The organism is Paenibacillus gyeongsangnamensis (assembly GCF_027533625.1).
GTDB classification, from domain to species: Bacteria; Bacillota; Bacilli; order Paenibacillales; family NBRC-103111; genus Paenibacillus_G; species Paenibacillus_G gyeongsangnamensis.
In genome coordinates this window covers 114,500-170,959 of record NZ_JAQAGZ010000020.1, presented here as the reverse complement: position 1 = coordinate 170,959, position 56,460 = coordinate 114,500, and the positions used below count along the sequence as shown (strand labels likewise).

General features: G+C 54.4%; 59 protein-coding genes and 1 riboswitch (1 of these 60 running past the window's edge). Of the genes, 13 read left to right on the top strand and 46 right to left on the bottom strand.

Annotation, left to right across the window (positions count from 1 at the left end):
* From ptsP to O9H85_RS27120, 5 genes are all read right to left on the bottom strand, one after another.
* Positions 1-1,258, bottom strand: partial view of a phosphoenolpyruvate--protein phosphotransferase gene (gene ptsP / locus O9H85_RS27140; protein ID WP_269884538.1) — the 5' portion only. Its footprint begins 494 nt before the window's first position; the window shows 1,258 of its 1,752 coding nt (coding positions 1-1,258); it begins with the start codon at positions 1,256-1,258; its stop codon lies off the left edge, out of view.
* Positions 1,255-1,527 (bottom strand): HPr family phosphocarrier protein, encoded by a 273-nt coding sequence (locus tag O9H85_RS27135; protein ID WP_269884537.1) that lies wholly within the window; start codon positions 1,525-1,527, stop codon positions 1,255-1,257. Before O9H85_RS27135 ends, ptsP begins: the two co-directional genes overlap by 4 nt.
* A 21-nt stretch (positions 1,528-1,548) precedes the next feature.
* Positions 1,549-2,997, bottom strand: a complete 1,449-nt coding sequence (gene nagE, locus O9H85_RS27130) for an N-acetylglucosamine-specific PTS transporter subunit IIBC (protein ID WP_269884536.1) — start codon at positions 2,995-2,997, stop codon at positions 1,549-1,551.
* Between the two features lie 82 nt (positions 2,998-3,079).
* Positions 3,080-3,574, bottom strand: a complete 495-nt coding sequence (locus tag O9H85_RS27125) for a PTS sugar transporter subunit IIA (RefSeq protein WP_269884535.1) — start codon at positions 3,572-3,574, stop codon at positions 3,080-3,082.
* A 27-nt stretch (positions 3,575-3,601) separates the two neighbouring features.
* Complete coding sequence (locus O9H85_RS27120) at positions 3,602-4,468, bottom strand: PRD domain-containing protein (protein WP_269884534.1); 867 nt, start codon at positions 4,466-4,468, stop codon at positions 3,602-3,604.
* Between the two features lie 283 nt (positions 4,469-4,751).
* On the opposite strand from O9H85_RS27120, the gene O9H85_RS27115 reads away from it, so the two are divergent.
* Positions 4,752-5,609, top strand: coding sequence for an aldose epimerase family protein (locus O9H85_RS27115; RefSeq protein WP_269884533.1), 858 nt, complete (start codon positions 4,752-4,754; stop codon positions 5,607-5,609).
* A gap of 302 nt (positions 5,610-5,911) precedes the next feature.
* On the opposite strand, the gene O9H85_RS27110 is transcribed toward O9H85_RS27115, so the two are convergent.
* The gene (locus O9H85_RS27110; RefSeq protein WP_269884532.1) at positions 5,912-6,541 is read right to left on the bottom strand and encodes an NUDIX hydrolase; all 630 of its coding nucleotides are present in this window, start codon (positions 6,539-6,541) and stop codon (positions 5,912-5,914) included.
* A gap of 37 nt (positions 6,542-6,578) precedes the next feature.
* The gene (locus O9H85_RS27105; RefSeq protein ID WP_269884531.1) at positions 6,579-7,511 is read right to left on the bottom strand and encodes a D-2-hydroxyacid dehydrogenase; all 933 of its coding nucleotides are present in this window, start codon (positions 7,509-7,511) and stop codon (positions 6,579-6,581) included.
* A gap of 102 nt (positions 7,512-7,613) precedes the next feature.
* On the opposite strand from O9H85_RS27105, the gene O9H85_RS27100 reads away from it, so the two are divergent.
* A complete protein-coding gene (locus O9H85_RS27100) occupies positions 7,614-7,874 on the top strand; it encodes a YpbS family protein (RefSeq protein WP_269884530.1) in 261 nt (86 codons plus the stop codon).
* 65 nt (positions 7,875-7,939) lie between these two features.
* On the opposite strand, the gene O9H85_RS27095 is transcribed toward O9H85_RS27100, so the two are convergent.
* A complete protein-coding gene (locus tag O9H85_RS27095) occupies positions 7,940-8,710 on the bottom strand; it encodes a (S)-benzoin forming benzil reductase (RefSeq protein ID WP_269884529.1) in 771 nt (256 codons plus the stop codon).
* Positions 8,711-8,989: 279 nt separating this feature from the next.
* Positions 8,990-9,514 carry an ADP-heptose synthase gene (locus O9H85_RS27090; protein WP_269884528.1) on the bottom strand — a complete coding sequence of 175 codons (525 nt, stop codon included), beginning with the start codon at positions 9,512-9,514 and terminating at the stop codon, positions 8,990-8,992.
* Between the two features lie 208 nt (positions 9,515-9,722).
* On the opposite strand from O9H85_RS27090, the gene O9H85_RS27085 reads away from it, so the two are divergent.
* The gene (locus O9H85_RS27085) at positions 9,723-10,670 is read left to right on the top strand and encodes a DMT family transporter (RefSeq protein WP_269884527.1); all 948 of its coding nucleotides are present in this window, start codon (positions 9,723-9,725) and stop codon (positions 10,668-10,670) included.
* A gap of 161 nt (positions 10,671-10,831) precedes the next feature.
* On the opposite strand, the gene O9H85_RS27080 is transcribed toward O9H85_RS27085, so the two are convergent.
* The 3 genes from O9H85_RS27080 to O9H85_RS27070 form a co-directional block, all read right to left on the bottom strand.
* Positions 10,832-11,323 (bottom strand): C40 family peptidase, encoded by a 492-nt coding sequence (locus tag O9H85_RS27080; RefSeq protein ID WP_269884526.1) that lies wholly within the window; start codon positions 11,321-11,323, stop codon positions 10,832-10,834.
* A 140-nt stretch (positions 11,324-11,463) separates the two neighbouring features.
* Positions 11,464-12,846, bottom strand: a complete 1,383-nt coding sequence (locus tag O9H85_RS27075) for a sensor histidine kinase (protein WP_269884525.1) — start codon at positions 12,844-12,846, stop codon at positions 11,464-11,466.
* Positions 12,843-13,532: a response regulator transcription factor gene (locus O9H85_RS27070; protein ID WP_269884524.1), complete on the bottom strand. Its 690-nt coding sequence runs from the start codon at positions 13,530-13,532 to the stop codon at positions 12,843-12,845. Before O9H85_RS27070 ends, O9H85_RS27075 begins: the two co-directional genes overlap by 4 nt.
* 218 nt (positions 13,533-13,750) lie before the next feature.
* Between O9H85_RS27070 and O9H85_RS27065 the strand changes: the two genes are divergently transcribed.
* The gene (locus O9H85_RS27065; RefSeq protein ID WP_269884523.1) at positions 13,751-14,419 is read left to right on the top strand and encodes a deoxynucleoside kinase; all 669 of its coding nucleotides are present in this window, start codon (positions 13,751-13,753) and stop codon (positions 14,417-14,419) included.
* A gap of 30 nt (positions 14,420-14,449) precedes the next feature.
* Here the strand turns inward: O9H85_RS27065 and O9H85_RS27060 are convergent, their stop codons facing one another.
* The 4 genes from O9H85_RS27060 to O9H85_RS27045 all read right to left on the bottom strand — a co-directional run bounded on the left by O9H85_RS27060 (position 14,450) and on the right by O9H85_RS27045 (position 18,737).
* Positions 14,450-14,974 carry a hypothetical protein gene (locus O9H85_RS27060; RefSeq protein ID WP_269884522.1) on the bottom strand — a complete coding sequence of 175 codons (525 nt, stop codon included), beginning with the start codon at positions 14,972-14,974 and terminating at the stop codon, positions 14,450-14,452.
* 40 nt (positions 14,975-15,014) lie between these two features.
* Positions 15,015-15,305, bottom strand: a complete 291-nt coding sequence (locus O9H85_RS27055) for a hypothetical protein (protein WP_269884521.1) — start codon at positions 15,303-15,305, stop codon at positions 15,015-15,017.
* A 78-nt stretch (positions 15,306-15,383) separates the two neighbouring features.
* The gene (locus O9H85_RS27050; protein ID WP_269884520.1) at positions 15,384-17,687 is read right to left on the bottom strand and encodes a thiamine pyrophosphate-dependent enzyme; all 2,304 of its coding nucleotides are present in this window, start codon (positions 17,685-17,687) and stop codon (positions 15,384-15,386) included.
* 39 nt (positions 17,688-17,726) lie between these two features.
* Entirely contained in the window at positions 17,727-18,737 is a 1,011-nt protein-coding gene (locus O9H85_RS27045) for a 2-oxoacid:acceptor oxidoreductase family protein (RefSeq protein WP_269884519.1), read from the bottom strand.
* Positions 18,738-19,189: 452 nt separating this feature from the next.
* Between O9H85_RS27045 and O9H85_RS27040 the strand changes: the two genes are divergently transcribed.
* Positions 19,190-19,915 carry a C40 family peptidase gene (locus O9H85_RS27040; protein WP_333474274.1) on the top strand — a complete coding sequence of 242 codons (726 nt, stop codon included), beginning with the start codon at positions 19,190-19,192 and terminating at the stop codon, positions 19,913-19,915.
* A gap of 187 nt (positions 19,916-20,102) precedes the next feature.
* Here the strand turns inward: O9H85_RS27040 and O9H85_RS27035 are convergent, their stop codons facing one another.
* A complete protein-coding gene (locus tag O9H85_RS27035; protein WP_269884518.1) occupies positions 20,103-20,834 on the bottom strand; it encodes a YheC/YheD family protein in 732 nt (243 codons plus the stop codon).
* A 189-nt stretch (positions 20,835-21,023) separates the two neighbouring features.
* Between O9H85_RS27035 and O9H85_RS27030 the strand changes: the two genes are divergently transcribed.
* Positions 21,024-21,782 (top strand): M14 family metallopeptidase, encoded by a 759-nt coding sequence (locus tag O9H85_RS27030; protein WP_269884517.1) that lies wholly within the window; start codon positions 21,024-21,026, stop codon positions 21,780-21,782.
* 111 nt (positions 21,783-21,893) lie between these two features.
* Here O9H85_RS27030 and O9H85_RS27025 read toward each other — a convergent pair whose 3' ends face one another.
* The 8 genes from O9H85_RS27025 to O9H85_RS26990 all read right to left on the bottom strand — a co-directional run bounded on the left by O9H85_RS27025 (position 21,894) and on the right by O9H85_RS26990 (position 29,175).
* Entirely contained in the window at positions 21,894-22,478 is a 585-nt protein-coding gene (locus O9H85_RS27025) for a nucleotidyltransferase family protein (protein ID WP_269884516.1), read from the bottom strand.
* Positions 22,414-23,502 (bottom strand): XdhC family protein, encoded by a 1,089-nt coding sequence (locus tag O9H85_RS27020; RefSeq protein WP_269884550.1) that lies wholly within the window; start codon positions 23,500-23,502, stop codon positions 22,414-22,416. The genes O9H85_RS27025 and O9H85_RS27020 overlap by 65 nt, the downstream gene beginning before the upstream one ends.
* A 24-nt stretch (positions 23,503-23,526) precedes the next feature.
* Entirely contained in the window at positions 23,527-24,858 is a 1,332-nt protein-coding gene (locus tag O9H85_RS27015; protein ID WP_269884515.1) for a 5'-deoxyadenosine deaminase, read from the bottom strand.
* Positions 24,803-25,105 (bottom strand): hypothetical protein, encoded by a 303-nt coding sequence (locus tag O9H85_RS27010; protein WP_269884514.1) that lies wholly within the window; start codon positions 25,103-25,105, stop codon positions 24,803-24,805. The genes O9H85_RS27015 and O9H85_RS27010 overlap by 56 nt, the downstream gene beginning before the upstream one ends.
* 76 nt (positions 25,106-25,181) lie before the next feature.
* Positions 25,182-25,478 carry a hypothetical protein gene (locus O9H85_RS27005; RefSeq protein ID WP_269884513.1) on the bottom strand — a complete coding sequence of 99 codons (297 nt, stop codon included), beginning with the start codon at positions 25,476-25,478 and terminating at the stop codon, positions 25,182-25,184.
* A 100-nt stretch (positions 25,479-25,578) separates the two neighbouring features.
* Complete coding sequence (locus tag O9H85_RS27000) at positions 25,579-26,349, bottom strand: SDR family NAD(P)-dependent oxidoreductase (protein WP_269884512.1); 771 nt, start codon at positions 26,347-26,349, stop codon at positions 25,579-25,581.
* Positions 26,350-26,532: 183 nt separating this feature from the next.
* A complete protein-coding gene (locus O9H85_RS26995; RefSeq protein WP_269884511.1) occupies positions 26,533-27,999 on the bottom strand; it encodes a glycoside hydrolase family 13 protein in 1,467 nt (488 codons plus the stop codon).
* Positions 28,000-28,029: 30 nt separating this feature from the next.
* The gene (locus O9H85_RS26990; protein ID WP_269884510.1) at positions 28,030-29,175 is read right to left on the bottom strand and encodes a DUF2264 domain-containing protein; all 1,146 of its coding nucleotides are present in this window, start codon (positions 29,173-29,175) and stop codon (positions 28,030-28,032) included.
* Positions 29,176-29,445: 270 nt separating this feature from the next.
* Between O9H85_RS26990 and O9H85_RS26985 the strand changes: the two genes are divergently transcribed.
* Positions 29,446-30,558, top strand: a complete 1,113-nt coding sequence (locus tag O9H85_RS26985) for an FtsW/RodA/SpoVE family cell cycle protein (RefSeq protein ID WP_269884509.1) — start codon at positions 29,446-29,448, stop codon at positions 30,556-30,558.
* A 10-nt stretch (positions 30,559-30,568) separates the two neighbouring features.
* Here the strand turns inward: O9H85_RS26985 and O9H85_RS26980 are convergent, their stop codons facing one another.
* The 5 genes from O9H85_RS26980 to O9H85_RS26960 all read right to left on the bottom strand — a co-directional run bounded on the left by O9H85_RS26980 (position 30,569) and on the right by O9H85_RS26960 (position 35,933).
* Positions 30,569-31,627, bottom strand: a complete 1,059-nt coding sequence (locus tag O9H85_RS26980; protein WP_269884508.1) for an FUSC family protein — start codon at positions 31,625-31,627, stop codon at positions 30,569-30,571.
* Positions 31,628-31,797: 170 nt separating this feature from the next.
* Entirely contained in the window at positions 31,798-32,589 is a 792-nt protein-coding gene (locus tag O9H85_RS26975) for a HoxN/HupN/NixA family nickel/cobalt transporter (protein ID WP_269884507.1), read from the bottom strand.
* 152 nt (positions 32,590-32,741) lie between these two features.
* Positions 32,742-32,931: riboswitch (cobalamin riboswitch) on the bottom strand.
* Between the two features lie 116 nt (positions 32,932-33,047).
* Complete coding sequence (locus tag O9H85_RS26970) at positions 33,048-34,274, bottom strand: S-layer homology domain-containing protein (protein ID WP_269884506.1); 1,227 nt, start codon at positions 34,272-34,274, stop codon at positions 33,048-33,050.
* A gap of 286 nt (positions 34,275-34,560) precedes the next feature.
* Complete coding sequence (locus O9H85_RS26965; RefSeq protein ID WP_269884505.1) at positions 34,561-34,956, bottom strand: hypothetical protein; 396 nt, start codon at positions 34,954-34,956, stop codon at positions 34,561-34,563.
* A gap of 161 nt (positions 34,957-35,117) precedes the next feature.
* A complete protein-coding gene (locus tag O9H85_RS26960; protein WP_269884549.1) occupies positions 35,118-35,933 on the bottom strand; it encodes an SDR family oxidoreductase in 816 nt (271 codons plus the stop codon).
* Between the two features lie 165 nt (positions 35,934-36,098).
* Here O9H85_RS26960 and udk point away from each other — a divergent pair, with 165 nt between their 5' ends.
* Positions 36,099-36,716, top strand: coding sequence for a uridine kinase (udk, locus tag O9H85_RS26955; protein ID WP_269884504.1), 618 nt, complete (start codon positions 36,099-36,101; stop codon positions 36,714-36,716).
* 64 nt (positions 36,717-36,780) lie between these two features.
* Here udk and O9H85_RS26950 read toward each other — a convergent pair whose 3' ends face one another.
* The 5 genes from O9H85_RS26950 to fucU all read right to left on the bottom strand — a co-directional run bounded on the left by O9H85_RS26950 (position 36,781) and on the right by fucU (position 42,024).
* Positions 36,781-38,193 (bottom strand): MATE family efflux transporter, encoded by a 1,413-nt coding sequence (locus tag O9H85_RS26950; protein ID WP_269884503.1) that lies wholly within the window; start codon positions 38,191-38,193, stop codon positions 36,781-36,783.
* A 279-nt stretch (positions 38,194-38,472) separates the two neighbouring features.
* Complete coding sequence (locus O9H85_RS26945) at positions 38,473-40,005, bottom strand: flotillin family protein (RefSeq protein WP_409348210.1); 1,533 nt, start codon at positions 40,003-40,005, stop codon at positions 38,473-38,475.
* Positions 39,998-40,555, bottom strand: a complete 558-nt coding sequence (locus tag O9H85_RS26940; RefSeq protein WP_269884501.1) for a protease — start codon at positions 40,553-40,555, stop codon at positions 39,998-40,000. The genes O9H85_RS26945 and O9H85_RS26940 overlap by 8 nt, the downstream gene beginning before the upstream one ends.
* Before the next feature lie 150 nt (positions 40,556-40,705).
* Positions 40,706-41,551, bottom strand: a complete 846-nt coding sequence (locus O9H85_RS26935) for a hypothetical protein (protein ID WP_269884500.1) — start codon at positions 41,549-41,551, stop codon at positions 40,706-40,708.
* Positions 41,552-41,589: 38 nt separating this feature from the next.
* Entirely contained in the window at positions 41,590-42,024 is a 435-nt protein-coding gene (gene fucU, locus O9H85_RS26930; protein ID WP_269884499.1) for an L-fucose mutarotase, read from the bottom strand.
* Positions 42,025-42,211: 187 nt separating this feature from the next.
* On the opposite strand from fucU, the gene O9H85_RS26925 reads away from it, so the two are divergent.
* Entirely contained in the window at positions 42,212-43,195 is a 984-nt protein-coding gene (locus tag O9H85_RS26925) for a YpdA family putative bacillithiol disulfide reductase (RefSeq protein WP_269884498.1), read from the top strand.
* Between the two features lie 51 nt (positions 43,196-43,246).
* Here the strand turns inward: O9H85_RS26925 and O9H85_RS26920 are convergent, their stop codons facing one another.
* Positions 43,247-43,975 (bottom strand): phosphonate ABC transporter ATP-binding protein, encoded by a 729-nt coding sequence (locus tag O9H85_RS26920; RefSeq protein ID WP_269884497.1) that lies wholly within the window; start codon positions 43,973-43,975, stop codon positions 43,247-43,249.
* Between the two features lie 143 nt (positions 43,976-44,118).
* On the opposite strand from O9H85_RS26920, the gene O9H85_RS26915 reads away from it, so the two are divergent.
* A complete protein-coding gene (locus O9H85_RS26915) occupies positions 44,119-44,292 on the top strand; it encodes a hypothetical protein (RefSeq protein WP_269884496.1) in 174 nt (57 codons plus the stop codon).
* A gap of 63 nt (positions 44,293-44,355) precedes the next feature.
* Here the strand turns inward: O9H85_RS26915 and O9H85_RS26910 are convergent, their stop codons facing one another.
* The 3 genes from O9H85_RS26910 to O9H85_RS26900 form a co-directional block, all read right to left on the bottom strand.
* A complete protein-coding gene (locus O9H85_RS26910) occupies positions 44,356-46,128 on the bottom strand; it encodes a copper amine oxidase N-terminal domain-containing protein (RefSeq protein ID WP_269884495.1) in 1,773 nt (590 codons plus the stop codon).
* A 22-nt stretch (positions 46,129-46,150) separates the two neighbouring features.
* The gene (locus tag O9H85_RS26905; protein WP_269884494.1) at positions 46,151-47,923 is read right to left on the bottom strand and encodes a stalk domain-containing protein; all 1,773 of its coding nucleotides are present in this window, start codon (positions 47,921-47,923) and stop codon (positions 46,151-46,153) included.
* A 175-nt stretch (positions 47,924-48,098) separates the two neighbouring features.
* Positions 48,099-48,245, bottom strand: coding sequence for a hypothetical protein (locus O9H85_RS26900; protein ID WP_269884493.1), 147 nt, complete (start codon positions 48,243-48,245; stop codon positions 48,099-48,101).
* A 184-nt stretch (positions 48,246-48,429) separates the two neighbouring features.
* Between O9H85_RS26900 and O9H85_RS26895 the strand changes: the two genes are divergently transcribed.
* The 3 genes from O9H85_RS26895 to O9H85_RS26885 all read left to right on the top strand — a co-directional run bounded on the left by O9H85_RS26895 (position 48,430) and on the right by O9H85_RS26885 (position 50,347).
* A complete protein-coding gene (locus O9H85_RS26895) occupies positions 48,430-48,594 on the top strand; it encodes an aspartyl-phosphate phosphatase Spo0E family protein (RefSeq protein WP_269884492.1) in 165 nt (54 codons plus the stop codon).
* Positions 48,595-48,877: 283 nt separating this feature from the next.
* Positions 48,878-49,057, top strand: coding sequence for a hypothetical protein (locus O9H85_RS26890; RefSeq protein ID WP_269884491.1), 180 nt, complete (start codon positions 48,878-48,880; stop codon positions 49,055-49,057).
* A gap of 120 nt (positions 49,058-49,177) precedes the next feature.
* Positions 49,178-50,347, top strand: a complete 1,170-nt coding sequence (locus O9H85_RS26885; protein ID WP_269884490.1) for a M20 family metallopeptidase — start codon at positions 49,178-49,180, stop codon at positions 50,345-50,347.
* Positions 50,348-50,548: 201 nt separating this feature from the next.
* Here the strand turns inward: O9H85_RS26885 and O9H85_RS26880 are convergent, their stop codons facing one another.
* The 7 genes from O9H85_RS26880 to O9H85_RS26850 form a co-directional block, all read right to left on the bottom strand.
* Entirely contained in the window at positions 50,549-51,271 is a 723-nt protein-coding gene (locus O9H85_RS26880; protein WP_269884548.1) for an amino acid ABC transporter ATP-binding protein, read from the bottom strand.
* Positions 51,264-51,944 (bottom strand): amino acid ABC transporter permease, encoded by a 681-nt coding sequence (locus O9H85_RS26875; RefSeq protein WP_269884489.1) that lies wholly within the window; start codon positions 51,942-51,944, stop codon positions 51,264-51,266. Before O9H85_RS26875 ends, O9H85_RS26880 begins: the two co-directional genes overlap by 8 nt.
* Before the next feature lie 100 nt (positions 51,945-52,044).
* Positions 52,045-52,896 carry a transporter substrate-binding domain-containing protein gene (locus O9H85_RS26870; RefSeq protein WP_269884488.1) on the bottom strand — a complete coding sequence of 284 codons (852 nt, stop codon included), beginning with the start codon at positions 52,894-52,896 and terminating at the stop codon, positions 52,045-52,047.
* Between the two features lie 315 nt (positions 52,897-53,211).
* Entirely contained in the window at positions 53,212-53,409 is a 198-nt protein-coding gene (locus O9H85_RS26865) for a YezD family protein (RefSeq protein WP_269884487.1), read from the bottom strand.
* Between the two features lie 60 nt (positions 53,410-53,469).
* Positions 53,470-54,303: an alpha/beta hydrolase gene (locus tag O9H85_RS26860; protein ID WP_269884486.1), complete on the bottom strand. Its 834-nt coding sequence runs from the start codon at positions 54,301-54,303 to the stop codon at positions 53,470-53,472.
* 452 nt (positions 54,304-54,755) lie between these two features.
* Positions 54,756-55,211: a Fur family transcriptional regulator gene (locus tag O9H85_RS26855; RefSeq protein ID WP_269884485.1), complete on the bottom strand. Its 456-nt coding sequence runs from the start codon at positions 55,209-55,211 to the stop codon at positions 54,756-54,758.
* Positions 55,212-55,270: 59 nt separating this feature from the next.
* Positions 55,271-56,347, bottom strand: a complete 1,077-nt coding sequence (locus O9H85_RS26850; RefSeq protein WP_269884484.1) for a CobW family GTP-binding protein — start codon at positions 56,345-56,347, stop codon at positions 55,271-55,273.
* Positions 56,348-56,460: the final 113 nt, after the last annotated feature.

Here is a 56,460-nt window from a genome sequence, read left to right as displayed (position 1 = left end):
CGCGAAGCTCGTTCTTCGCTTCCTCCAGCAGCGCTTTTGCTGCCCGAAGCTCTTGAACGGTGGCGATCATGGGGAACATGATCTTCAGCCGTCCGTCGGCGCTCGCTCTCAGCATGGCACGGAGCTGGGTCTTGAAGAGCTCAGGGAACTGGAGACATAACCGGATGGCTCGCACGCCGAGGAAGGGATTCTCTTCCTTGGGCAGCTCAAGCAGCAGCAGCTCCTTATCCCCTCCGATATCCAAAGTGCGTATTATGACGGAAGTTCCGGATGGGAAGGCTGCCATGACTGCACGGTACGCTTCCGTCTGCTCATCCTCGGAAGGTAATGTGTCCCGGTTCATAAAGAGGAATTCGGTGCGGAACAGACCGATGCCTTCAGCCCCAGCCGCTCTCGCTTGAACGGCCTCTTCGACCGTCCCGATGTTGGCGGCCAGTTCCGGCTTTCTGCCGTCGGCAGTTACGGTCGGGCGATGGAGATAAGCTTCCAGCCGCTTCGTCTGTTCCACAAACTGCCGTTTCTTATCGTCATAATGTGCTAATAGCTGTTCGTCCGGCTCAATCCATACTTCGCCTGACAATGCATCAACGATGACGTGCTGCCCGGATTGGATAGTCAGCAGAGCTTCGCCAGTGCCGACAACGGCGGGCAGGCCAAGCGAACGGGCAAGAATGGACGTATGGGACGTTTCCGAACCGACCGCCGTGACGAAGCCGGCAACACGCTTCGGATCGAGTCCGGCCGTAACCGATGGAGCCAGATCCCTGGCAATCAGCACCACAGGCTCCTCTCCTTCCGGCATGGCCGAATCGCCTCCTTCGCCGAGAAGCTTCTTGATGACGCGTTGTCCCACGTCACGGATGTCCGCGGCTCTCTCCAGCAAATAGGCGTCATCCAGCGCTTCGATCATGGCGGCGACTTCTTCCGTCGCCTCAAGCATGGCCGATTCGGCCGTTAACGCCTCTTCTTCGATTTTGGCTGCGGCACGGCCGATCAGCTCATCATCCTCCAGCAATAGCAGGTGACCCTCGAAGATTTCCGCCTCCTGAGAACGTTTCGACCTGAGTAATTGGAGCACGACCTGCTGCAGTTCTCTGGAAGCCTCCCTCACGGAAGATTCCAGCCGCATCCGCTCCTCTTCCTTGTCTTGCCCGCTTACACGTACCTGGCGCTGCGGCACTGCTGCCTCGCGCAGCACCCAGGCGCGGCCCAAGGCATAACCGGGCGAAGCGGCAATTCCTTTCAGCTCGGCCCTCATGAGCTATGGCTCTCCTCGGATACGGATTCCAGAATGGCGCCGACGGCCTGAAGCGCCTCCGCCTCTCCGTTGCCTTCCGTGATGACCGTTACCGTATCTCCGAATTTGGCGCCGACCGACAGCACGCTGACAAGGCTTTTGGCGTTATACTGCTTGCCGTTCTTCTCCAGCAGCACTTTGCATTCGAATGCTGCGGCGGTTTGAACGATTTGTTTGGCCGGACGGACGTGAATGCCTAATTGGGTTCGGATTAAGTATGGTTTCTGCATCGTAAGATCTCCTTTTGTCTGTTACATCAATTTCTTGATATCGTCCTTTAACGCTTCCGATTGAGTTCCGAAAATGACCTGCACGGCGCCCTGCCCGAGACGAATGATGCCGGCAGCCCCAAGCCCCTTCAGGCTCGATTCATTAATCGCCTTGTCATCCTTGAGCACGAGCCGCAGTCTCGTAATGCAAGCGTCGATACCTGCAATGTTCTCCGAACCTCCGAGAGCGGCGAGCACGTTCTCGGCCTTGGAGCCTTGGACGCCCGCGAATGCCGCTGCGGAGGCCACGGCCGGTTCGTCGTCTTCCCGGCCCGGCGTTTTCAAATCGAACTTCACGATAACGAAGCGGAACAGGAAGTAATACACGACGCCGAAGCAGAGTCCGACCGGAATGAGCAGGAGCGGCTTCGTAGCCAGCTTGAAATTGACGAGATAATCGAGAAGGCCCGCCGAGAATCCGAAGCCGAGCTTCATGCCGAGGGTTGCGACGATATATCCGGAGAGTCCGGTCAGAACGGCATGAATCAAGTACAGGACGGGAGCGACGAACATGAAGGCAAATTCGAGCGGTTCCGTCACGCCGGTAAGGAACGAAGCGAATGCAGCGCTAAGGAACACGGCGCCGATCACTTTGCGTTTCTCCGGCTTTGCCGTATGCACGATCGCGAGTGCGCCTGCGGGAAGCGCAAACATCATAATCGGGAAGAATCCGGTCATGAACAGGCCGGCCGTCTTGTCTCCGGCGAAGAAGCGCGTCAAGTCCCCATGAACGACTTTGCCGGTCGCATCGGTGAAGTCGCCGATTTGGAACCAGGCGATCGAGTTCAGCACATGATGCAGACCGAACGGAATGAGCAGGCGGTTAGCCGTCATGTAGATGAACGCGCCGACGCCGCCGAGGCTCACGATCCAATGGCCGAACGAATCGAGCACCATTTGAACCGGACCCCAGATCAATCCGAGCACGAGTGCCACTACGACCATCACGAGCGAAGTGATAATCGGAACGAACCGTTTGCCGCTGAAGAAGCCGAGCCAATCCGGCAGTTTGATGGTGTGGTATTTTTTATATAAAGCTGCGGCAATTGCGCCTGCAATAATTCCGCCCAGTACGCCCATATTCAGCTTGGCGTCTTTTCCGACCCAATCGGCAAAAGCGACCGGCACCTTCGACAGTACGGTGGAGAGCACCTGGTAAGCGATTACAGCAGCCAGCGCAGCAACGGCATCTCCGGCCAGGCCGATTGCCACCCCGACGGCAAAGATCAACGGGAGGTAATCAAAGATGGCCGACCCGCCGGCGAGAAGAAACGGGGCGATGTATTGATTCAGGAAGCCTCCGACGCTGTCGCCCAAATGAAAATCCTTCACATAGTTCATGGCGCCGAACGCCAGCAGCAGCGAGGCTGCCGGCAGCGTGGCCACCGGGAGCATCAGCGCCTTACCGATTCTTTGGAGCATAGCAAGCATCTTGGTCTCCACCCTTTCGCGGGATAAATGAATAAAGGTCTTGAAGCTTTAATGAAGCCTCCCCGGGGATAACCGGAAGCGGCTACTTTTTCAGTACCGCCTGCAGCAGCGCCGGTTCTCCGGCCACCACCGTCTTATAGTCATATTCGAGCCGCTCGGTGATTTCCTGGTTCGCGATCACCACCGGAGTGATGAGCGGATAACCTTCCGCTTGGATCAGCTCCGGATCAAATTCGATAAGCGTCTGGCCGGTGGCCACTTTGTCGCCAGAAGCGACGAACGCTTTGAATCCTTTGCCCTGCAGCGCTACGGTATTGATTCCGATATGAACGAGCAGCTGAAGTCCCGAGGCATGCTCGATAATGACGGCATGCATTGAGTCGATCAGATGAGCGATAACGCCGTCGAAAGGAGCAACCAGCTTCCCTTCACCCGGCTTAATGGCGACGCCGTCCCCCATATATTTTCCGGCGAACGCTTCGTCCGGCACTTCCGTTAACGGAACGGCTTCTCCTGTGAGAGGGGAAGCGATTGCAACGGCGGTAACTTTGTTCTTCGACAGCCATCCGTTAAACATAATGATAATTAATCTCCTTTCGCTGGTTTAATCTAGTTGAGGAAACGATTCAAACAGGCGGTACAGATGCATGACGAGGTAACCGATCTCGTCCTCCGGCACTTTCATATTCAGATGCTCTTCCATCATGCGGGCCAATTCGTCCGCAAGCTTGTATTCTTCCTTGTACTGCTTTTTCATGTCGTGCATGAAGGGATTGGCGACGACTTTACTCTGATGAATCCGCTCCAGACTGAAACGAAGATGCGTGATAAGTCTTACGTAATCCGTGCTTTCCTTCGGGATGCGGATGCTCCGCCGGCGCTCGATGAGCTCTACCATGTCGTTAATCAGGGCGGCGAACTTCACCATTTGGCCGACCGGCATTTTGGAAACGGCGGCATGCACGTGATAAGCGAGGAAACCGATTTCGTCCTCCGGCACCTCGACATTGAAGGCGCTTGAAATCAACTCGGCGGCCTTCTGTGCAATGCCGTATTCCTTCGGGAAACACATTTGCGTTTCGTACAGGAACGGATTTCGGATATCCATTCCGTTGCGAAGGCGATGTACGGCAAACTGAATATGGCTGGGCAGGGCAAAATACACTTTGTTATCGACCGTTAAGGCAAATTCCTCCGCAATCTGTTCGATGATTTGCTCCGATAGCTGCAGTACTTCCGGATCGATGTCTTCCAGCATCGATTGATATTGCGTCAATTGATCGCGATCGTCGAGCCGAAAGCGCTTTTCGATCCGTTTATCCTTCGCTTCGATCCATTCCTCGTTCTTGAAGAAGAATCCGATCCCTTTGCCCAGCAGGACATACTCCCTGCCGCTGACCGGATCCTTGGCCAGAAGAACGTTGTTTCCTATAATCCGTTCGATCCGCAGTGAAGCATCTTGCTTGATCATTTCGTTCTCACCACCTTCCGGGGCTGATTGAAGGAAATAAAAAAGAGCCAAGAAAAGACCCCGAATCGCTTCAGGTCGTCTCTTCTTGGCTCATGCCCTTTATAGGTAACACGCCAATGTCTTGCATGCGTCCATCATAGCTTAGGACGGGCCTGATCGTCAATATGCGATTTACAAATTATTAAAGGAACGCGCAAGTCCATCTCCGGAGTAGGACTTGGCCGATAGGTATGATAAGCTATGTACTGGATGGAAAGATAAGACAACGGAAAGGTGATAGCGTATGAAGGCAACCAGCTTGCGCAAATACACTGACGGTTATGACATTTATGAACTGAATGAGCCTTCGACAGGTTCTTCGTTCCGGCTTGCACCCGAACGGGGAGGAATCCTGATCGGCTTCGCCTCTCGCGGCGAGGAGCACCTGTATTTGGACAAGAAGACGTTTCTGGATCCGAAAGCAAACATTCGCGGAGGAAACCCGATCCTGTTCCCCATCAGCGGTCAACTGGCCGGCGGCGAATATGAATGGAACGGAGTCCGATATCCGATGGCGAACCATGGGATCGCCCGCAATCGGCCGTGGCAAGTTGTGAAGGCTGATGATGACGGCATTTGTCTTTCTTTAAGCAGCGATGAGGAGACACGTCGTTCGTTCCCGTTTGATTTTGAACTGCGATTTACTTACACGCTGAATCGCGGCATTCTTAAGATTGAACAGTCTTACGCCAACCGGTCCTCGGCATCGATGCCGATGTATGCAGGTTCTCATCCTTATTTTGCTGCAAACCGTAAAAACTTAGTCTATGAGACGGATGCCGACCGCTATTACGACTACAACGATCGGCTGGAAAAGAAATACGATGGTAATCCGCTGGATTTAGGCTCGCTGGTGGAATCCGTCGTGTTCTTGGGTGCGGAAAAGCGGGAAATTACGTTCTCGCCGCTGGAAGGAAAGCGGATACGGTTGACGTACGGCGACGAATTCAAGTATGTGGTATTATGGTCGGTAGCGGGACAAGATTTCGTGTGTGTAGAACCGTGGATGGCTAGAACGGATGAATTGAACCGTAAGCAGGAGCTCGTCTATGTGCCGCCTGGCGAGGCGCTGCAAACCGGGCTTACGATCGAAGCTTTTTAAACGATACGGAAAGCCACTTGCCGTGCAGCACCTCAACGCGCGCCGGGAGAGGCGCGCGTTTAAGTTCCCTAAAGCATTAAAGGGACTGCAAGTTATTAATTATATAGATTATTAACGTCATTAACTTTAATAACTTAAGCGCCGAATGTAATTTATGGCAGACCGGAGATGCCTCCGGTCCGTTCCGGCGTATTTGAGGATGTCCGGCGAGTACATTTTCCTCCGATGCGTAAGAAGCAGTAAATTGTCGAATAATTTAAAAAATTCATCGATATCTGCGCTTACCCGGGAAATGAATACAATTATTTGATCATTTCCCAAGTCTGCAGCAGCAGCCGATAGTAATCGCCGGGATGCGGAACAAAATCGTTTTTTATCGTATGCCTCCGGCTTGATTCAAGCTTCCCGTCCTTTCTCCTGCTTACTCCTTCGAGTACGGCATCGGTCCATCCGCCTTCCGCTAGATGACGCAGCTGTTCCACCGTAAGCTGGTACAGCCCGGTCACTTCTTCCTCTTGAAGAACATAATTGGTCAGCGGTTGATCGGAGCGATAGATAAACACATGACAGAACTCCCTATCGATGAGGCGTTCGCTGATGAAATCTTCCTCCGCGTAGATGCCGCAAGGCACAAGGTCTGAAAAAGGTACGCGAAGCCCCAGCTCCTCCTCCAGCTCCCGAACGCCGTCCTCCGCTCCCTCTCCTGTCAGCAAATGACCTGCGCACGAGATGTCCAGCAGTCGAGGGAACGTGTCCTTCCCCGGATGCCGTTCCTGCACTAGAAAGACCGGCCCCACCGAGGTATTACGCCACACCCAGCAATGAAACGTTTGGTGCCATAAGCCCTGCCGGTGCACATCACTGCGGGAAGCCGTGCCAATCCGGTTCATCTGCCGATCGAATACATCAAATTGCTCCTCCTGATTGCTCATGCTGCCGCTCCTTTCAATGGATTCCGGTTCACCGGTTCTAATAGCCCCGCTGCGTGTCCACCTGCTGCGGAAGCGGAAAAGAGCCCTTGTCGATGTGCTCGAACACCCGCAGCAGGCTTTCTTCCGCTTCTTCCGGCGAAGTGACGGCCGAGATGTGCGGCGTAATGCGAATGCCGGGATGCTCCCATAGCGGCGAGTCCTTCGGCAAGGGCTCCTCCTCGAATACGTCCAGTATGGCGCAGCGCAGCTGCTGACGCTCCAGCGCTTGCAGCAAGGCCCGGGTATCGACGGACGCCCCGCGGCCGACGTTGATGAAGCCTGCCCCCTTCATGTGCCGAAACATCTTCTCGTCGAAAAGCTTGTACGTTGCATCGGTCAGCGGCAATGTATTGATGACCCAATGAGCTTCCGGCAGCAGCATCACGGCCGAATCAAGCGAACCCGTTTCCGTAAAGCCCGGCACCCTGCGTCCGCTGAGCGAAATGCCTATGACCCTCACGCCGAAAGCAGCCAGCCGCTCCGCCACGCCTCGGCCTACTGTACCCGTGCCGAATAGGATAACGGTTTGGCCCTGCAGCATACCGGCTGCTGCAGGGGCCCAGCGCTTCGAGGCCTGGTCCGAAACGAGCGCCGAATGTCGCTGCAAATCCGAGAGGATATGCCCCAGGCAATATTCGCCGATCTTGGCTCCGAACGCACCGGTGGTTCGGGTGAGCAGTACATCGTTCGGCCATTCACGCCCGAGCAGGAAAGCGTCCACGCCGGCGCCGGTCGCATGCACCCATTGCAATCGTGCGAACGAGAAGCCTTCCGTCGGCTTAAATCCGACAAAAGCATCGGCCCACGCATAATCCTGCTCACTCGTCTCGTTCTCCGGCACAAACCGGAAATGCTTGTCCTTTCTTCGCTCGGCCAGTCCCTTCAGCTCTTCCTGAAGCCTGCCGCTGATGAGAATATGTTGTATGTTCATTCTCCTGCTCCTCTTGTATGCGATTTTCAACTGACACTTTCAACATCCTGCGGTACAATGATACAATCACTAAAAGGTATGACCGCAAAGGAGAAAAGTGAAATGAGTCAGGTACACGAAGCGATTACAGCCCATACCCGCAAGCAGCATACGCACCTGGAACGGTTCGCCCGACTGGACGAGGCCAGAGAACGAGCCATCGAGGAGGCGGTCGACCGCTGCAAGAAGGGTCTTCCCTTCCGTGTCGACGAGATAAATGCCGTAACCGCGCAGATAAACGCCCATGCCCAGAGCGGTATCTCCCCTCTTCGCAAGCAGGTAACCGAAGACATGGTGCGCGATTATGTAAAGCGCCTTTCCTGAACGTTAGCCGGCTTTGGCTCCACCCGGGCCATGCCGGTCAAATCCGTTTCCCGGGACTTCGCGCCTCATTCGTTCATCCCGGCAGCGTAAGTTCGAATGTCGATCACTTCGCCGTTCCGGAACGTCCCTTCCTCCAGTATTCGGACAATCCAATCGGCAGCATATTCCGAAGAGAACAGCTCCCCGTTCTGTTTCATCCGTATAAAACGCTCCACTTGCGGAAATTGCGCCGGCTTCGTGCCGCGAATGCGTTCCTGCATCCCGGTATCGACGACGCCAGGAGCGATGGATACCGCTCGGACCGGATGCGGCAGGCCCTCCTGCTCCACTCCGATGCAACGGGTCAGCATGTCCAAGCCGGCCTTGGCCGTGCAGTAAGCGGCCCACCCTGCATAGGGCTTCTTCCCCGCGCCGGAGGAGATATTGACGATCGTCTTAGGCATTTCCCAATTCTGCGTTTCCCGGATAAAGGCCGAGGACATCGCGGCCGGCGCCGTTAAATTTACGAGCAGATGGGCCGATAATAGATCCGTTGTCGCCTCGCCAAGAGGCATCATGGGCTCCAGTATGCCGGCATTGTTAATCAGCGTGACGGAAGCGGGCGATTCCGCTTCAAGCGAACGGATGAGCTCCGATAGAACCTCCGCCGCGCGCTCTGGCTGGTTCAAATCGACGCTGATCTGTTCCAATCTGCAGCCCTTGGTTTCGGCCATCCGATCCAGGCTCGTGTCCAGTGTCCTCGACAAGCCGATGAGCCTTACGTTGTGCGAGAACAAGCGTTCCGCTATCGAGCGTCCCAAGCCTCTCGAAGCACCGGTTATGATGAATACGTTCATCCGGGGTGGTCATCCTCTCTCAATTTATTAATGGCGAATCACACGTCATTTATCGATTGTGACATATCGTTGTTTCCATTAGCAAGCTGAGCCCAATAGACAACGACCTATCCGCTTAATTGTATGCCATCCTAAACCAGGATAAACGGCTACGCCGTCCTTCTCTTACAAGAACCAGCGCGTTTACCAAGGTTGATGCGAAGCTATAAGCTACGAAAACTTAATAAATTATCAAACAAAAAAGCCCCCTAAGGGACTTCATCGTCTGATGAATTTGTGCTATGGCGTGATCCAATCATCCGCCGAGATACCCTGTTCGACGGCAAACTCAAAGTCATACACATCGTACATTTGCACGGGGACCTCCGCCTGAATCACTTTGTCCATCAATTCGACCTGGTCTGTAACCACAGGGGCCTGTTCCCGGATGGAAGTCAGCAGCAGCTCCGTCTCGATCGGGTCGAAGCCTTCGCCGTACTGCGCATTCTCCATCGCATTGACCACGGTGAAGCTCACATTATCGTTGATAGGAAGAGGCGGGCTGCTTCGCCATGGAGCGACAAGCGCGCGCTCCAGCTTCTTCTTATTGAAGCTTTCATCGAAGAACGCGATCAGCTCTCCGATCCGCTGTTTGACGTAGGCGTCGTCGGCAGGCTCCGGCATGACGGGCTCCGGGCTATCCTTCATCTCATATAATTCCATGATCGTGGAGTAAGGAATTACATATTCAACGGGCTGACTCGGCAGCATCAGCTCCCCATAGATAGCCACCAATACGGCTTCTATTACGAAACGCCGGGACATGTTCCTGTTCCCCCCTATTTACGCGATCTGTACCGTAGTTGTCCGGCCTCCTTTATTTCATATCACAATTGAAGTCAAAAGTCCATGCCTGGGCGGACTTATCCCCCATTCCGTTTAACGAAATGACTTGACAGTGACATAGCAGGTCTATATGCTGGGGAAGTTGCCATATGTAAAGAACTTTAATTTGCCCGGAAGGAGCCGCACCATGAAACAACGAGACCGCTTCCCTATTCCGTTATGGATTCTGATGCTGATCGGCATTATCTCGATATCGTTTTCCTCCATCTTCGTCCGTTGGTCGGCCGCCCCCGTAGCGGTCATAGCGATGAACCGGCTAGCCTTGACGACGCTCCTGATGCTCCCTTTACTTGGGAAGCACCGCAAAGAGATCGTTTCCATTAGATGGCGCGATTGGGCGTTGATGTTCGTCTCCGGAATCATGCTGGGGCTTCATTTCTTGTTCTGGATGGGCTCTCTGCGGTTCACCAGCGTGGCGAATTCCACCGCGATTCTTACCCTGGAGCCGATCTTCGTGCTCGTCGGCGCTTGGCTGTTTCTGAAGCAGCCGGTCCGTCCGTTGGCCTTATCGGGCATGATCACGGCGATGTTGGGGGCCGCATGGATCGGCTTGAGCGACGCCGGGCTTGGCGGGGACAGCGCCTGGCTTGGAGACGGCTTGTCCTGCATCGGCGCGTTTACAGTTGCGGTACATATCATTCTTGGCAAAAGCCTTCGCACCCGCTTATCCGCCTTCGTCTACAGCTTCTTCGTCTTTTTGTTCGCCGCGCTGGTGCTGGGACTGTATAACGCGGCCGGAAGACAGGCATTGTTCGCTTATTCCTGGAAGGAATGGGGAATCTTCCTTCTGCTTGCGGTTATACCGACGCTGTTCGGGCATTATCTATTCAATTGGCTGCTGAAATATTTGCGCCCGGAGTCCGTATCCATGAGCGTGCTGGGGGAACCGCTGGGGGCCGCCCTCCTGGCCTATATGCTGCTTGGCGAAGCGGTGACATGGCTGCAAGCGGCTGCCGCGGCCGTGCTTTTATTCGGGGTATGGCTGTTCCTGCTCGGCAGCCGCGAACCGAGGACGGCATCCGCTTCACAAGAACAAACGCTGAAGGAGCCGCGGCAAGCCTCAGAACCGGCATAAGCGCATGGACGCATCAGAAAAACTACAATCGGAGTCCCTTCGATGTAGCCGGACCGTAATCAGCGGAAGTTGATCTTGGCTCCGTATGGGCAAATAAGAAGCGCCGGGAAGGAAATCCCGGCGCTTCGTGTATTTAGTAGGCTTTGATCCAGGCCGGAGCATTAAAGCACACGGCGTGCCGTCGTATAGTTATTATTCCACCAGCCACTGTTGATGTCCGAGATCGTGACGCCCGGCTTCCCGAAGGTGTGAATCACTTTTCCTCCGCCGATGTAGATGCCGACGTGATGGATCGGGGAGTAAAAGAAAACGAGATCTCCCGGCTGAAGCTGGCTCTTGGAAACATATTGTCCGACCTTCGACATCTGACTTGAGGAGCGTGGCAAGTCGATGCCCTGACTGTGAAAGGCGGTCCATACGAAGGAAGAGCAATCAAAGGTCGAAGTGCTTCCGGTGGGAGAACCGAAACGATACGGACGGTGCATGTAGGTTTCGGCGGTTGCAATAATAGTTTGAGCCTTGGAAGAAGTTACGGATGCTGCTTGAGCCGTCTTAGCCGGAGCCAGTGGAGCGCCGGCCAGCATCAGAGTCATGCTGAGAAGAGCTGCCGTACCGAATTTACTCACGCGGTTGAAGGTAAGATGGTTCATCATCAGAAAATTCCCCCTTGGTGATTGTATTTGTCGGTCCATGTCTTGCTGAGACCACTATAACATAACCCAAGGCTGGCTTGTCTTTCCTGATGCGCCGTTCTTCCTTGCGCGGTCAAAGACGACCCTCGATTATTAGAATTTCATGAGAATGGACGGACCCCGCTTTGGTTGCCGTTCGGCAAGGTGATAATTACTGTTGTCCCTATCCCTTCCCGGCTCTCTATTCGAATGCTGCCGCAATGCCGCTGCACGATGGGCTTTGCGATCGACAGTCCGAGTCCCGAGCCGCCGGTCCGCTTGCAGCGGGATGGGTCAACCCGGTAGAAGCGCTCGAACAAATGCGGCAGATCGCTTTCCGGAATGCCGACGCCATAATCTTTTACAAGCAGCAGCAGCTGTTCCGGACCTTGCTCGAGCACGACCTCGATCGTTTCTTCGCTGTATTTCACGGCATTGTCCAGCAGGATGATAAGCAGCTGCTTGATTTGCTCCGGCTGTCCCTCCATCGATACGGCGGACTCGCCGCAGTGTACCTCGATCTTCCGCCCTGTGGCCATCATGATTTGCTCGACGGTGGTATGAATGAGCTCCAGCAGGTCGAATTGTTCCCGTTCCCATGGCCGCTCCTCCTGCTCCGCTTCCGCAAGCCTCAGCAGCGAGCCGATCAAGCCCTTCAGCCGCTGGGATTCCGATAAAATCGCGTCCACCGCTTCCTTTCGGATTGCGGGGTCTTCACTCCCCCATCGGCTGAGCAGCGAGGCGTAGCTTTCGATGACCGTCAGCGGGGTCTTCAGCTCGTGCGAGGCGGATGCGATGAAATGCTTTTGCTTCAGATCGTTCTCCCGCAGTCCGACGATCATTTCGTTAAACGTCGTTCCGAGCCTTCCCAGCTCGTCTTTCTTTGATGTAATTTCCGGACTTAACAGAAGAAAATCGCCTTTACTGCGAATCTCGTTCATCGTCACTGCAAGCTGCCGAAGCGGATGGATAATGACCCGGGTAAAAAAGATCCCACCGACAATCGAAAATAAAATAACGCCGACCGTTGTTATCGATAGACCCGTCACCAGGATGTCCATAATATCGTTAACGACGTTAAGTGCTTTACCGAGCTCCAATATAGCGATCTGCTTCCCGTTCTCCAGCAATGGAACCTGAATGAACAGCATCCGGTAGCCGTTCTCGTTCCGCGTGGCAGAATGATAATTGTTCCGGTAAACCGGCGGATGCATGCGCAGCTGCTCGTTCGACACATATTCGAGCGCCACGCTTCCGTCCGGGCGAATGATACGCAGCAGCGTGTCGGGAGCGGCATATTCCGTCAGCAGCTCCGGATTCCGCCAATTCACCGTATGGTGGACTTCCGGATTCCGGAGGATGATCTGCGCTTTATTCCATAAGAGCCTGTCTTCGGCCTTCGTCGTTTGATTTTGGAAATAAACATAAATGAATATGTTAAAAAACAATACGATAATCAATATCCATAACGCCGTCAGCAGAATGAGCCTCGTCCGAAGGCTCATGCTTGCGGTACCGACAGTTCGTAGCCGACTCCGCGAGAGGTGCGAATGAGCTTCGGTTGACGTCCTTTATCAATCTTTTGCCGAAGATAGCGGATGTAGACGTCTACGATGTTCGTATCGCCTACGAAATCATAGCCCCATACTTCGGATATCAGCTCTTCCCGGCTCAGCACCCGGTTCTTATGCTGCATCATATACTGCAGAAGATCGAACTCCTTCGGGGTCAGATCGATGCAGTCCTCGCCGCGGGCCACCTTGCGCGAGCGGAGGTCTAACGTCAGGTCAGCCGCATGAAGAATTTCTTGATTTTCTTCCTTGCGTTGGACTAGGTTCAACAGGTTCCGCACGCGCGCGAGCAGCTCCAATGCGGCAAACGGCTTCGTGACATAATCGTTGGCTCCGAGGTTAAACGCTTCAACGACATCGCAGGTCCCATCCCGCGCTGTCAGCATAATTACCGGAGTGAGGCATTCGGATTGCCGCAGCCGCCTAAGCACTTCAAGCCCGTTCATCACAGGCAGCATGACGTCTAGAACGATGAGATGCCAGGAGCGGGTTTCCGCCAGCTCCAGCCCTTTCCCTCCGTTCCCCGCAACCGTCACTTCGTAGCCTTCATGCTCCAGCTCCAGCTGAACGACACGGGCAATATACTCTTCGTCTTCAACCAATAATATGGATACGGTCATCGGCGGCTCCCGTGCATTGTACTTTGTCCGCGCGTGATGTTTCCGTGCAGCGGCCCTGCCGTTAGCGTCCCCTCGAGGAGTTCATCATATTCCTTAACCCGTCTCATCTGGTAATATTATTCAGTGCGATTTGCTGGGGGATTTGCTATAATAAAACGGTTATACAAAAATATGACACCAGTGATCGGTATACGGTTTTAAGAGGAGAAAGGGGAAACATGGCAGTGATTGTTGTCGGGGGAATGATTGGGTTAGGCAAGACGTCCGTTGCCGCTCTGCTGGGAGAGGCGCTCGGTTCCGATGTATTTTATGAAAGCGTTGAAGAAAATCCGATTTTGCCGTTATTTTATACATCCACGCCGGAAGAAATCGAAAAATACCGGTATCCATTCTTGCTTCAGCTGTACTTCCTGGACACGCGGTTTAAATCCATCAAGCAGGCGCTCGTACATAGACATAATGTGCTGGACAGAAGCATTTACGAGGATTGGTATTTTGCGAAGGTAAACAAGGAGCTGGGGCGGATCAGCGAGCTCGAATTCACCGTCTATGAGAATCTTGCAGCGAACATGATGGAAGAGCTGAAGGAACTGCCCAAAAAAGCTCCCGACCTCATGGTTTATCTTAAAGGTTCGTTTGAAACGGTACTGCACCGCATCGGGCTTCGCGGCCGCGATTTCGAACAGGACCCGGCGCTGGTGGAATATTACCGGACGCTTTGGTCCGGTTATGACCATTGGGTCATGAACCATTACAATGCGTCGGAAGTACTCGTCATCGATATGGATCATACAGATGTCGTCGCCCGGCCGGAGGATGCGCAGCGGGTGGTCGCAGAGGTAAAGGAACGGCTGAAGCTTCTTCAGGCGGAGCCGTCCATGTGCTGATCCTTCAAACAAATAAAAAAGCAAGGGACGTTAATCGCGTCCCTTGCTCTTTTCCCGTTGTTCCGGCCGTTCGCTGCCGAATGCCATAATGACATTTTGGATTTTTTGGAGTCGGATATATTCGTTCTGCTTCAGATCCGTGCGGAAATAAGCATACAGGAAAGCGCCCTCCAAGAAGCTTAGGCCCGGATAGCATACGATTTCCTGGTGGGTATAGGGGTTGTCGATGATGATCTGCCACTCCCCTTCCCTCTCTGCAGGCCCGATCGTTTCAAAAACCAGACGTTTATACGAGATCATCTGCTCGAAGTCGTCCCAAATTTTTACCCAAGACGGACTGAAGTCGCTCGGCTCCGGGAAGAGCTGCTTCGCTCGTTCAATCAAGGCTTCCATCGGCTCCAGATCCCGGTCCTCGAATGCCTTCATCCGTTCCCTGAATCCTTCCAGGAAAAGCCGGAAGCCGGTAAAGCCTTCCTTGCGGATACGTTGCTGAAATTCGGAAAGCTGCTCGTCGGTCAAGGCCTGCTCAAATTGTGCAAAAGGATTCCATTTCATGTTCGCTCTTCTACCCCGTTCTTTGGTGTGCAGCGGATGGTTAACCGCGCGGGCTGACGGACAGTGCCCCCTCCCGGTTCATATACAGAACGAGGTCGGGATTGTTCTTCAGCTTCACGTTGCAAAGCTTCAGCCGGTGTTCCTCCACGTGAAGCGGCCGCCACAAATAAGCGTCCTCATAGCCGAGCTCCGCCAATGTATCTTCCCTGGCCGCTTCCGCTTCTTCCTCGCGTTCCCACCATTTCACGCCGTAATAATCGAGCCGATAAATGTTCCGCTGAACACAAGCGAGGATTTCGCCGGTCTGCGTCTGACGCAGGAGGTAAGGCATGGGATTACCCCTTCTTTTTCATAGCATTGGAAAAGAAAAGGCGCAAGCTCCTACGGAGCTGCGCCTCTAGGTGGAGCATTACAAGTACGGATTCTCGTGCTTCGCCTTGAGACGGTTCCAGCGGCGCTCAACCTCTTCTTCGAAGGATTGAAGCGCTTCGGCATATTCCGGCTTGGTCAAATGTCTCGTCTTGCCCATATTCTTGAGCCAGTCGCCGACCGGGATCCGCTTGCCCTTCTCCTCCGGATTGAACGTAATGGTCGTCACGCCGTTCTCGATATCATAGAGCGGGAAGAAGCAGGAGTTGACCGCCTGATCGATCAGCGTCTGCCCGATCTCTTCTTCGGACAGCCAGTTGAGCGGACAGGTGATCAGAATTTTTCCGTACACGAGACCTTCGTTCTGCGCATAATACTGAGCCTTGGCGGCTTTCTTCAGCATATCCTGCGGAGCGGCCTCGGAGCCTGTGAAGACGTAAGGAATGTTCGTCGCGGCCATGATTTGCGGCGTATCCTTGTGATGGAACAGCTTGCCTCCTTGATGCTTGCCGACATTGGACGTAGAAGTCCTGTGGCCGAGTGGCGTCGAGTAGGACAGCTGTGCGCCAGTGTTCATGTAGCCTTCGTTATCGTATTCGAGAATGATCATCTTGTGGTTCCGCAGCGCGGCCCCGATCGCAGGTCCCATCCCGATATCCATCCCGCCGTCGCCGGTAATCATGACGAATGTAAAGTCGGCAGGCAGATTATATTGATCCAGCTCGCCGCGGCGTTTGCGCTCCCAGAACATCTCGACGACGCCGGAAAGCGTCGCTGCGCCGCTCTGGAACAAGTTGTGGATGTATGTCGCTTTATGCGAGGAGTACGGATAGCCGGTTGTTACGACCATCGCGCAGCCGGTATGGAACAACGCGACGATGTCGCCTTCGATACCCTTGAAGAACAGCTCGAGGCCGGAGAAAATGCCGCAGCCCGGACATGCGCCGTGACCCGGTGCCAGACGCTTCGGCTTCTTCGTCAGCTGACGGATCGGCGGTACCTTCACCTTCAGCTGCCCCGTCGTCTCGTCCTTATCGACTGTGATGAGGCCGGTCTTCAGATCTTCGTATTTCATCGGCTCCAGCACGCGTTGAGGCGCCTTATTCGGATCCCCCGGCGTATGGCCATAGTAATCGAACGGCACGTCCACATGGTTGCTTTTAGCTGCTTCGATTGCGAGCTCGAAGAAATGATGGCCGTCTTCGGCGTAGAAGTCCTTGCCGCCGAGTCCGTATACGCGGCTGATCACTTGAATGTCGTGATTGCCTTCCGTGAACAGCGCCGCTTTGATCTCCAGCGTCATATTGCCGCCGTGCGCCCCGTAGGAATCGGCGCGGTCGCCGATCGTAACGGCCTTCACATTCTTTAGAGCCTCGGCAATTTGCTTCGCCGGGAACGGACGTATCATGTTCGGCGCGATGGAGCCCGCCTTGATCCCCTTCTCGCGAAGCTGGTCGACGACGTCCTTGATGATCTCGGAAGCGGAGTTCATGAGGAATACGGCGACTTCCGCATCTTCCATGCGGTATAGATCGAGAATCGGATAATCGCGGCCCGTCAGCACCTTATACTCCTGCTGGATGCGATCGAACACCTCGCCGGCTTTGTACATCGCGACGGACTGCTGATAGCAGTTATTGATATAGTCCGGTTCGTTCATGTAAGGGCCGACCGTGATCGGATTGTTGCGGTCCAGCACGTGCGGGAAATTCTGCGGCTGTTCGCCGATGAACGCGTGAACATCTTCCTTATGGGCAAACGTCTGTACGCGGCGTTTCTGGTGGGAAGTGAAGTAACCGTCGGATGCGACGATGACCGGCAGGCGTACCTCCGGATCCTCCGCCAGCTTGATCGCCATGATGTTCATGTCGTATACGGCCTGCGGATCGCGGCACATCAGAATCGGCCAACCCGTGTTCAGCGCGTAGTACAGATCGGAATGGTCTCCGTGAATGTTGAGCGGACCGGATACGGAACGGCAGACGAGGTTCATGACCATCGGGAACCGCGTTCCGGATTGGACCGGCATTTGCTCCAGCATGTACAGGTAGCCGTTGGCGCTCGTCGCATTGAATACGCGGCCGCCCGCGGTCGATGCGCCGTAGCAGATGCCGGCGGAGCCGTGCTCGCCGTCGGCCGGGATGAGCTTGATGTCGTGCTGGCCGTTCGCTTTCATCAAGTCGAGAAACTGTGCGACCTCCGTCGAAGGAGAGATCGGGAAATAGCCCATCACGTGATAATTGATCTGGTGGGCCGCATATGCCGCCATTTCGTTGCCGGATTCATAAACCATCCGCTGCTCTACGGTTCCCAGGCTGACCTCTTTATTGATTTCGATTGCCATAGTACGGTGTCACCTCTCCCAAATCTTTATATGCGTTCGTTAGTTGGCGTTCGCCAGATTGAAACGATGCGGCACGCGATGCTGCTCGCCGTAGCCTTCCGTTTCACGGTTGGCGCTCAGAGCCTCCGTCGGACAGGCCACTACGCATTTCAGACAGCCCTTGCAATATTGATAGTCGATCCCCTGCAGGAACATTTGCGGACGTCCCTTCTTGTCCGCCTGCTCATCCCAGACGAAGCAGAAGTCCGGACAAGCCGTGTCGCAGGCTGCGCAGTGGATGCACTTCTCGTCGTCGAAATGCGGCATCATCCCGTTCCGCGAGATGCTCAGATCCTTCAGGATGCTGTTGCCCGGATTCGTCACGGTGCCGCCGATCGGCTGGGTCTCATAGCCGTATACGGGAATATCCCAACGCTTGTGCGCCGGCATCTCCACCCCTTCCGGGAGAGCGAACGTCAGGAATTGGACTTCATCGTAGCCCCGCTGGAACGTGCGGAGGGCCGGCTCGACGGCGCCCGGATACTTCTTCTCCAGCGACTTGCGGATAATGCCCTTCATATGCTCGAAATCGAGGAATTCGCACAACCGGAACAGGCCCCCCAGCATCGCCATGTTCACTCGGTTCTTCTCCTCCAGGGCAATGCCGGTCGCGTCCACGACCGCCACCGTGCCACCGATGAGCTTCATCTTGTCCTTTAATTGCTCAGGGCTTTGGGACGAATTGACCAGCACGACGCTGTCTTCGTAAATGCCGCTGATGACGTTGACGGTCTTGGACAGGTTTTCGTGGAAAACCCCGACCACATGCGGCCGTTCCACCGGCGTGGTGTCGCGGATATTCGTATTCAAATCGCAAAAACGAATGTGCGCTTTTACCGGAGACCCTTTCTTCTCCGAACCGTAGGAAGAAAAGCTGACACCGTTGAATCCGCTTCCAACGACACCGGCTTCCGCCAGCATTTTGCCTGCCAGGTTCGCTCCTAATCCGCCGATGGATTCGAGCCGAATTTCAAAGAAGCCGAGGTCGTTCGTTTTCGGTAGAACCCCCATGAGTTCAACTCCCCTCAAATATATGGAAGGATAAAAATTCCTATAAAATAGTATAACAGTTTCTATTCCCCTCGCATAGACTTTTCCGCGGAATTAAACGTTTTCATATATAATCTTTTCTTATAAATAGAAGGACACGCAGTCGTCAAGTGTGACAAAATCGGTCCTATCTTCACGTATTCGTGGCAGCTTAATTAACAATCTTTTGGAAGTCTAGAACTAGTTTAAGAGATTCGAAACGATCAAGGGAAGCAGGCAAAAACAATATCTTCCGTTTGTCAAGACGGAAAGCGCTTAACATTTCTCATGATTTTCTAATAAAAGAGAAGATCGCCATACCCGGCAAGGGTTTGCTTGAACCCTGGTAAATTATGGGGGAAATTTTTGTGATATGCTGTTCTCAGGTTATACCTCACCTTTAGACTCCACACAGAGAGGATGTTATGAACAACATGAAGAAAAGCCAATTCGTTAAAACTTTAGCAGGAATTACACTGACATTCGCGATTGCTTTTTCCGGAAGTATGGTAGTAACCCCTCAGCAGGCTCATGCGGCCACCGTATCCAGCTCCAGCGTCGCCGACAACGTGATCGCTACCGGGAAACGGTTTCTTGGAGTGCCTTACCGCTTCGGGGCAGCTTCCGGAAGAACGGATCTCTTTGACTGCTCCTCCTTTACGCAATATGTGTTTAAGCAAAACGGCATCAACTTGCCCCGCAATTCCAGACAGCAATCGACGGTAGGCACACCTGTTGCAAAAGATCAGCTGCAGCCCGGCGATTTGATCTTCTCGGATACGAATCATGACGGCATTATCAATCATGTCAGCATTTATATGGGCAACAACCAAGTCATTCATACGTATCGCGTAGGTATTGGCGTGACGATCTCCAACTTTGCGGGCAGCGCATGGGACCGGGGCTTCGTAACCGCACGCCGGGTCATTCCGGGTAACGGACAAGCCGTGGCTGCACCGCAGCCATCCGCTCCTGCACCGGCTGTTACAACTCCGGCGCCTCAGAAGACAACGCAGCCGACCGCTCCGGCACCGGCTGTCACGACTCCGTCGCCTCAGAAGACATCCGGACATGTCGCCGGTACACATAGCAAAAAGCACACAAAGCACAGCAAAACGCATAAAACACATTCGTCCAAAAACGAGCATGGCGAGGATTAATAGCTGCCGTGGGCAAGCAGAGCACTTCTCCCTGGGAAGAGCTCTGCTTGTTCCTTTTTTAGTTGATAAAAATTTATAAGTTTTCGTAGCTTTTAGCTTCGCATCAACCTTGGTAAACTCGCTGGTCCTTGTAATACAAGGACGGCGTAGCCGTTTATCCTGGTGAGACCTTACCGGAAAGAATCGCTTACCGGTCTCCGTAGGCTTTGTGATAACGGTAAATTTTTCGGTAAATGCTTTTATCCTTCAGGTCCTTGAAGCCGTATATGGCCGGCCGCGGATTGGCCTCCAGAATCCAGATCTTCAAGTCGCGGTCTAACGCGATATCGAGGCCCAGCTCCTTGATTCGCGGGAAAGCTTTATGCAGGTGCCGGGAAGCACGTTCTCCGAACTTATACAGCCGTGACTTAAATTGGGCCAGGTCGCTCGCCCGTTCTTTCATCAGCGTTTCAATCGAGACCGCGACGCCGCCTCTCGCAAGATTGGTTACGATTTTGTCCGGATGGCTTACTCGGCCGAGAATGCCCGTCGTTTCCCATTCCCCGCGCGGATTCACCTGGACCATAATCCTCAAGTCGAAGGCCCTTCCCTTATGCTTCAGCAAGTGAATGCCCTGTTGAACGACATAGGGCGTGTCTTTCATTAACTGTTTCATAGATTGCACCATCCCCTGGAAGGTACGAAAGATGTGAACTTTTGTATTGAACTGATAGCGATAGCCGTTCTCCGTCTTTTCGGCCCTCAGGATGCCCCGTCCCCCCGTGCCGTTATTAGGCTTGACATAAACCATCTTGTAGCGCTGCAGCATGGTCCGCAGCAGCTCCGGATCGTAGAAGCGGGTCTCCGGAACATACCGGCTCAGCTCCTGATGCTTCATCAATACTTTGGATACATTGTGCTTGGTCGCTAAACCTCCCACTTGTCCTCCTCCTTCTGACACACGTACGCTCTAAATATCCATATGCGCGGAGCCCGGGATGGTTTGGGCTCCTGTCTAGTGCAACGATTTTCTTTGCCGATGCATAATCCGCGGCACGATCTAGCCCTTTGTCCGTTGCGGGAAACGAGCTTCTGTCGTACGTTAAACTACCCGGGAGGTGACGTTTTCATGAAGGTAACGAGTCATTGGCTAGGGAAAGGCAAGCCGTGGAAGACCCCATATTATATTGCCAACGGAAGCTCCCCGGGAAGCACCTTAATGATCACATCCGGCGTCCATGGCAATGAAAGAGCCAGCGTAAACGCAGCGAAGAAACTGCTAGGCTTGCTTCAGGAGGGTGAAATGTTCATTCAAGCGGGGAAGCTCATTCTTGTGCCCATTGTCAATCAGGAGGCTTACCGGCTTCGAATCCGCGGAATTCCCGATTTGAACCGTACCTTCCCCCGCAGACCAAGCCAAGGTGCCTGTCACCCTCTTTCCGCCGCTATGTTCGGGTTAATGCAGCGGCACCGTCCTTCCTGGTTCATCGATTTACATGAAGCGAACGGCTTATCGCAATTCAACCGACATGTGCTTGGCCAAACCTTGGTGACTCAGCCTGACCGTCAATCCGCCGTTACCGCCAGACGAATCGTGCGATCCGTCAATCGTTCCATCCCCCAGTCCTCGAACCGTTTCAACGTTCGCCTCCATCATCTGCGCGGCTCCGGAAGGACCGCCGCCTACCGCTTCATCAACGCCCGGGCCATCACCGTGGAAACGTGCTGGAGCTTGCCTTTCTCCGAGCGGGTTCATTATCAATTGCAAATTGTCCGGCAGCTTTTAATTGAGTCAAACCTGGTTACGGATGAGGAATCCTGTACGAATTCGGCGGCGGTTTCGAATTATCGCGTACGGCCGATGAAGATAAAAAGATCTTGCCATTGACGAAAGGCAAGATCTTTTTAAGCTGAAACCTGTGATGGGCCATTACCGGCATCTATTCTCCGGAGCGAATGTCGCCCTAAGCCCTCTATTTGCTTGAACATAACACATACCTTACCTATGTCCCTGAAAAAAAAGACCGATCCGATCCGCATCCTCGGGCGTATCCGCATCCCAAAATCGTTGTTCCTCCCTCTCCCGAACAAGCTCTCCCTTATATTGCGGAAGACGCAGCAGCGCCCTAGCCCCTTCATCCCCGGTTAACCGTTCCACCGCCGGAAACATCGGACTCCCGAGCAGCACCGGCGGCAATAGCTGCTCCCGGTATGACGCCGCGCAATAATCGCACACCGCCCCCGCCGCATCGTATGTTCGAAGCAAGCGGGAAATCAGCTCCGCTCCGACCAGCGGCTGATCCGCAAGAAGGACCAGAACCGCATCAGGCTCCCATCGCTCCTGCGCCATCCTGAGCCCATGCCGGAGTGAATACGCCATCCCGCCGTCCGACTCCCCGCAAACGGTGCGAAGGCCTCGGCCAGCGCGTTCCGCCTCCAAGAAAGCCTCCGGCAGCCACGCTGCGCTGCCTTCGCGAAGCACGACAACCACGGAATCCAGTTCCGTTCGCAGGGCGGCCTCAAGGGCTAAAGCGCCTAGCTTTACGCCGCCCCCCAGCTCGATATCGAGCTTGGAGCGCCCCATCCGCGTGCTTGCCCCAGCAGCCAAATAAATCCCGGTCGCCTTCCGTTTCCCCATCGCTCCCTTTCCTTTCTCCATTCCTTTCCGCCCGTCTGCGGACGCTGATCAGCTCCGCCACGATGCTGACGGCAATCTCCTCCGGACCGGCCGCTCCAATGCGCAGGCCGACCGGGTAGCGAAACCAATCCGGGACCGCCGTATCCTGCAGCAGCCGTTCCGTCCTGGTAACGGAGCCCATGATGCCGAGGTAGCTCAGCTCGATGCCTTGCAGCCGGGCGAGAAGCTCACGGTCTCTCGGAAAATGGTGGCTCATCACAACTACATAATCTCTTTCCGTCACCTTTGCAGCTTCGATCCATTCGGCCGGAGATCCGACAAATCGCCGCGCACGGGGGAAACGTTCCCAAGTGCATAAGCCTTCGCGCCAATCCCCGACCCATACCCTGAAGCCGTTCCGGGCAGCCAATCCCGCAACAGGAATGGCATCATCCGCGGCGCCGAAGATGAGCAGCCTCGGGCACGGTTGATACCGTATCTGCAGTAAGCAGCCCTGCTCCTCCTGAAGGATCACGGTCCTTCCGTCCTCGGCGGAGTCGGCTTTCGCAAGTTCCAACTTGTAGCCTGTGACCGACCAGGAATCCGCAAAGTGCCGTGATAAAACAACGCCTTCTCCATCGTCAAGCCGGCGTTTGAGCTCCGTCATGATCTGCCCGAACGATTCGTTCAGCGGCTCCAGCAGGACGCGGATAAGGCCCCCGCAGCCAATGGTTTCCCCCCACGACAGATCGTCCTCCTCCCGCATATCGTATTCAACCCATTGCTCCCTTCGAAGCTCCAGAACACCTTCTACGCGGGCTTCCAGATCCGATTCCAGGCAGCCCGGGCTAATGCTGCCGAACCGGCCGCCGCCTTCGAGCAGCAGCATGGAAGCGCCGCACTTCCGGTAGGCATGTCCCTCCACCTCGGCAACCGTAGCCATGACCCCCCGCCGCCCGGACTCCGCCCAAATGCCTAACAGCTCATGCATCTCCACGCCGATCCCTCCACTCCGCTAACATCTTTGCAGCAGCCTTTCGATCGAGCGATCCGCTTCCCTAAGCACCAAGGATTTATCAATGGTCAGATGACGCTTGTTATCCAGGACCACTCTGCCATCAATCATCACCATATCCACGTCTCCGCGGGTTGCCGAGTACACAATGCGCGAATACGGGTTCGCATCGAAAGAGGGATAAGCATGAAAATCATTTAAATCCAGCAGGATCAAATCCGCCTTTTTTCCCGTCTCGATACTGCCGATTTCCCGTTCCATTCCCAGCACCTCGGCGCCGCCCATGGTCGCCATCCGGAGAACCGTCCGCGAATCCATGACCGTCGGCCCGTGGTGTACATTGTGTATGAGGGCCGTCGTCCGCATTTCCTGAAACATATCCAAATTGTTGTTGCAGGGAGCGCCGTCGGCTCCGAGCCCGACATGTATATGCTTCGACAGCAGATCCGGCACCTCCGCAATCCCCGAAGCGAGCTTCAGATTGGAGCTCGGACAATGCGTCACCTTCACTCCCCGCTCGCGAATTATCTTTTTCTCTTCGTCATTCAGCCAAATGCAGTGGGCCAGAATGAGCCGCGGCGATGCGAGACCGATGTGATCCAGGTATACGACGTTGCGCATGCCCCGTTCCCGCTCCACCAGCTCGATCTCGCCCCGGTTCTCGGAGGCGTGGGTATGCACCTTGACGCCGTAATGCGCGGATAAGTCCCTCACTTCCTTCAGCAATCTCTCCGTACAAGACACCACGAACCGGGGACAAAAAGCGTATTGGATTCGTCCTCCCGAATGGCCGTGCCATCGCTCCAGCAGCTCAACGCTTTCTTGTAGCGAAGCCTCTGTCTCCTCCTGCAGCGCTTCCGGTACCTCATCGCCGCAATCCATCATCACTTTGCCCGACACCGCGCGTATTCCGCTCTCCGCGATCGCCCGGAAGGCCGATTCCGTATGCCGCACCGTCTCCATATCCAAGATGGTTGTCGTGCCGCTGCGGATCAGCTCTCCGATGCCGAGCATCGCCGAATAATAGACTGATTCCTCGTCATGCACCGCCTCGAGCGGCCATATTCGCTTTTTCAGCCAATCCAGCAGCTCCAGATCGTCCGCCCTGCCCCGGAACAAGGTCTGGCACAGGTGAATGTGCGTCTGTACAAAGCCCGGCAGCAGCGTGCGGCCTTGCGCATAAATGATGCGGTCCGCCTGCTTCTCCAGACCTTCAAGCCGCGGGGCGATGTGGATAATTCGATCGTTTTCAATCCAAACGTCCCCGGTTAGAATATCATCCGTCTCGTTCATCGTAACGATTTGCGCTTGTTTGATAAGCAGCTTCGACATGAGGCTCCCCCTTGGGATTATGACTTGGCACCGTTTGATCCGTATACTTCTTATATATGAGGTCCACATGATATGTTATGATTTCGGTCGCTTGATGGAACAAGCCCTCTTCCACTTTCATCAAATGCTCGTCCGTCAAGGAAAAAGCGAGCCGTTCCGTCTCTTCGAGAATCGCTTGGGGCACATCGGACCGGAACCGGCCGAGCTTGATGCCGAGTCCTGCGGAGAAAACCGTTCTGCATCGCACAAAAGGCCTCCGGAAATTCCGGAGGCCTGCCGCTTCATTGCATTCATTTTGCAGTTATCGTTTTGCAAAATCCGCTCTACATCTCCCGGTAACGCCGAAACAAGTCAATCCAGGAACGATACAGCACGTAAACGCCCAAATATCCCCCGCTCGTCAGCCAGACCGGGCTCAGAAATAAGTTATGTATTTCAGTCAGCGATTCCGCACCTTCGATAATCGTGTTTGCAACGGCGGCAAAGCACAGAATGCCAAAAGCATAAAGACAGATTAATGCTGCCGTATCGAACCAGAAAGCGGACCGCGGCTCCGTAAAACGGAAGCCCAGCATCAGTGCGGGCAAAAGCAGCGCCGCGACGGTCATCCACCAGATCATGCCGACATCACCTCTTCAGGTATATCGTGCGCGATATGGTGCGGATTATGCGTCCCCTCCATGCACGAAGCAAACGGAAAGCGGCTGTAATGTGCCGGTTTTAGAAGCCGTAAATCGTCATCCCGCCGTCGACATAGAGCGTTTGCCCCGTCATATATGCAGCCGCATCGGACGCCAGGAACACCACCGGTCCAACCAAATCGGGCATCTCTCCGATCCGCTTCATCGGTGTGCGGGAGAGTACTTCCTGAACGAAGCTTTCATCAGCCAGCAGCTTCTCGGTCAGCGGCGTATTGAAATACCACGGTCCGATCGCATTGACGCGCACGCCGTATTTCCCCCACTCCAGCGCGAGAATTTTGGTCATTTGAATCAGCGCCGCTTTGGACGAACCGTAAACGACTCCTGTCCGGAGAGCAACGTGCCCGGCAACGGAAGCAATATTAATAATCGACCCTCCGCCGGCAGCTCTCATATGATGGCCCACTTGTTGAGAGAGAAAAAAAGCCGACTTCAGATTGGTCTGCATAATCGTATCCCATTCTTCTTCCGATACCTCCAGCGCAGGCGTACGTATGTTCATACCGGCGTTGTTGACGAGAATATCGATGCGGCCCGCCCAAGCTTCGGCTTGCCTTATCACGCCTTCCAGCGCCCGCTTGTCCTTCAGATCCACCGGGAGCGCCAGCGCTTGACGGCCCAGCGCTTCAATCTCCTCCACTGTGCGGTTCAAATCGTCCGGCGTTCTCGCGAGTACGGCAACATCCGCTCCCGCCTCGGCGAGTCCGATCGCCAATGCGCGGCCAATCCCTCTTCCGGCCCCGGTTACGATCGCTTTCTTCCCTTCCAGTTGAAATGACGGCAAATACATGAATTGTCCTCCTTCATCCTATTGGATTACAGCAAAACGCCGTCTTCTCCGGAAAAGAACGGCGCAAACGCGTTGATTTATTATAACCTGCCATCGTCCTTCAAGGGAAATTTAGCTGTTCTTGAAAGACGGATTCTGAAGAAGCGCCTCTGATCAAAGCACTTTTAGAGAGAATTTTATCGGTCAAACCAGCTTGTAAACTCTCGCCTCATACGGCTGAAGCGCAAGAGAACCGCCTAACGCATCGTCCTCCGTTATCCGTTCCGCCGGCTTCACATTGCCGAGCAGCAGCAGGCTGCGCGATTTCGCTACCTCCTCCGGCAAGCATATCGCGGCAATATGCTCGCAAAAGCTGCATAATACGAGCAGCTTCTCCTCTCCTAGCGTGCGCAAATAAGCGTATACCCGTTCATCCTCGGGCAGCAGAAGCTCGTAAGAACCGTAGATCGCAGCAAGCTCGGACGCGCGCAAACGGATCAGTTTTTTATAATACTGAAGAATGGAATGCGGGTCCTGCAGTTGCCGCTCCACATTGATGTCGACGTAGTTCGGATTCACTTCGATCCAGGGTTCCGCTTGAGAGAAGCCCGCATGCTTCCCGCCGTTCCACTGCATCGGCGTCCGGGCGTTGTCGCGGCCTTGAGCATAAACTGGCTCCAGCAGCTCAGATTTGCTCAAGCCTGCAGCCGCCCCTTCGCGGAACCAGTTCATGATCTCCACGTCGCGGTACTGCTCCAACGAATCGAAACGTACATTCGTCATGCCGATCTCCTGCCCTTGATAGATATAAGGCATCCCCTGCATCAGCATATAACAGGTCGCCAGCATCTTCGCGGACGCCGCATGATAATCCCGGTCATTGCCGAAACGGGATACCGAACGCGGCACGTCGTGATTCTCAAGGAAAAGTGCATTCCAGCCCCTGCCCTCATGACCCGTTTGCCAGCGCGACAAAATCTCCTTGAGCTCGGAAAGCTTCCAATCCGGTCTCAGGTTCCATTTGCCTCCAGGGCCTTGATCGATCGTCATATGCTCGAATTGGAAGATCATATTGAACACGCCGGCGGCTTCACCGACGAAATCCTCCGCCTGCGTCAGCTCTACGCCGTTCGCTTCACCGACGGTCATTATATCGTATTTGGCGAACGTCTCGGCCTTGAGCTCGCGCAAATAATCAAGCAGCCCCTCCCGGTTGCGGTGCCCGTCCCAGGAAGGCACATAACGCTTACGGTCCTGATTCGGCAGATCCGGGAGCGATTTGATCTTCTTCACGTGCGTAATCGCATCCACCCGAAAGCCGTCAATGCCTTTATCCAGCCACCAATTGATCATGTCGTACAGCTCACGCCGAACATCCGCGTTTTCCCAATTCAAGTCGGGCTGCTTGACGGAGAACAAATGCATATAATACTCGCCCGTCGCCTCATCGAGCTGCCAGGCCGAACCGCCGAAGATCGACTCCCAATTGTTCGGCTCCAGCCCGTTCTTGCCCGGACGCCATATATAATAATCCCTCTTCGGGTTGTCTTTGGAGGAGCGCGACTCCACGAACCACGGATGCTCGTCGGACGTATGGTTGATTACGAGGTCCATGATGACGCGGATGCCGCGCCGGTGAGACTCCGCGAGCAGCTCGTCGAACTGCGGCATCGCGATGTTGAACGAACGGCGGCGGAACGGCTACTTCAGCGCATGATCGATCGGAAACGGCTGCCCCGACCACGCCTTCTTGGTAGTCCAATCCGCTTCGCCCTGCCAAAAATCGTCGCTGCCGGGCAAGCCGAGCGGCAGGAAGACCGCCGTGCACAAGTAAAGGCTACCCGTCGAGATATACCGCTCGCCAACTTCCGGCTGATCGCCGCAGAAGCCGATGCGCAGCCACCCTTCGGCATCGAACGTACCCGGCATCTCCAGCGTGCGCCGGATCACGGCCGTCAGCGCGCAGCGTACCCCGGCAGGCTGCACCTCAGCCGGCAGCATTCCCTGCAGGGAAGCCTGCGCCAGCATCTGGAACGCACCGAACCGGTAGGCGAGCGACCGCCCGATCGGAGGGAACGTCCCTTCCGGCGAGATCATGCGTTCCTGCTGGGCCGCATACCGCGCCGCCCGGGCCATCACCTTGCCGGTTAGCGCCTCCCACTCCGGCTCCTCATGTCCCAGCGTCCTCACAATATCCACAAGCATCGGTTGGATGACGAAGCTGTTGTAATAATCCGCATGATACTCGGGTCCGTCACCGTACATCCCATCCCCGAGATACCACTGTTCATGCTGCCTCAGCGCATAGTCGACGCGCATCCGGTCCCAGTCTTCGCCTAGCAAATACAGCGCCGTCTCCGTCATAGCTGCAAAGAGCAGCCAATTGCTGAACCCCGGCTTACGGGTACGTGTCGCACGCAGTGCATTGGCCAGATGATGTCGTACGGGCGCTTCCAGCTTCCCGATCAGCTCCTTCGGCGCTCTTACGAGCGCGTGCGAGAGGAAGGCCGCATCGACGATCGGCTGTCCGCCGTAAGAGAAATTCATTGCATCAGGCGAATCGGGGTTCGTAGCGGCATCGATCGCCTCTCTTGCCCAGCGGGCGTAATGCGCACGAAGCGCTTCCTCCTCTCCCTCGAGGCCCTGCAGCTCCAGCCAGGGAGCCATCCCGGTAAGCAGCCGTCCGAGCGCCTCCAGGTAAGTATAATGATTCCGATCGCCTGCGGAGGCCTGAACAGGCATCACCGCTTTTAACTTTCGCTCATGAAGCGATTCCAATACGGGTTTGGCAATCCGGTCCAACCAAGAGACCCAGCTCTGTCGGTCAATCATTCCCTGATTTGTCATTTTTAGGTTCCTCCTGTTAATTTAAACGTTTCATTTTTCCATTATAAAAGAGTTTTTCTCCGTTGCCTAGTCCCGATTGCGTTAATGAACAAGTTGGATTTGACAACAAAAACGGGTTCGGAGTATCATTTTCATAGAGTAATGCGATAGAACGCTCATCGCCCGAGAACTGCATACATGGGAACAAGTAAACGGACTTTCCCTACGCCCAGTAGTGGAAAGTTTTTTTATTTTACATTGCCATTATTACGTAAAGCGGAGTGAATATGTATGATTCGCAAACTTCAAAAGCTTGATCTTCCGATTTTGTTCATACTGATCTTGTTCTGGGGCATCAGTACGGCCGTCATATACAGCGCAACGCTGGGCACGAGCTTTCAAGGCATTCATATGAATAACCTGATTACTTACGGGGTGCTCTTGGTCCCGATGCTGGGGTTATGCCTGATCGATTACCGCGTGCTGGTTCAACAGTTGGCCTATCCTTTATACGGTTTCGGACTTGCCCTGCTCTTATTCGTTTATTTCAAAGGCATGAACATTAACGGGTCCCAGCGCTGGATCAATCTGAAGGTCATGGTATTCCAGCCTTCCGAGGTCATGAAGCTGTTTCTCATTCTCGTTCTGGCACGCTGGCTGAAGTCGCGGAGCGGGCAATCGCTTCGTTTCTTTCACGATTTGGTTCCGATGACGGCGCTTGTCGGCGTGCCGTTCCTGATGGTACTGCAGCAGCCGGATATGGGAACCTCGATCGTATTGTTAAGTATATTCGCTGGGATGCTGTGGATCGGCAATATTCAGTGGAAGCATCTCATCGCAGGAACGATAACTGCGGTATCGGCCGTAACCGTCATTACATTGCTTTACTTCTATGACCTGCCGCTATTCTCCAAGATTATCAAGCCCCATCAGCTGCACCGGATTCAAACCTTCCTGGATCCGACGTCGGATCCGGACCATAGCTGGCATGTCATCAATTCCATCCGGGCTATAGCGACTGGTGAACTGTCGGGCGAAGGCTTTCTGCACGGCAAGATGGTGCGGGGCGGATTTATTCCTTATGATTACGCGGATTCGATCTTTGTCGTAATCGGGGAAGAGTTCGGTTTCATCGGCGCATCCGTTTTGCTGCTGCTCTATTTTATCCTGATCTACCGGATGATTAAGATTGCCATCGAAACCGAGGATCTGGAAGGCAGGTTCATCATTATCGGCGTCATCTCGATGTTTACGCTGCAAATTTTCGAGAATATCGCCATGCACACGGGCCTCATGCCTCTCACAGGGATAGCGCTGCCTTTCATCAGCTACGGAGGCAGCTCGCTGATGACGAATTTGCTCGGCATGGGGCTTGTCCTAAGCGTGAAAATCCATCGAAACTAGTGTGCCTTCGCTACCGTTTGCCTTGCGAGCCGCCTGGCTCGCCTTGAACCAAATCCTCCCAAAATTGATGCGCGGCCAATGTCAGCGCGGCGCGAAAGGATGAAGCTTGATCCTCACGCCGTTCCGAAATCGGCGCAAATATCCAGTTGATCGAATCGGAACCGGCGGCCGACCGCCGGTTCCATTCTTTAAGTACGTCCGCCAACGCCATGAACCGTTCTCCCCAAACCGCTTTATCGTCCTCAGTTAACGTCACACGGTTCCCCCACTCTTCTAAAAGCTCCATCATTTCTAAGGCATGCACATAAGCGGACTCGAGCTGCGTCATTTGCTGTCCGAGCCTTTGCAGCTTCGTCCTGCGCTTCCGTAGCAGCGGGCTGTATTTATTCGCTTTCTTGGCCTCATTCACGTGCCCCTGATAAGCTCGGATATCTTCCAACAGTCTGCGGGTCTTCCGCTTCATCGCATCCAAATCGTCGCGTTCCGCGCCGGTTCTTAGCCAGCCGGCGGCATCTTGAAAACGGCCTGCCAGCTCCGAGACGGCTTTGCGGACGTTTTCCTCGGCGTCCCGCGTAAAGTCGGGGGGGACGATAAACATGTTCAGCAAGACGGCGATGAGCGCTCCCACGACGGTTTCCACAATCCGGTCTATCCCGTAGGTCACGTCTCCCCCTACCGGCCCGACGGTCAAGATAAGCACCGCCGTAACGCCAACCTGCGAGACGGCCTTATCCCCCATGTTGAACCAAGTCGCGAGCCCCATGCCCAGCAGCACGACCAGCGCAATGCTCCAATCATGGACACCCATGCTGCGAACGAACAGGTCCGCTATAAATACTCCGCCGACGATGCCGGTAATTCGCTGCAGAGCTTGAGTGAGCGAATCCTCAACCGTAATCTGCAAGCATAATATGGCCGCCAGAGGAGCGAAGAACGGATGCTTCGAGCCGATGAGACCGGCAGCATCCCACGAAAGTCCTGCGGCTAAGGCGGCCTTCCATATCATATTGAAGCGGTGAATTCTACGCCATCGGACAAGCCTGCCGTTCGGCTTCAATCCATTGCTCATCGGATCCGATTCCTTTCGGTAGAACGATTTTCTCCTCCTTTTTATACCCCGCTTTCCTTGCACATAATCAAAATTGCATTCATAGACAGAGGTTTATTGAAACGCACAAAAGAAAAACCGGCACCTCCTTATCTTTAAGGAGCATGCCGGCGATCCTGTTAACGGGTGAATTACATCTCCCCCTGAGCTTGCCGCTTCGCCCGAAGGGTTACCCATCCGAAGCTCAGAAGCAGAAAGATAAAGATCACAATTCCAACCAGCTCAAAGTCCAGCTCGGCCCAAGGATTGAAGTAAACGAACGCCTCATAGCCGGAGACGCCGTAAGCCAGAAGGACAATGATCCATCCGATCAGCCTGGAAGCCGAACGGCCGAGCCGGCCGGTATGCCGCAGCATCCGGAAAGCGATCAACGAATCGACGGTATCCGTTAGCATCATCCCCAGCATGAAGACAAGTCCCAGCACGACGGGCATGTATTCGACTTTATTGCCGGCAGCCAGCGCCCATACCGACGTCTGGCTGATCGTCTCGGCCGCAAGCGCAAAGACGGCACCGACCAAAATAATCATGAACGGATTCGTCGTTCCTTTCACGATGCGTGCGACAAATTTGCCGCGGTATCCTTGAATCTGGAAATCCTCGTTCAACTGCTTCGAGCGGATCAGGTTAAAAAGATTGATCGATCCGATGAGCAGCAGCGATACAATCGAAGCCCAGGTTGCGAACGTATCGAACCCTTCGGGAAATTCGAAATCCTGAATGAACATCCCGAGCACAATCGCCATGCCGGCAACAACCGCTCCGTGGCCAAAGGAGAATAATGTACCTACCCAGCGGGCGATCGGACTGCCCATCCGCCAATTGTAACGGATTTGCCCATCGATAAAAGCCAGATGATCCGCATCCAGACCGTGGCGCAAGCCTAATACAAATACAAGGAAGATGAGGGAAAAAGCGGACATAGTGCAGCCCTTCTTTCATATGGATATACACAACAAAAAGCCCCGATCTCCTTCATAGGATTCGGGACTGCATGAGTAAACAAGCGGCATAAATAAGCAGCGCTTGCGTTAGCCGGTTCTTGTTCATCACCACTCCTTTACTCCGAAGGATTTGTTTGGCGTACAGCGAGGTAGGTCTTCTGGCTTCCGGATCAACATCTCTCTTCGGCCTTCCCCAGCGGGCGGCTGAGTGGCATCATCGAAGGAGGCTCCCCGGTTACAGCGGCGGGACCGCTCGGGATTTGCACCCGATTCCCTGTTACCCCTTGTCTCAACAAGGGCACCTGGCTGTTTCACTATGAAGTTTTCATCAAGGCATACTGTTGTGCTTGGATACAATGAAGCATACTATGCTTTGCTGAGATAAGTCAATAGATTCCGAACGTGCAGGCGGAGCAACCCTTCCGGCAGTGCACGTTTTAACCGTTGTCCAGAATGGAAAATACAACGGTCTTGCCTTGCACATCCGCGTGTGCTTCGACTGCGTAGTTGCCGATCTTGACCGTCTCATTCTCCAGGGACGCCCCGGCGGCGGCTTTGGAATAATACCGGTTAAACAGCTCCCTGAACGTAGCCGCATCATAGGAGAATAAATAATTCACATAACTGTCGATAGCTTCCTGGTTGCGTGCTAGCACGCCATCCTGCAGTTTGACCGTAACGCCATACGTGCGGTATTCCGGTTCGATCCATAGAGAGGCTTCCTCCCAGCTGCCCGGATTCGTCACGTTGAGCGTAATATCCTTCGCTTTCGTTTCCGCATCCTTGTACAGCTTCAAAGTTGTTTCCACCAGATCGTAATTTGTCCCGCGCTTTTTCGCCGCTTCTCCGAGCACTTGATAAGCGGCGGCCATTTTCGTTCCGGAGAAGACAACCTTCTTATAACCGCCGTCCTTCGTCGGCACGATCTTCTCCAGACCCGGATCGTTCGGCAGCCGCAGCGTGGACTTCCGTTTGCTTTTGTCCGTGATACGCTCCAGAATAGCGAGCGCTTCAGCCCGGGTCACTTCTTGTCCGATGCCGAAATATCTGTTCGGGTAGCCTTCCATCACACCCTTGCCGAAGGCCTCCGCAATGAATCGCTGCTCCCGTTCCTTGGCGCTCGGGAAATCCCCGAGCATTCTCGCGTTGGCAAGGCTGAGCGGCTCATCCTCCAAATATTCGGTTTCCTTCATGGTGTAGTAAACGATTTCCGCCACCTGTTCGCGCTTCAGCTTCGCTTTAAAGTCGGGAAACTGGCTTTTATTGATCAGATGAAGGTCGCTCGCCACGTCAATAAACGGCTTCGCCCAATAGCCGTTCAAGCTCGGTTTGAAGTTGAAATCCCGGTAATCCTGCTGAAGAATGCCCCGGTTTGCCGTGCTGAGTGATTTCAGAAAGCTGTCGGTCCATACCCGTTCTCCGTTCGGATAAAGCGTCGTGTAAGAAAGGAGCAGCATTTTAACGAATTGATCCGCCGTCACCGGCTCGTTCGGGCGGAAGGTGCCGTCCGGGAATCCGTCCAAGATGCCGAGGGCTACGAGTCGCTGAATGGTCTGCTCCGCCCAATGACCTTGAATATCGGTTAATGGGGCTGGACCTGCCGCTTTCACAGTGTTCGAAATAGCGAACGCCAAGACACAAATTAAAGCCAGCCGGGTTATCATGCCCAGCCTCTTGCTTGAATTCCATTGCATAAAATGAGTGATCATAGCCTTGCCAACCTCGCTTGTCCCAATAATAGTCGTCGTTATGTATGTATAAATACGGCCCTCGACAGATTGGGCCTTCATTAGCATAATGGGTTTTGCAAGGCTTGAACATTGTCCTACAAACCTAATTCGAAGGATGGCGCACAGCTGGTAAATCCGGGTAAAAAGTCTGCCCTCACCGTGCTGAAAGTCGCAAAAAAGCCTTGCGGCGGAATGGTTGTCCGCAGCAAGGCCGATGAAATTAGGGAATCGGATTCAGTCCTCCGTATTTCGATATCGCCATCAGCAGATCCTCATGAATCGGCAGAATGAACTGTGCCGCTCCGAGCGAGAAGATGCCGCTCCGGTTATGAATCGTAGCCCCGCGTATAAAAAGCCGGTAGTGCGGCATACCGGGATCCAGCCCAACGGTTTCTGTTCCGGACGAACGGCTGCTATCGAAGCGGATGGATCTCGCGCCAAGCGGCAGCTCGAACGGAGTAATGCTGAGAATGTCCTCCAGCATCATATGATAATTGACGTGTGGCTTCTGGAACACCAGCTCCTTCGTCGATACAGTCAGTCCGAAGTCCCTTTTCTTATGCGAAAGCTTCAGTTCTCCTTCCAGACCCTTTATCCGAATGAATGAGTCGTTCATCGTTCCTTCCTCCTCCATGAGCAAGTAGCGCCAAGGCAGCTTCGGAATTCGCGGAACACGTTTTCCTGAGGAAAAGCCTTTAAGAGAGCATACCATAAAGTTCGGCTAACGTGCTACATCCACCCGCGTCCATGCGGGTATGCCATGGAGGTCGGCGCCGCTCAGAGGAGCGATTCCGCCCCGTCGATGAACAATTCCGTTCCGGTCATATGCGACGAAGCGTCCGACGCCAGGAAGGCGACGAGATCCCCCACCTGCTCGGGTTGACCCGGCGTATGCTCCAGCGGCTGGCTTCCTTCCGGGTATTTGACCGGAATCTTGATCTTTTGCAGCTCCGGGGATGGATGCGTGTTTTCGCTGATCTTCGTTTGTATGGATCCCGGACAAATCGTGTTCACCCGGATCTTGTATCGGGCAAGCTCCAATGCGGCCATCTTCGCAAAAGCAACCTGCCCAGCCTTCGACGTACTATAAGCGGACATGCCGAAGTTCGAAAACACCCGGCTCCCGTTAATCGAACTTGTCACGATGATGCTTCCGCCGTTCTGCTTCATGTGGGGTACGGCATATTTTACGGTGAGGAAGGTGCCCTTCAGATTAACGAACAGCGTATGGTCCCAGTCCTCCGGCTTCATATCCTCGATCGGCGCCAGAACGCCGTTAATGCCTGCATTCGCGAAGACGATATCGAGCCGACCCCAGCTCTTTGCCGCATTTTCCACCGCTTGCATCATCCGAACCGGATCGGACACATCCGCATCCAGTGTGACGGCCTCGCCCTGCTGCGCAATAATTTCTTCCTTTACTTGCTCCGTGCGGTCATTTTTTAAATCAAGCAGGCAGACCTTCACCCCCTGCGATGCGAGTGCGATCGCGGCCGCTTTTCCGATACCCGATCCCGCCCCTGTTACTAGCGCGGCTTTATCCTTTAATCCCGGCAGCACCTCACGGGGCGAAGGCTTCGTAAGCAAGGTCATCATTTCACTCTCCTTCCCGCAGCCGCTCCGGCTGCGCGCCAATATGCACTTACCGGCTTATTGTGCTCGTGTTCCGTCCCCGTTTATGCTAAAATACTAAGATTGAACCGGAATTAAACCCTCCGACGATCAACTGAACACAAAGCGGGAGGCTTTGAACCATTTATGTTAATTATCGGTATTGCAGGCGGCACAGGCTCGGGTAAAACGACCGTAGCCCGTTCCGTAATCGATCGCCTGGGGGAAGGCGTTACCTTCGTATCCCAGGATAACTATTATAAGGATCATGCCCATCTCTCTTTCTCCGAACGGGAGAATATCAACTATGATCATCCGCTGGCCTTCGACAACGAGCTGCTGCTCGAACACTTGAAAGCTCTCAAGCAGCTGCAAACGGTGCAGGCGCCGGTCTACGACTTTTCCAACCATGCCCGGTCCAAGGACGAGACGCTCGAGCTGAAGCCGAACAAAATCGTAATCATTGAAGGGCTGCATGTGCTCTCGGACGAGCCGCTCCGCTCGATTCTCGATATTAAGGTGTTCGTTGACACCGACCCCGACGTTCGCATTCTGCGGCGGGTTTTGAGAGACATGAACGATCGCGGAAGGACGATCCAATCGGTCTATGATCAATATTTGACCACCGTCAAGCCTATGCATGAAGCGTTCATCGAGCCTTCCAAGAAATATGCCGATATCATCATCCCCGAAGGCGGCCACAATGAAGTCGGCATCGAGCTGCTTTCCATCTTAACGGAAAAATACTTAATGTCGCCGGAATAATCGGACATGCCTTAGAAGCTGAAGAAGACCGTCCCTCGGGACGGTCTTCTTGAACGATAACAACTTAACCGGAAGCGGATTCCGTGCTTTCCGAAGTTTTTGGCGGCTGCAGCATCTTCGCTTCGCGCCAGTTCCCCCATAAATAATAGGAGCTGATGATAAGCAGATTGACCATGAAGCTTATGGGGAAGCTCCACCATAGCGCATGGAGTCCGTAATATTGCCCCAGATAGTAAGCCAGCGGTGTCCTAACGCACCAGAGGATCACGAATGTAATTCCAAGGGGCACAATGACCGATCCGGTGGACCGGATCACTCCCGTTAAGACGAACGTGATACCGAACAGAATAAACGACCATAAGGTGATGTGATTGACGGTCATACCGATCGCTAACGCCGATTCATCCTTGAGAAACAAGGACAACGTCTGGCGGTTGAAGAGGTAAATCAGGCCGACCAGCACCCCGGTCATGACGATATTGAACACGATGCCGAGCAGCGTCGTCTTATGTACGCGATCCCACTTGCCTGCTCCCACGTTCTGTGCGGCAATGCTGGATACGGCTCCCCCAATGGCCATGGCAGGCATTTGGATGTATCCGGACAGCTGCATCGCGGCACCGTAGGCGGCTGTCGCAACCGAACCAAAGCTGTTTACTAAATTGACGATGGCAAGGCCGCTGGTCGAGACGATCATCATCTGAAGTCCCATGGGAATTCCTTTGCGGACCAGCGACGAAATGATCTGACGATCGAATCTTAGCAAACCTCGATCCTCACGGGTTAACCGAAGAAAATACCGCTTCCGGTACAAGTGAGCCACGAGACAGGCGAGGCTGACGAACTGGGCGATGAACGTAGCTAACGCTGCACCGGCCGTCCCCATTCTCGGCGCCGGGCCAAGTCCGAATATAAAAACCGGATTGAGCACGATATCAAGCACCGTGGACAGAAGCAGGAAATAAAATGGCGTCTTCGAATCGCCGGCCCCCCGAAGAATCATCATAATGAAATTATAGCCGTACATGAACGGAATCCCTATGAAGATAATCCGAAGATATGCTATCGCATAAGGCATCGCGTCTGTTGGCGTGTGCATGGCCGTCAATATTGCGTTGGAGAACAGCCAGCCCAGCAAGGCGATCATGACCGACAAGGCCAGAAAGAAGAGCGCACTAGTGCCGACGACCCGCTTGGCTCGATGAATATCCTGTGCCCCGACACTTTGACCGATCAGTATGGTCGAAGCCATGCCGATACCGAAAACGAGACTCAGCAGAAAAAACATAATATTGTTGGCATTGGAGGTGGCCGCGAAGGCGCTCTCCCCCAAATAACTGCCGACCCAAATCGAGTTGACGGTACCGTTCAGCGATTGAAGCACATTGCCGAACAGGAGCGGAAGCGAAAACAAAAATAAACTTTTGCCTATGGGTCCTTCCGTCAGATGAGTGCTCTTGGACATGGCTGCAGACAACGCGAATCCCCCTTGGCGACCAGGATAAACGGCTGCGCTGTCCTTATCTTTAAAGGACCAGCGCGTTTATCAACCCAGGATAAACGGCTACGCCGTACTTGCTTACAAGGACCAGCGCGTTTATCAAGGTTGATGCGAAGCTATAAGTTGCGAAAAACTTATATATTTTTATCAACCGAGAAAAGCAGCCTTGCCGGCTGCCCTTCGCCTCATATTGTTCACGTGTTCCATTATAATTGACACCCCAAGAGCCGTAAAGCTAAAGTTTATCGTGATACATTACGGTTCAGCCCGCTGAACCGATGGTGTTTCCAGCGACGCCGCAACGCTCTTGGCAGTTTCCTCCGAAGCGCCGGCACTGCGTCCCGTCCCCTGCGTCAAGCCCTTCACGAGCCGGCCCAGGTCGATCCCGCTGACGCTCTTGAGCATTTCGGGCGCAGTTGCCATGAGCGAGGTAACATAGTTGCTGACGCGGGCGGCGCCCTCGCCGTGCCCGGTATCGACGACCGTCAGCTTATCGATCCCCTTGATCGGCTCCGCCACCTTGCCGGCGAGCTCCGGAAGCATCTTCACGATAATATCGAGCACGGCCGCTTCGCCGAACTTCTCGAACGCCTCGGCGAGCTTCTGCTTCGCTTCCGCCTCCGCCAATCCCCGGAGCCGGATGACCTCGGCCTCCGCCGTACCTTTGGCGCGCTCCGCATCCGCCACCGCAAGACCCTCGAGCCGCTTCTGCTCGGCCTGCGCCTTCGCTTCCGCCTCGATCCGGTACTGCATCGCGTCAGCCTCGTTGATCCGCTTCAGCTTGTCGGCCTCCGCCGCCTGAACGACCGCGTACCGGTCCGCGTCGGCCTTCTTCTTCACTTCCGCATCGTACTGCTTCTCGCGGCGCAGGATTTCCTTCGCTTCAAGATCGATCTCGCGTTCCTTCCTTACGAGCTCGACGCGCATCTGCTCCTCGACGACGCTTTGCTTCGAACGAGCTTCCTGGACGAAATACGCTTGGTCCGCTTCCGCCTTCGCCATATCCTGCTCCTTCTTGAAGGAAGCGATCTTCAGCTCTTTCTCCTTCGATGCCTCGGCAATGTTCGTGTCGCGCATCAGCTCGGCCTTCTGCCCTTCTTCCTCGGCCAGCGCCTTCTGGATCCGGGAATCCCGCATCGCCTGCGCTTCGGCGATCTCCGCATCCCGCTTCACGGCAGCGATCCGCGGTTTGCCGAGCGCCTCCAGATAACCCTGCTTGTCGCGCACGTCCTTAATCGTGAAAGATACGATTTGCAGCCCCATCTTCTTCAAATCCTTGGCGGCTACCCCCTGCACTTCCTGGGCGAACCTGTCTCGGTTCCGGTAAACCTCCTCTACCGTCATCGAACCTAGGATCGCGCGAAGGTGGCCTTCCAGCACTTCTTGGGCCTCGCTCTTGAGCGCCTCCGTCGGTTTCCCCATAAACTGCTCGGCCGCCGTAGCGACATCCTCCACCGAGCCGCCGATCTTGATGATCGCCACGCCGTCCGCCAGCACCGGGACGCCCTGCTCCGTATATACCTCCGGCGTGGAAACATCCAGCTTATGCGACAAGAGCGACAGAAATTCAGCACGCTGAAACACCGGCAAAATAAACGCGCCGCCGCCCCGGACAATCTTGATCTTGCGTCCGGAATCATCCGTCAGCACATTCCGGCTGCCGAGGAACGAGCCGGTCACAATCATAGCCTCATCGGGACTGACCGTCTTATAACGGGCCCAAAAAGCCAGGCCCAGCACGAAGATCACGCCAATTACGATAACAGGCACTACCAAAGCGTCATTCATTCTCATCTCTCCTCATCAGATCTTGGTCATCCATCGGGGACACGTATAGCGTATCGTCCTTCACTTCCACGACCACTACACGCAGTCCGGCCGCGATGCTCCTTTGGTCGAAGCTGGCTGCAATTTGATTCGTAACGCCGCCTCCGATGCGCAGCAGCACCTCGCCGTATCCCTTGGCCGGAATCGGAATTGAAACCTCGCCGATCGAGCCTGCGAGCTCCTTCATCGAATATGCAACTGAGTTTTCGCTGCTTCTCATCGGCTTCACATACAGTAAATACATCGCGATCCCGAGGCCTGCAGCCAGAAGTAAAGATAAGGCCAATACGGCAGCGGCCGGCAGCGGTGAATAGCGGGTGAGCAGCACGCCCGCACCGCCAAGGACAGTCAGTCCGCTGAACAGCACCGTCGGCTGAAACCAATGCAGCGCATCCATCGAGATGAACTCGAAGGCTCCGTCCAAGGCGCTGCCGATGATATCTCCGATCAATACGCTTAATACGGCAAACAGCACCCCTACCGCCAACAGGCTCCAATATAGTGCAATCAAGCGCAGCCCCCCTAGTTGCCAATATGACGTACTCATGTTATATACGTACGACAGCGCTTGAATGTTTCAACTATTTACCATTACTGTAAGAATAAAAACAAAAAAAAAGAGAGCCTTGCAGCAGCAGGCTCCCCCATTTCGGGCCCAACGTTATTTAGCCTTCAGAGCCATCATTTGATAGACCTCGCGCGAGTCGCCTTTCAGCTGGGCCTGATAGCACCTCATCTGCGACGACCCGTCCCCGTCAAGGAATACCCCGTCCACCAACTGACCCGGCGCGATCACTTCCTTCACGGCTGAACGGAATTCCTCTACGGTGCAGGGCTTGTCCGATAAGAGCATCCAGACGTTCTGTCCGCGGTCATAGGCAACCCCAGAGCGAAGACGCGCTTCGTCAAACGCCGGCATGTCCTCCTTTTGCGCCTGCTCCGCCCATCGGCCGTCCTGCTGAAGCGACATGCTGACTCCGCCCTGCGCCCAATATCTCCCTTTGTCCGTTACCTTCAGCTCGCCGGCCTCCTGGACCACCTGCACGCTGAACCGGCGTGTCGCCTCGTCCCAGACGAGCGTCCCCTTCGGATAATCGACATTATACCAGCCGGAACCGTAATCGTTCGGCTCTCCTTTGATGGGCCTATCGTTGTTCACGGCTACGCTGAGCAAATCCCCGTTCCAGAAGAAGCCTCCGTTGATCCCGAACTCCTCTGTCTTCGTCACATTCGAGGCAATCGGCCGCAAAACGATATTGTCCGGCGATGTCCGCATCGCGTGCAGCTTCACGCCGTTGGACGCGCGGTACGTCGCGTAGGAGTAGTTCTTCGAACGGATTTCCTGCGGCGAAGGCCATAAAAAGAACAACACGGCGGCAATGCCGTTGCCGATCAGAAATCCGATCAGCAAGAGCTGAATGTACCGCAGGTCGGCGGCCTGCAGCGTTCGGCGGACGAAAGCCAGCATCGGAAAACCCCGCTTCCATAGACGAATGAACTCAGCCAAATCTCAAACTCTTGCAATCTAGTTATAGTCTATGAAAGTCAGCCCGGAACGATGACGCCTTTTTTCAAAATCACGTTGGCATACTGGGCGCTTTCCCCTGTCGCAACGATCGCATAAGCTTTGCGCGCACGTTCATAGAACGCGAATCGTTCCAGCAGCTCCAGCTCCTGTGCATCGGGGTCGTGCTTCCGGATCGTGGTTCGGAACGTCTCCCATATGACAGGCTTTACCGGATCCCCCGGCACGACGGCCATTAAAGCGACCGAACGCTCGGCGTATCGATCCAGCGGATAAAATGTCAGAATCGCATCCAGCAGCTCCGGAATGCCGTGCCCGTCGCATCGAACGAGCCGCTGCGCATGGCTTGCCGCCGGGAAGTTGCCGTCCGCCAGCACGAGCTCGTCGCCGTGCCCCATTTCCAACATGATTTTGAAGAGCTCGGGTGAAAGAAGCGAAGGAATGCCTTTTAACATGAATCGTACCTCCAGCATCGGATTCGTAATCACGCGGTTCAAGCTTATCCTAGGGGAGGAGGAATCTTTTGTCAATTGTCAATTGAAAGGTTGAATGGGTGTTTCCCTACTGGCATCTCCGCTATGAATCGTTTACTATGAAAAGATATGGAATTTCATTAACAGAAGGATATAGCGAGGTGTTCGTATGGAGGAAGTCGTCATTATCGGTGCCGGTCCTTGCGGCTTATCGGCAGCCATCGAGCTGAAGCGGCAAGGCTTTCGGCCCGTTCTTTTGGAGAAGGAATGCGTAGTGCACTCCATTTATTTATATCCTACTTACATGCAGTTTTTCAGTACCCCGGAGCTGCTGGAGATCGGAGGGATTCCGTTCACGACGCCTCACGAGAAACCGACAAGGCTGGAGGCGCTGACGTATTACCGGAATGTCGCGGCGCGCAGCGAGCTGGATATTCGGCCTTACAACGAGGTCGTGGACATCAAAACCGCGCGAGACGGCGATGAAGCTCCGTTCACGCTGACGGTCCGGAAACGTTCCGGCTCGGTCTATGAGCTGAAGTCAAAACGCGTCGTCGTTGCGACGGGTTACTTCGACCGGCCGAATCTGCTCGGCATCCCGGGCGAGGAGCTGCCCAAGGTCAGCCATTATTTCCGTGAAGCGCATCCGTACGCCGGCACGAAGGTTGCCATCATCGGAGGCAGCAACTCTGCGATCGATGCGGCCATGGAGCTTTTGCGGGCGGGCGCCGAAGTGACGGTCGTCTATCGCGGAGAGCAATACTCCCCTAACATCAAGCCATGGGTAAAACCGATTTTTGAGAGCATGGTCGCCAAGGGCCGCATCAGCATGCTCTTTCGATCGCGCGTCATCGCCATTGCGGAGGGGAACGTGACGGTGAGCGGTCCGGAAGGAGCTCTTGCGATCGAGAACGACTTCGTTCTCGCGCTGACAGGCTTCCGGCCGAACCGGACGCTGCTCAAGCAGGCCGGCGCTGAGCTGACCGTGCCTGAGGAATTGCCTTTCTACGATCCGGAGACGATGGAAACCAGCGTGCCGGGACTTTATATTGCAGGGGTCGCGGCTTCGGGCGAGAATGCCAACGAGGTGTTTATTGAAACAGGGCGCTTGCACGGGGTTGCCATTGCCCGTCATATGGCAGGGCTGCTGTAAACGAAGCGAAGGGCGCCCCGACCCTAAGCCGCGGCGCCCTCCGATTCATGATTAAAAGATAAGATCCTTTTCTCGCTGGGTTAATCTGCGGCCCGCGATATCGACCGTCAGCTTCCCGTCCGACAACCCCCAAATCCTTGATCCGAATTTCTCAGCCAACTCCACCTGATGCAGGCTGCAGAAGACGAGCAGCTTCTCCTTGCGGCATATATGCTGCAAATCCTCCAGCACGCGCATCGCCGCTTCCGGGTCCAGCCCTGATACCGGCTCGTCCGCAAAGATCACCTTGGCTCCCTTGATCAGCGCCTTGCAGATGGCGACCCGCTGCTTTTCTCCCCCGCTCAGCTTCTCGACAGGCTCCTGCGCCTTGTCTAGCAGCCCGACCTTATCCAAATAATCCATTGCTTCCATATGATCGTCTTCGGACACCGTCCCCGTAAGAAAGCGGATCCACGATTTTTTGAACAGCAGCGCGCTCAGCACATTCTTGAGCGCCGATTTCTTCAGATTCAGGCTGGGCTTCTCCTCGAGGTACGCCCATTCCTTGCGCAGCTTGATTTTATCCCAAGCGTTGATCTGCGTAATGTCGGTTCCCCCGTATATGTATTGACCGTCGTCCCACTTCTCCTTCAGCATCAGACAGCGGAACAACGTGGTTTTGCCGCTGCCGCTGGCTCCAAGAAGCGCAATCAGCTCTCCTTCGTCGGCCTGAAAGCTGAGCTTGTCCAGAACCCGGCGCCCCGGCGGGAATGATTTGCTCAAGTTGCGTACGATGATCATCCGTTCGATTCTCCTTTGCTTCGTCTGTGCAGGGTTCCCCGTACTTGCTCTTTACTATACCATGTCCCGCCACATAAAAACCACAATTTGCGCACATCCTATGTACCGAAATAATTCGTCCCGCGACAGGAGTGAATCTAGCGATGAAGCATCAATTGGTGAAATTGGTTTCGGATCAGGCCGGGATCACGGAAGGGCAGGCCGATCAAGCGGTGGAGGCCGTCATCGGGTATTTCAAGACCCGGTTGCCCGCCGAAACGAACGAAGAGATCGTTACCTTGGTCCAAGGCCATAACGGCGATGCGGTTCAATCGTGACATTGCCGTGACCAAAAAGAGCAGCCGCCTCCAACAGCTGCTCTCTTCTTCGTTACCCGATCCTTACGGAAGCGGATATAAAATAACATCTACCGGGAACGCCGAGCCAGCGGCCGGCGAAAAGGCGATGTCCACCCCGGCTTCGTTCCCCTCGGTCCGCGCGAGAATCGTGTAGCCCTGGTAATCCATCATAACGCCGGATGGAGGGGTTTGCACGATCCGTCCGTCCACCAGGAAGGGGCCCTTGAAGACTCCGCCTCTCGGAAGCAGCAGGACGGCCATCTTCGGCGGGTGGTCGAGATGAATCCGGTACTCCACGCCGTAATTGCCCAGGTTTAACGATGCTTCATTCTTGAAGAAGTCTTTGCCGGTGACGAACGAGTCGCTCGTTCCGTCCCCGATGGCAAAGCTCGACGGCTTCTTGACTCCCGAAGCGTCGATGTTCCAGACGATATCGGAGACGCTGAACGTGCCGCGAACGTTGCCGCTGTACGGCAGTTGCGGATACATCGGCAGGCTGTCCAAACCGTCCCCTTGCTCCATGGCCGCGAACGAGAAGTAAGCATCCCCATCGGTTTCCACGTCATAAATCACATTCATGCCCTGGCCTGGGTAGAAATCCGGCATCGTCCGGTAGTAGGCCGTTTCATAGGGACGCAGCGTCATCGTTTCCGCCGTCTTGACTGGGTCGCCTTGAAGAAACTCGATTGTCGCCTCGTTACCGATCAAATTGGCGTAAATGGAAGGATATACTTCCCCTTTACGCGTTGTCTTAATGGTAACGGTCTTGTCGGGAGACGGATTCCGGACAACGATGCCCAGCTTCATCTTACGGACCGTATCATTCACATGATCGGCATACAGCCGAGCCTTGCCGTTGACCTTCTCTTGATAAAGAAAACCTTTCTCCTTAAACGATTCCGGGCTGTCGCTGACAATCAGGGACCGATCCTCGGGCCGGGTCTCCTGCTTCTTCAACTGCGGCAGCCCGCGCAGGTATTTACGCAAAACCGCTTCTTCTTCCTTTACGTAGGTTCCGACCGGATCGTGAGCCACGTGATACTCGAACGGGTCCCACAGCTTCTCGTCCGATACTTCGACGTTGGTGGAGAACGGCTCGCTGACATTGCCCCGGCTGTCCTTCACCTGCAGCGTGACCTTATATAATCCCGGCGTGAAGATGGCTTCGGCGTTGCCGGTCCATTCCCTTCCCGTAATGGCGTCTCCATCCGGAGAGTAGCTCAGATCCGTATAGCGGATCGGTTCTCCGAGCTTATATACCGGCTTGTCCAAGGCGAATTTGGCTATCGGCTTCATATTCGGAAGCGTATCGTTACGGAATAAGCCTCCGTCCGGCGCCTGTAAATACCTCAGCTCGATAACCCCGCGTTTCTCGTCGAGCCGGATTTTATATCCCGCAAACCGGTTCAGCCATTCACTATCGATATACAGGCGATCGTTCCACAGCAGAGCTGCCTGATTCCATGGCGTCGAAGCGCCGTTCACATAAACCTTGTTCTGCGGAATATTGAATTCCAAAAAAGCGGCGGGCGCCGTCACCTGTACCGCCCGCTTCACCTCGTCCCAGCGGACTGGGAAGCCGAGCAGTCTCCCGAGCTCCGCCGCAGGAAGATAAGCTTTGCCGTCCTTGCGAAGCGGAGCTGCTTCAAGCTTGATCTCGCTGCCGTTCAAATAAGCGTCCTGCTGATTGAAATACAGCATCAGCTCCGTTTCCTTGGGCGCTTCCGCAGCCGCCGCGGCGGACGAACCCGTTGAATGGCCGAGCACGCCCAGGACGGATGCCAGGATAAACCATTTCGTCAACCTTTTATTCATATGTACGCCTTGTCCTCTCCTGCTATTTCAAATCGCCCAGCGGGTAGAACAACCATTCCACGTTCTCCGCAGACCCGGGCGCAGGGGTATATTCCATGTCCAGACGTTCTTCCTTCCCCGTCGTCCGGGTGAGAAGCCAGAAGCCGTCCTTCGGCGTCAAACCTCCGGTTGGCGGTGTCATCAGCACGCCGTTCACCTTCACGGTTCCGTAGAATACCCCGTTCACTGCCCGGAGGGCTACCGCGGCCGCCCGCGGATGGTTAAGCCTCAGCTTATACACGCTGCCTTTGGCGGATGCCGCGCTCTTCGCTTCGCCGCTGAGTCCGTCCTTGCCCGCAACCCGCGGCTCCAGAGTTCCTGTTCCCCCGATACTCCATTTCTTCAGCTCCCGGAAAACATCTTCGCCTGCCGCCGCCTCCCAGACGTGATCGGCCGAAACGTACGTCCCTCTGACGGAACCGGCTTCAGCCGCGACCGGTCCGGCGGCGAGAGCCTCCGCCGCTTCATCGGGCTTCACCGAACCGAATACATAAACGGCCTCTCCGCTTGCCGTTACATCCGCCAGGATGGCGGTTCCTTGGCCGGGCTCCAGCACATCGAAGCTGAGCCATACGGTTGCGCCTGCAGGCACCTCCAGAGCTCGCCCCTCGCCGCGGTCATTCAAATAATCCCCGCCGGCTTGAGCCGCCGATGATTGTGCGAACAGCGACGGAGCCAGCTTGCCTTCTCTTGTCACCGTCACCTTGATCGAACGCTCAGGTGAAGGATTCGTTACCGCGATTCCCCACCTCGTCCGTTCGCCCATGCCGTTCACCGCATAACCGTATAACCTCGCCTTACCCTGCAGACGGTCGCGGTAGACCATGCCGTTCGACGTGATCCGCTTCCCGTCCGCGCCGACGACCAGCCTTCGGTCCTCCGGCTGACGAATGGCCGCCTGCAGCTGCGACGCCTGCTCCCACTTCGCTCCCATGCGGCCAGCCGGATCGGGAATGAGTTCGCCCGTTCCCGCGAAGTACCACGGGTATTCCGCCTGAGTAAGGTAAGGTTCAGGCCGCACTGTAATCGTACGTGTGTAGGGATCGCTGACCGCACCATGGCCGTCTTTTACGCGGAGCGTCACCTCATAAGTACCCGGTGTAAAGTAGGCTTCCTGCTTGCCGCTCCATTCGTAATCCGGCAAGCCCTCCGCATTCGGATCGTAGCTCAGGTCGATCAAATGGACAGGTTCCCCGACACGGTAAGACGGCTTGTCCGGCATAAACCTCGCCACCGGCCGCGAATTGGGCTCCTGATCCCCCGGATAGTTCGATTCTTTATAAAGCGAGCCTGTAGGTGATACCGAGCGGATCCTCACCGCCCTCTGCTCCGCCTCGTAGGTAAACTCCACGTTCAAATAAGGTGCAAGGCGGCTCAGCTTCACCAGAAACCGTCCGTCCGCAATCATCGCCGATTCCGATAAGGGCGCGGCAGCACCGTTGATGGTGGCCCGGTCCAGGCCAAGGTCCCATTCGAGGTAAGCCTTCGGCGCCTTTAAGCCGGCTGTTTGCCGGTCCGCATGCCATACCGCCTTCAGCCCAAGCTTCTCGCTCACCCAAGCGAGAGGAACATAGAAGCTGCCGTCAACGATAACTCCCGGCGTCTCCAAGGCCTCCGGCTGACCGTTGACTTTAGCCTGTTTCTGCCCATCAGCCAGCTCCAGCGTGACAGTCGCTCCCGTAATGTCGGCCGAAGCCGTCCTGCCGCCGGCCAAGGTTAGCAGTAATAAAGAAGAAATCCATAAGTTCTTGTTCAAATCTAGCCTGCTCCTTACGCATTAGGATCAAGTACCGCCATCCGAATGGTACCATGAATTACCGGAAATATCGAGCCCCGGAATGCAATATCCGAGCACGGCAAAAAGCCCCCATGAACGTTCATGGCGGCCGATCTCCTTATGGTTCTTTTCTGCGCTGCTGCACCTCGAAAATTTACTGCGGGTTGGTCTCCTTCGGTATTTCGTTCAGATTCGGCGGGAAATCGCCTGCTTTATCGGCATGCATGACCGCCTCTTCCTCCGTGAACTTATGTTCCTTGTAATTCGGATTGTTTTTCGATTGCGCTTTTTCGTGATCCATGCTGCGTTCACCTCCCATGCCGTTTAAGTTTTCCTAGATGAGCCGGCTTTATGCGTATTCCCCATCTTCTGTCATAAAAAATTAATATTATCATCGACACCGATTTACATATTTCATTGCAAGTCCGTATTATAATAGCTCGATGTCAAGCATAATAATGTTGATATGAATTGGGGTCATGAGGATGGAAGAAGTCGATTGGAAGCAAAATTTGGAGCTGATGCAGCACAAGCTGTACTTGCTCGTGGAAGAAACGGGCAGCTTTATCGATCCCAAGGTTGTGGAATTAAGCCAAAGAATTGACCGCCTGATCGTTACCATCCAAAAAAAACGGCTTGAGGATAAATAAAAATAAATCGGGAGACTGCGGTGCGGCCGGAGCCTCTTTTTATTTCCGCCGCTGCGGCAACGCCGTAAAGCTCCGCTTGAGATTCAAGAAGCGTTTGCCACAGATTGATTATTGATCAGAAATCCGCGCATTTATCCTCGTCAGCCCTTGAAATAGTTAACATGATGTGTTATATTAAAAGCGAGGCAAATCAAGGGTTTTCGCAAATATCGCACTTTTTTAACGGCCTTGTATCCGCTTGCATTCATACCAGGCAAACTATTTTTTTAAGGAGCGATGCGTTATGGGTTATGAACAACAACCGCAAGAGAAGAAGATCTCTGTTGAGTTGACCTTGAATGAAGCCTTAGCTTTAACAGGTGTTCGTTTCCGTGATAATCACAAGCTGGAAGTCGAAGCCATGCATAAGATTAAGAAGCAGTTGGATGAACAAATTATCGACCCCAGACGAAACATTCAATAACTGGTATTAACGACTGCCTCGCTGATCGGCATCCCCCGTTCAGCGGGGTTTTTGTATGTCTGCCCGAAAACCATTATAATTGAGATTGCATTGGAGCTAGGACGAAGGAGAGAACAAGGAATGAAGCAGCAAATCGAAGCCGTCATCGAACGGCATGCGGAGCAATTTACCGCGCTATCCCGGTATATCGGAGAACATCCGGAGCTGGGACATGAGGAATTTATCGCTTCAGCGAAGCTGATGGAAGCGTTGAAGGAATTCGGGTTTGCGGTAGAATCTCCCGTGCTTGGCCTTCCCACTGCCTTTATCGGAAGGTATTCCGCGGCTAAGCCGGGTCCGACCGTCGCTTTTTTATGCGAATACGATGCTCTCCCCGACCTGGGCCATGCCTGCGGCCATCATCTGATTTGCGTAATGAGCCTCGCGGCCGCCGTCGGCCTTAAAGCCGTCGTCGACGAAATCGGCGGAACGATTCGGGTATACGGCACGCCGGCCGAGGAAACGAAAGGCGCCAAGGTGCCTATGTCCGCCGAAGGCTTATTCGACGATGTGGACTTTGCGCTGATGGCCCATCCTTACCATACTTACGAGAAGTCCGGTCAATCCCTTGCCATGGATGCGATCCAATTCGAGTATTTCGGCAAGGCCGCTCATGCCGCAGCCACACCATACGAAGGCGTCAATGCGCTCGACGCTGTGCTGCTGCTGTTTCAATCGATCGGCATGCTGCGCCAGCAGGTGCAGAGCCATGCCCGAATTCACGGCATCATCACGGAAGGCGGCAAAGCGGCCAACATCATTCCGGAATATGCAGCCGCCCAGTTTTATATCCGATCCGGCAACCGCCCTTATACCGATGAGCTCGTTCAGAAGGTGCTGCGCTGCGCCGAAGGCGCCGCGCTCCAAACCGGCTGCTCATTGAAAACCTCCAACTACGAGTTTTCCTACGACGAGCTGGTAACGAACGAAACACTCTCCGCTTTGTTTTCGCGAAATTTGGGAGAGCTCGGCATACCGGAAGATAAGATTGAGATCGGCAAAGATCACGGCTCCGTCGATCTCGGGAACGTCTCCCGGCATTGCCCGGCGATCCATCCGTACGTAAAGGTCGTTGACGAGAAGCATCTGCTGCATACGAAGGAATTTCGCGATTTGGCGATGCAGGACCGGGCCTTCCGCGGCATGCTGCTCGGGGCCAAGGCGCTTGCCTTTACGGCGTACGACGTCTTCGCGCATCCGGAGAAGCTGCAGGCCGTTCGAGCCGAATTCGAACGGAGCTTGCAACAGTGACGCCTAAGGCCAGGATAAACGCGCTGGTCCTTGTCTTACAAGGACCAGCGCGTTTATCAAGGTTGATGCGAAGCTATAAGTTGTGAAAAACTTATAAATTCTTATCAACTAAACAAAGAAGCCTCCAAGCAGCAATGAATGCCGCTTGGGGGCTTCTTTCATGAGCGCAGGAAGCGTTACGCATCCCCGGTCACCAGTGTATTACAGCACCTTGCCCAAAAACTCCTTCGTCCGCGGATGCTGAGGATTGGCGAACACGTCAACAGGGTTCCCCTGCTCGACGATTTTACCCCCGTCCATAAACACCAGCCGGGTGCCCACCTCGCGGGCAAATCCCATCTCATGCGTCACGACGACCATCGTCATGCCTTCGGCTGCCAGCTCCTTCATGACATCCAGCACCTCTCCGACCATCTCCGGATCAAGCGCCGACGTCGGCTCGTCGAACAGCAGCACCGCCGGCGCCATAGCCAGCGCCCGCGCTATCGCGATCCGCTGCTTCTGCCCCCCGGACAGCTGGGACGGATAGCTCTTCGCTTTGTCAGCGAGCCCGATCCGCTTGAGCAGACCGGTTGCGATCCGTTCGGCTTCGTCCGCGCTCATTTTTTTCAGCTTACGGGGAGCCAGCGTAATATTATCGATCACCGTCATATGCGGAAACAGGTTGAATTGCTGGAATACCATCCCCATATGCATGCGTAGCTTGTTAATGTCCTGCTTGCCCTTCGTCAATGACACTCCCTCGAAGAAGATATCTCCGCCCGTCGGCTGCTCCAGGAGGTTCAGACAGCGCAGAAACGTGCTCTTGCCGGAGCCGCTGGGGCCGATCACGACGACGACCTCGCCTTTGGCAATGTCGATGTCGACCCCTGTCAGCACGTCGTTTTTGCCGAACGATTTTTTCAAATCCGTTACTTTAATCAGAGGTCCTCATCCTCCTTTCCGCCACGCCGAGCAGCTTGGACAACGTAAACGTCATGACAAAATAGATGAGCGCAGCCAAGATCAGCGGCTCAAAAGGCTGGAAAATGTTCCCCCGGACCGTATCGGCTTTATACATCAGCTCCCCGATCCCGATAATGGAAACGATCGAAGATTCCTTGATTACGACGATAAATTCGTTGCCAAGCGCGGGGAGCACATTGCGCAGAGCCTGCGGCAAAATGATATGGCGCATAGCCATCGCATGGGGCATACCGAGTGAACGGGCAGCTTCCATCTGCCCCTTATCTACGGCTTGAATGCCTCCGCGGAACGTCTCGGCAACGTACGCCGCACTGTTGATGGAGAGCGTAAGCACGCCCGCCATAAAATCCGGGAACGCACTGCCCAAGGCGGGAACGTCGGGAAACGTGATACCGATCTTAGGAAGCCCGTAATAAATGATATACAGCTGCACAAGAAGAGGCGTCCCCCGGATGAACTCAATGTATGCCGTAGCCAGAATCTTTAATATGGAAATCCGGGACATGCGCATCAGCGCCAGAAGGACTCCAAGAATAACACCAAAAAAGACGGTAAAGACGGACAGCACGAGCGTAACCTTCGCTCCGTCCACAAAAAACGGGTAGTACTTCGGCAAGAATGAAAAATCCATCGATTCCCCTCCTTCTTCTGAAATAGATCGTAAAACCGAACAAAAACCCGCCGGACAAACCATCCGATCAGGTTTTTGTTCAAGTATTCCCAGTTTAGAACTATTCTACTTGATCGTTGGCTTCTGTTACAAGTTTATCGATCGTCTTGTCGGTCATCAGCTTATCGAGGGTTTTATTCATCGCATCGACAAGCTCAGGACTTCCCTTCTTCACTGCGATAGCGGATCCGCTGTCTTCGGTTTTCAGCGCGATATCGGAAACGACAAGGTCTTTATTCTTGGACAGGTACGCGCCCGCCACCGGCTGCTCCACAACCAGAGCATCTACCTTTTTATTTTTCAGCTCCAGCATCAAATCGGAAATTTTAAAGATGGCTTTGAGCTCGGATTGCGGCATTTGCTCTTGCACGATTTTTTCTTGCGTTGCGCCCTTCTGCGCCCCGACCTTCTTCCCTTTCAGGTCGTCGATCGACTTGATTTTATCTTTGTCTTCCGCGCGCACAACGACTTTCTGAACCGCTGTATAGTAAATTTTGGTAAAATCAACGCTCTTCTGACGTTCAGGCGTCGGAGTCATCCCGGAGATAACGAAGTCTACATTCCCGGAATCCAGCGCTGCAAGCAGTCCGTCGAATTTCATATCTTTGATTTCCAATTGAACGCCCAAGTCCTTCGCAAGCGCTTTGGCGATTTCAATATCGAAGCCGACAATTTCGTCCTTCTTATTGATTTCCTTGTGGAATTCATAAGGAGGGTAATCGGCGCTCGTACCGACAACGATTTTTCCCACCTTCTTAATTTGGTCCAATTTCGTGCCTTTCTGCGTATCGGCAGGCTTCTGTTCGCCCCCGGCCGCAGGCGCTTGTGCTTGTGGCGCAGTCTTCGTTCCGCAGCCCGCAACGATCAGAGCAAGACACAAAAACATCATGACGATGATCTTATTTTTGGTCACAGGTCAATTCTCCTTTCTGATTAACTTTCACATTATATAATAGGTCATGGGCTTTGACAATAAGATTAGGTTAACTAATGTGACAATCCAATTATGTTTCTGGAGACAATGTTATATTATTTACCATATTCATCCATCCCGTCCGTATTTTTATAAACAAATAAACGGAAATTCCTTAAGTGAAACACCCAAGGAACTTCCGTATGGTTTGGCAGGGCTCGTCTCTGGAAGCAAAAAGACTTCCCGAACGCCTGCGCTTCATTGGCGCACCTCTCAAGAAGTCTCCGGCGGCCCTGCCGAAATCTTCGGTCCTTCTTATCTTTTGTTCGGCTTGGCTTCAGCCAAATGGCGGGGTCCGGCCGAATCCTGCTCGAACCGCTTGCGCTCCGTTCGTTCGATTTGAACGATACGGCCGTCATGCACAACGATTTGCACCGTGCCGAACTCCAATCCGTTTACGCTTTGAATAATCCGTTTGATCCAAAGCTCATCCACATCCAGAGGCTTCGCCATCACTATCCCTCCGATATCTTATTTAACTATTGATCCGTACGCAAGGCTCGAGTAAACGAATCAGATCGTCCAATCGTTCCATTCCCTCTTGCTGCGCTCCAGCTGCAGCAGCCAATTGCGCGTGTGGCTGATAACCTGCTCTTTCGCCTGAGCGGAGGAGAACGTATGGTCCGCCTGGAATAACACTTCTTTATCGCAGCTTCCCTGCGGCCTTAGCCAGAACAGCTTCTGATACAAGAAGCAATAATCCGCCGGAATCACTTCATCGCTTGTTCCGTGGATCAGCAGGACGTCCCCGGTAAATTTCCGAAGCTGCTCGAACGGCTGATGTTTCGCCAAAGACTCGAAGAAGACCGGCTGAAACGAATCGCCTAAATAATCTGAGGAACCGAATTGAACGGCATCCTCATATACTTTCTTGCCTGTAATATGGACGATATCGTTAAACGGATAGGCTACGGAAGCCCACATCACCAGCGTCTTGACACGCTTGTCGCGGGCTGCGGTAAGCACTGCTACGGCGCCTCCGAGACTATGCCCCAGCAGAATGAGCCGCTGCGCATCCACGCAGTCGATATCCAGCGCATAATCGATCACATGCCGCGTCTGGTCGATTAAGGAATCGAGACCGCCGGAGCCGTAATCCTCCGTGCTTTCCCCGCAGCCTGCATAATCGAACCGCAGCGCCATATAGCCATGGCGGCTGAGGTCACGGGCCGCTCTAACGAATAGGCGGTCCACTCCGATGCGGGTGCCGAGAAAGCCGTGGGCGATAATCACGATCGGGTAACGTTCTCCCGAAGCGAGTGCCGTGACTTCTCCCCCGCTTTCGGGATAATGAAGAGTTGCCGCCAGCTCTTCTCTACCGCTTCGTATCGTAATGTGATGCTCCATATCAACTCTCCTCCTTCTTCATCTTAAGGTTAAATATGAACCGGAAGCGGGTCGAACTTCAATCCGTTCTCCAGCGTCAGATGCTCTGTATCATTGAATAAGTAAATGCGGAAGATGAGGACAAGTACCTCATCTCCGGAATGGAGCTCGGGCAGATGAACCGACCGTCCTTCGTTAGATGAGATAAGGAAAATATGCGCTATGCAGCGTCTTGTAGATTAAACATAGCTTACCGTCTCTTTGCTGCGTGCTCCGGTAGTCTGGCGACATATAATTATTATTCCGATTGTTTTACTATGTTATATATTTCGTATATTAGCATTGAGGTCTAGCCGGTGTCAATCGGTTTTTCCATAAAAAATGAGGAGGTTATTCCGAACATATTGATCGGAATTAAATTACACAAAGAGGGCCCGCCATAGGCGGACCCTCCACTGTTCAAAGCTGTGCAGTTAGTGAGGATGGTTCGGAGCGCAATCCTTGCAATACCCGAATACCTCGAACCGGTGGTTGACGATTTCGAAATCCGAAGGGCATTCCGGCAAAGCTTTCATCGGACAGAACTCGAATGGTACAGTCTTCTCGCATTGCAGACAAATCAAATGATGATGATGATGAGTCCGGCAGCGGGCGCGGAATTTCAACCCGTCGTTCAAATAAATTTGCTCCAGCACGCCCATATCGCTCAGCAGCCGCAGATTGCGGTAAACCGTGTCGAAGCTGACGCCCGGATACTGCTGCCGCATATATTCGTACACGTCTTTGGGGGACAAGTAACCGCTGGATTCGGCAAACAGCGTCGCCAAGCTTTTGCGCTGGTCGGTAATGCGCCAACCTTTGGATGACATCGCGGATATAATTTCCTGGATGGTCTCCTCCACGTTATGCTCATGCTCGTTTTTCGCCATAAGATCCTCTTCTCTTGTTCTTCTGTTGAATTAATAATGCCGGATTTCCTCGGTCAAAGTCAAGACGGCTCGCGCTCAAGCTCCTGCAGCGACGACGCCAGCATGTGCTTGTCGAAGTGCTCGCCGATGAACACGGCGACGTTCGGGACATCGGCTTGCGGGTTGATTTTCATAAAATCGGCCTCGCGGTACGCGTATTGAAACATGAACGTACTCGCTCCGGTGTCCTTGAAGCGAAGGATGCCCTTGGCGCGGTATACTTCGCGGGGCAGCCGGCCGATCAGTTCCTCGAAGCGCTCGCTGTCGATCGGCCCTTGGAAATAATGCGTATGCACCATGACATGCTCGTGGCTGTGGTGCATGGCGGCGTCCTCATGGGCATGCTCGTGACCATGATCATGCTCCCCGCCTTCAGCGGAATGGTCCGCATGCGCATGGGAATGATCGCAGTCTGCTGCGTGCGAAGAAGCCGACTCCCCGCAGCCGCAGGCCCGAATGGCGGGAGCTGCAGCAGGCGCCGAGCCCGTAGCATCGAGCCGGTCGAACATCGTATAGTCGATTTCGCAGCGGACGGTAACGTGGATGGGGGCGACGGCATTCAGTTCCCGGATGGACCTCTCCAAACCCTCCAGCTCCTCCGGCTTTACCAAATCACTCTTGTTCAGCAGTATGACGGTTGCGCAGCGGATTTGATCCTTCATCAGCCGGTACGTCTTCCCTTTCGGGTTCGAGGCTCTCTCCAGCAGATGGGCGGCATCGACCACGGTAATAACGGACCGCAGCTCCAGGAGCGTCAGGAGCGAAGCATCCGTCACGCCGTCCAAGATTTCGATCGGATTCGCTGCGCCGGTGCATTCGACGAAGATCACATCGGGCCGATGCTCATCGACCAGCTCCTTGAGCTCCATGCCGAGATCGCCGCGGATTGTGCAGCATATGCAGCCACTGAGCATTTCCGTCATCGGCACCTCGTCTCCGACGAGCATTCCGTCCAGGTTGACGTCACCCAGCTCATTCATCAGCACGGCCGGCCTTTCGTCTTTTGCTTTATAGTAATCCAGGGCCCGGGTAAGCAAGGTTGTCTTGCCGCTGCCCAGGAAGCCCGATAAAATGTGAACCGGAACCGCCGATTTCATCTTTTCCACCGCTCCCACTCGTTCTCTATCGGCCGATGGCCGTACATTAAATTGTACCCCCCTGCCGTACCGATGTCAATTAACTGTAATAATTACTACTAAATAAAAAAGAC

Coding starts and splice junctions, on each gene's coding strand:
- O9H85_RS26890 (WP_269884491.1), top strand. CDS start 48,878: ATGGGTTATGAACAACAACCGCAAGAGAAGAAGATCTCTGTTGAGTTG.
- O9H85_RS27065 (WP_269884523.1), top strand. CDS start 13,751: ATGGCAGTGATTGTTGTCGGGGGAATGATTGGGTTAGGCAAGACGTCC.
- O9H85_RS26990 (WP_269884510.1), bottom strand. CDS start 29,175: ATGACAAATCAGGGAATGATTGACCGACAGAGCTGGGTCTCTTGGTTG.
- O9H85_RS27095 (WP_269884529.1), bottom strand. CDS start 8,710: ATGAACGTATTCATCATAACCGGTGCTTCGAGAGGCTTGGGACGCTCG.
- O9H85_RS27020 (WP_269884550.1), bottom strand. CDS start 23,502: ATGCATGAGCTGTTAGGCATTTGGGCGGAGTCCGGGCGGCGGGGGGTC.
- O9H85_RS26910 (WP_269884495.1), bottom strand. CDS start 46,128: ATGAATAAAAGGTTGACGAAATGGTTTATCCTGGCATCCGTCCTGGGC.
- O9H85_RS27030 (WP_269884517.1), top strand. CDS start 21,024: ATGAAGGTAACGAGTCATTGGCTAGGGAAAGGCAAGCCGTGGAAGACC.
- O9H85_RS27055 (WP_269884521.1), bottom strand. CDS start 15,305: ATGCCTTACCTCCTGCGTCAGACGCAGACCGGCGAAATCCTCGCTTGT.
- O9H85_RS27060 (WP_269884522.1), bottom strand. CDS start 14,974: ATGAAATGGAATCCTTTTGCACAATTTGAGCAGGCCTTGACCGACGAG.
- O9H85_RS26995 (WP_269884511.1), bottom strand. CDS start 27,999: ATGCCGCAGTTCGACGAGCTGCTCGCGGAGTCTCACCGGCGCGGCATC.
- O9H85_RS26895 (WP_269884492.1), top strand. CDS start 48,430: ATGGAAGAAGTCGATTGGAAGCAAAATTTGGAGCTGATGCAGCACAAG.
- O9H85_RS27110 (WP_269884532.1), bottom strand. CDS start 6,541: ATGAGCAATCAGGAGGAGCAATTTGATGTATTCGATCGGCAGATGAAC.
- O9H85_RS27015 (WP_269884515.1), bottom strand. CDS start 24,858: ATGTCGAAGCTGCTTATCAAACAAGCGCAAATCGTTACGATGAACGAG.
- O9H85_RS26960 (WP_269884549.1), bottom strand. CDS start 35,933: ATGACCTTGCTTACGAAGCCTTCGCCCCGTGAGGTGCTGCCGGGATTA.
- udk (WP_269884504.1), top strand. CDS start 36,099: ATGTTAATTATCGGTATTGCAGGCGGCACAGGCTCGGGTAAAACGACC.
- O9H85_RS26965 (WP_269884505.1), bottom strand. CDS start 34,956: ATGAACGACTCATTCATTCGGATAAAGGGTCTGGAAGGAGAACTGAAG.
- O9H85_RS26980 (WP_269884508.1), bottom strand. CDS start 31,627: ATGAGCAATGGATTGAAGCCGAACGGCAGGCTTGTCCGATGGCGTAGA.
- O9H85_RS27025 (WP_269884516.1), bottom strand. CDS start 22,478: ATGGGGCGCTCCAAGCTCGATATCGAGCTGGGGGGCGGCGTAAAGCTA.
- O9H85_RS26860 (WP_269884486.1), bottom strand. CDS start 54,303: ATGGAGCATCACATTACGATACGAAGCGGTAGAGAAGAGCTGGCGGCA.
- O9H85_RS27075 (WP_269884525.1), bottom strand. CDS start 12,846: ATGAGCCTTCGGACGAGGCTCATTCTGCTGACGGCGTTATGGATATTG.
- O9H85_RS26900 (WP_269884493.1), bottom strand. CDS start 48,245: ATGGATCACGAAAAAGCGCAATCGAAAAACAATCCGAATTACAAGGAA.
- O9H85_RS27005 (WP_269884513.1), bottom strand. CDS start 25,478: ATGATCTGGTGGATGACCGTCGCGGCGCTGCTTTTGCCCGCACTGATG.
- O9H85_RS26855 (WP_269884485.1), bottom strand. CDS start 55,211: ATGGCGAAAAACGAGCATGAGCATAACGTGGAGGAGACCATCCAGGAA.
- O9H85_RS26875 (WP_269884489.1), bottom strand. CDS start 51,944: ATGGATTTTTCATTCTTGCCGAAGTACTACCCGTTTTTTGTGGACGGA.
- O9H85_RS27105 (WP_269884531.1), bottom strand. CDS start 7,511: ATGAACATACAACATATTCTCATCAGCGGCAGGCTTCAGGAAGAGCTG.
- O9H85_RS26985 (WP_269884509.1), top strand. CDS start 29,446: ATGATTCGCAAACTTCAAAAGCTTGATCTTCCGATTTTGTTCATACTG.
- O9H85_RS27085 (WP_269884527.1), top strand. CDS start 9,723: ATGAAACAACGAGACCGCTTCCCTATTCCGTTATGGATTCTGATGCTG.
- O9H85_RS26885 (WP_269884490.1), top strand. CDS start 49,178: ATGAAGCAGCAAATCGAAGCCGTCATCGAACGGCATGCGGAGCAATTT.
- O9H85_RS27100 (WP_269884530.1), top strand. CDS start 7,614: ATGAGTCAGGTACACGAAGCGATTACAGCCCATACCCGCAAGCAGCAT.
- O9H85_RS26925 (WP_269884498.1), top strand. CDS start 42,212: ATGGAGGAAGTCGTCATTATCGGTGCCGGTCCTTGCGGCTTATCGGCA.
- O9H85_RS27080 (WP_269884526.1), bottom strand. CDS start 11,323: ATGATGAACCATCTTACCTTCAACCGCGTGAGTAAATTCGGTACGGCA.
- O9H85_RS27040 (WP_333474274.1), top strand. CDS start 19,190: ATGAAGAAAAGCCAATTCGTTAAAACTTTAGCAGGAATTACACTGACA.
- O9H85_RS26865 (WP_269884487.1), bottom strand. CDS start 53,409: ATGGCGAAGCCTCTGGATGTGGATGAGCTTTGGATCAAACGGATTATT.
- O9H85_RS26915 (WP_269884496.1), top strand. CDS start 44,119: ATGAAGCATCAATTGGTGAAATTGGTTTCGGATCAGGCCGGGATCACG.
- O9H85_RS27125 (WP_269884535.1), bottom strand. CDS start 3,574: ATGTTTAACGGATGGCTGTCGAAGAACAAAGTTACCGCCGTTGCAATC.
- O9H85_RS27050 (WP_269884520.1), bottom strand. CDS start 17,687: ATGGCAATCGAAATCAATAAAGAGGTCAGCCTGGGAACCGTAGAGCAG.
- O9H85_RS27135 (WP_269884537.1), bottom strand. CDS start 1,527: ATGCAGAAACCATACTTAATCCGAACCCAATTAGGCATTCACGTCCGT.
- O9H85_RS27090 (WP_269884528.1), bottom strand. CDS start 9,514: ATGTCCCGGCGTTTCGTAATAGAAGCCGTATTGGTGGCTATCTATGGG.
- O9H85_RS26920 (WP_269884497.1), bottom strand. CDS start 43,975: ATGATCATCGTACGCAACTTGAGCAAATCATTCCCGCCGGGGCGCCGG.
- O9H85_RS26850 (WP_269884484.1), bottom strand. CDS start 56,347: ATGAAATCGGCGGTTCCGGTTCACATTTTATCGGGCTTCCTGGGCAGC.
- O9H85_RS26975 (WP_269884507.1), bottom strand. CDS start 32,589: ATGTCCGCTTTTTCCCTCATCTTCCTTGTATTTGTATTAGGCTTGCGC.
- nagE (WP_269884536.1), bottom strand. CDS start 2,997: ATGCTTGCTATGCTCCAAAGAATCGGTAAGGCGCTGATGCTCCCGGTG.
- O9H85_RS27070 (WP_269884524.1), bottom strand. CDS start 13,532: ATGACCGTATCCATATTATTGGTTGAAGACGAAGAGTATATTGCCCGT.
- O9H85_RS26945 (WP_409348210.1), bottom strand. CDS start 40,005: ATGAATGACGCTTTGGTAGTGCCTGTTATCGTAATTGGCGTGATCTTC.
- O9H85_RS26970 (WP_269884506.1), bottom strand. CDS start 34,274: ATGATAACCCGGCTGGCTTTAATTTGTGTCTTGGCGTTCGCTATTTCG.
- fucU (WP_269884499.1), bottom strand. CDS start 42,024: ATGTTAAAAGGCATTCCTTCGCTTCTTTCACCCGAGCTCTTCAAAATC.
- O9H85_RS27000 (WP_269884512.1), bottom strand. CDS start 26,349: ATGTATTTGCCGTCATTTCAACTGGAAGGGAAGAAAGCGATCGTAACC.
- O9H85_RS27045 (WP_269884519.1), bottom strand. CDS start 18,737: ATGGGGGTTCTACCGAAAACGAACGACCTCGGCTTCTTTGAAATTCGG.
- O9H85_RS27115 (WP_269884533.1), top strand. CDS start 4,752: ATGAAGGCAACCAGCTTGCGCAAATACACTGACGGTTATGACATTTAT.
- O9H85_RS27120 (WP_269884534.1), bottom strand. CDS start 4,468: ATGATCAAGCAAGATGCTTCACTGCGGATCGAACGGATTATAGGAAAC.